The following is a 57,671-nucleotide window of genomic DNA, read 5'->3' on the forward strand; positions in this document are numbered from 1 at the left end:
CGCGCTGATCGGCATCCTGCTGCGTGGCATGGAGAACGACGTCTACTTCCAGATCGGCCTCACCGTGCTGATCGCGCTGGCCGCCAAGAACGCGATCCTGATCTTCGAGTTCGCGGTGGAGATGCGCGAGAAGGAAGGCATGTCGCCGTACGAGGCGGCGCTGCACGCGGCCAAGTTGCGGTTGCGCCCGATCATCATGACCTCGCTGGCCTTCGTGCTCGGCTGTATTCCGCTGGCCATCGCCAGTGGCGCGTCATCGGCAAGCCGCCGTTCGCTGGGTACCGGCGTGATATTCGGCATGCTGGGCGCCACGGTGATCGCGGTGTTCTTCATTCCGATGTTCTATTGGGGCCTGGAGGCCATGTCCGGCCGCAAGGCGGCCAAGAAGGAAGGCACGCATGAGGACCCGCATGCCAAGCCCGCCGATGGGCTGGCCTCGCCGGAGCAGGAGGGCTGACCATGCATACCCTGCGCCGTCCGCTGCTGCCGTCGATGCTGTGCGCCATGCTGGCGGGTTGCTTGATGGGCCCCGATTACCATCGTCCCGATGTCGATGTGCCCGCCGGTTATCGCTTCGCCGACCAGAACGCCACCACGAGTTTCAACGCCAGCTGGTGGTCCCAGTTCAACGATCCCGTGCTGGATGACCTGGTCGCCAAGGCCGTTGCGCAAAACAAGGACCTGGCCATCGCCATTGCCCGCATCGAGGAATACCGGGGTCGCCTTGCCGAGACCAGCTCGGCGCTGTTTCCGCAGCTCGGCCTGAACGCCGGCGCGGGGCGTGAGCGTGCCGCGGCGACGCCGCTGACGCCCTCGTACGAGACCTCGCAGGTGCAGGTGAATGCGGCGATGTCGTGGGAAATCGACCTGTTCGGCAAGCTGCGGCGCCTGCGCGAATCGGCCAAGGCCGACCTGCTGGGTACGCAATACGCGCGACAGGCGACCCTGGTGTCGCTGGAGGCGAATGTCGCATCCGGCTACATCACGCTGCGCGACCTGGATCAGCGGCTGGTGATCGCCCAGGCGACCGTGGCCACGCGCGAGGATGCGCTGCATCTGTTCCAGGAGCGTTTCAAGGGCGGCGTGATTTCCCAGGTGCAGCTTTCGCAGGCCGAGTCGGAATACGCGGTCGCCAAGACTTCCGAGGCCGCCATCGCGCAGCAGATCGCACAGCAGGAAGACGCGCTCTCGCTGTTGCTGGGCCAGAACCCGGGGCCGATTCCGCGTGGCAAGCCGATCGACCAGATCACCTTGCCCTCGATACCCGCCGGGCTGCCGTCGGACCTGCTCAACCAGCGCCCCGATATCCGCGAGGCCGAGCAGGCCCTGGTTTCCGCCAACGCACTGATCGGCGCGGCGAAAGCGCAGTATTTTCCCACCATCAGCCTTACCGGGCTGTTTGGCCAGGCCAGCACCGGGCTCAATTCGCTGTGGAAAGGACCCGCCAGAACCTGGTCCTACGCCGCCGGCATCGCGCAGCCGATTTTCACCGGCGGGGCGATCTCGGGTTCGGTAAAGCAGGCCGAGGCCCGGCAACAGCAGGCCTTGCTGGCCTACCAGTCGGCGATCCAGAGCGCGTTTGCGGATGTCGACAATGCGCTCGTCGGCGAGCAGCGCACCAAGGAGCAGCTGGCCTTCACCGACGACCAGGTCACTTCATTGCACAAGTACGCTTCATTGGCGCGCGACCTCTTCGAGGGCGGCTACACCAGCTACCTCGAGGTGCTGGACGCCGAGCGCAGCCTCTTCAATGCGCAGCTCACGCAGTCGGGCCTGCAGGCGCAGCGGCTGATCGAGGTGATCAACGTCTACAAGGCCCTGGGTTACGGTTGGCCCACGGGGCAGGAGGCGGTGGCGGAAGCCCAGAACCATTGACGGCCCGCGCACTCACCGCGGTGCGCGTTTCAGCCATGCCGCATGGGCGTCGGCCACGGTGTAGAACATCCGATGCTCGCCCAGCGCGTCATAGAGGCGCGATTTGCGCAGCGTGGCGAGCACGCCGGGACTGAGTCCGGTCAGCCAAAGCTCGGTACCCGCCAGGCGCTGCTTTTCCTCGGCGTCGATCAAGGCGACCAGCGCGGTGTATTCGACGTCGAAGACAGCGCTCATGTCGAGCACGAGGACGCGTGGGCGGTTTTCTTCCAGCATCGGCTGGATGCGCTGCCCGAGGTGATCGGCATTGCCGAAGAACAGGCGGCCCTCGGGCCGCAGGATCAGCAGCCCGGGCGTGGCTTCGTCATCCGGGTGGCGATCGGAGGTGGGTCGGAATACCTCGGTGCCGGGCTTGCGCCGCAATATGTAGAGCGGCGGATTGAGCGACTGGTACGACAGCGACATCAGCGACACCACGATCGCCACGAGGATGCCCTTGAGCGTACCGAGCAGGACCACGCCCAGCAGCGCCGCCACGGCCCACCAGAATTCGGTACGGCGAATCGAACGGATCGCCGCGAAGTCGGCCGGCTTGAACAGGCCAATGGAATAGACGATGACGATGGCCGCCAGGATGGTGTTGGGCATCATGCCGATGAAGGGCGCCAACAGCAGCATGGTTGCCAGCGCCACCAGCGACGTCACCAGGCCGGCGAGCTGCGTCCTGGCGCCCGCCATGCGATTGACGGCGGTCTGGCTGGTGCCGCCACCCGATGGCATGCAACCGAACGGAGCACTCAGCGCGTTACCCAGTCCCGTGGCCCATAGTTCGCCGTTGGGCTGCGGATACGATTCGCCGGGCGCGACGAAGGCGCGTCCTGCGGCGATCGTCTCGGTAAAGCTCATCAGCGCGATGCCGGCGGCAGCGGGCCATAACGTGCCGGCCAGCGACAGGTCGGGCAGCGTGAGCGAAGGAAAGCCCGTGGGGACGTGGCCCACCACGGTGACGCCGTGCGTATCCAGATGCAGCAACGGCACCGCGATGATGCCCAGCGCCACCACCACGAGTGGCGCAGGCGCCTTCGGCGCCACGTGTTCCATGGCGACCAGCAATGCGATGGCCGCCACGCCCACGGCCGACGTTGCGACCGAGAGATGCGGCAGCGCCACGACGATGGCGCCAAGATCGTGGACAAAGCCACTTTTGGCGATGTGCAGGCCAAGCAGCTTGGGCAGCTGGTCGACGACGATCACGACGGCCACGCCTGCCTTGAATCCGGTCAGCACCGGCGCGGAAATGAAGTTGGCGACGAAACCCAGCCGCAACACCGCCGCCGCGACCAGCATGCCGCCGGTCAACAGGCACAGCATCGACGTGGCCTTCGCCAGTGCCACGGGATCGCCATCGGGCACCGCCTGCGCCAGCGCCGTGCCGGTGAGGATGGCCAGCGTGGTCGTCGTGCTCACGCTGAGTGGCCGCGACGTGCCCAGCAGCGCATACACCAGCATCGGCACGAAGCAGGTATACAAGCCCACCTGGATCGGCAGGCCGGCCACCGTGGCATAGGCCAGCGCCTTGGGCAGCACGATCGCGGCTGCCGTGACGCCGGCCAGCAGGTCACTGCGCGTCCATGCCCGTGGGTAGCCGCGCAACCAGGACAGCAGTGAAACACGCGCACCCGTCATGGCGCCGGATGCACCATGACGAGCGGAACCGCTGTCGCGTTGCCAGCCACGCCGTGGCTAGAAGCGGTACTTCAGCAGCACCTGTCCGCCGCTGAACCTGAAGGTCGCATTGCCGTGGAAGCGATCCTTGTCCACGTCGGCGTCGATCTTGTTGTACGAGTACTGCGTGATGATGGCCCAGTTTTCCCACGGATAGAACTCGACGCCGAGGCGGAAGTTGTAGAGCGTGGCATCGATGTTGCCGATGTTCGCCTTGAACGCGCCGGCATCGGTGACGAAGCGTGCCCAGGACTCGAACTGGTAGCGATACGACAGGCCGATCGAAGGGTCGGGCAGGTTGGTCGATGCCTTGGCGTGCCCTTCGCGGGAAGCGGACGCCCCGCCGCCGGCACCGCTTGCCGACACGGTTCCCGTCAGCTTGAGATCGAAGCTGTAGGCCTGCAGGCCGCCGGCGAGGGCGAATGCTCCCTTGTCGCCTATCCACGCCCAATAGCGGTAGGTAAGGCCATAGGCGTCGAGAGTGAAGTCGGACTTGAGCGTCGTGTCGACAAGCAGGGTCTGGTTGTTGAATTCGAGCGATCGGTTGAGCGTGCGGGAGTGGCTGGATGAATCGTGGTAGTAGTCGAACTCGAATTCATGCCGGTCCCACGGGCGCCATGTGACGTTCAGGAAGGGCAGGTAGCGCGTGCCGCCCTCGCCGAGGTCGCGTGAGAAATCCAGCGTCGTCCCGGAGTTCTTGAAACTGCCGTCGGCTCGCAGGCTGCCGGAAAAGCTGTTGGCGAATACGCCGCCACTCACCGAGAAATAGTCGAGCATGGGGTGGTCGTCGGCGTGAACGGGTGTGGACGCCAACACCAGGCAGATGACGCATGCCGGCAATGCGAAGCGCGATGAAGACATATGGCCCCCTAGCGTTGGTGGTGATCCCCGTGCCTGTTTCCCTGGTGGCCGTGCCGGTATCGCATCGACGGCTCGCCCGTGGTGGTGGCCTGCATGCCTGGCGCATCCGTCCCGATCAACGGATCGTCAAACGTGACGTCCGATCCACCGCGTTCCCTGTGAATCATTCTCTGCCTCGCCCCGGGCTTTTTCCATGGATGCGCCGTGAAAAAACACGGCTGCTGCAACAGGAATCGACGTCTATTTGCAGTGCCTAAAAAGTGCTCCGTATTTCTACCTAGGTAGTTCGTCGGAGTGCTGGCCGCGTATCTACGTAATTTGTCGGATAGACGATAAAGCCCCTGTTTTTCAGCGCTTCTACACATCCATTGGTGTATCTACGCAGCGGCATATGTTCCTGCGCGACCTTGAGGGAAGGTCGTCGATCCATGACTCGTTCGAGCATGCATTCCGGTAGGGGTTCCGGAAGCCGATGAAGCCGATTGCGTGCAACCTCCTGTCAACCTGATCCGAGGGGTGTCGTCATGTACGGGAAGCATTCTGGTTCCTCACCAAGGAGTGCGCGCGCGCTGGTGCCGCTCCTGCTATGCGGTGTCGCGGCGGCAAGTCCAGGCGCGCATGCGCAGTCCTCGGATGCTGCCGAACTGAGGGCGCAGCTCGAGCAGGTGAAGGCGCAAATGCAGGCGCAGCAACAGGTAATGCAGAAAATGCAGCAACGGCTCGACGAGCTGGAAACCAGGGAGCGCGAACAGGCTGCGGCCAAGCCGGCTCCGGCGCCGTCGGCGCCGCTGGTCAGTGCAGCTTCTGCACCGGCGCCCTCAAGCCCGCCCGCGTATCGTCCGCCCTCGGCGCTGGCCGGCGCGTCCGAACCTTTGCCCGAGGGTTACATCCGCCTGGGCGATACCGGCAACCTGCTCAAGGTCGACCTGGTCGCGCAGCTCGATGCGATGGTCGACAGCACCTATATGGGCGCGCCCGACCTGTTCGTGCCCTCGTCGATACCGGTGCGCGGGCAGCCGTTCTACGACAGCGGGAGGCGCTCGGAAATGAGCGCCAGGCAGAGCATCTTCCGCATGGATTACCGGCGTGACACCGATTACGGCACGCTCAAGATCGTCTACAAGAACAACTTCTTCGGCAGCGGCAGCGGCGACATGCCGTACAACCTGCAGGCCTTCTATGGCGAGCTTGAAAACGACCGCTACACGCTGCTGGCCGGTTACAACATCTCGGCGTTCACCGACATCGACGTGTTCCCCAACACGCTGGACTATGAAGGCCCCAACTCCTTCACCTTCAAGTACGGGCCGCAGATCCGCTTCGCGCCGGTCCTCTACAAGAGCGGCGAAAGCGTGCTGACCTTGCCCATGTCGCTCGAGAAGCCGAATGCCGACATCACGGTGCCTGCCGTGCTCGCGGAATTCCAGACCTATTCGCGCCGTCCCGACATCACCCTCGGCTTGCGTTGGCAGGCGCCGGACTGGCACATCCAATGGGCCAACCTGTTCCGCGACCTGCGGGTGGAGAACGCGGACGCGAGGACGCGCAGCACCACTGGCTATGCGACGCAGCTCACCGGCACGACGAAGGTGTTCGAGCACGACAGCGTGCAAGGGTGGTTCAGCTACGGCAAGGGCTATGCGAACTTCCTGCAGGACATCTCGGGCCTTGGGCTGGACGCCGCGTTCAATCCCCAGGGTGATCTTCGCGCGATCCGGGCCCGCGGTTACGGCGCGGGCTATACGCATGCATGGCTGGAGAACCTGACCTCCAGCATGTCGTACGGCTACCTGCGCATCAGCCCGCAGTCGAATCTCCTGATCGACTCGACGATGCCCAAGAGCACCAAGTTCGCCTCGCTCAACCTCGCCTGGCAATTCAGCGAACGCGCGATGCTCGGCGTGGAATACCTGTGGGGCCAGAACATCGACCTGACCGATGCGCGCGGGCAGGGCCAGCGCCTGCAGACCACGTTGCGCTATGACCTCAATCCCTGAGGTCGGACCGGCAGTGCAGCCGGCAGGCAAGCCGGTTTCCATCACGAGAGGGTTTTACCCATGTCGATGAACAACCCCTGGATCCTCTATGTCACCAGCGATCTGCCGGACGAGGGATCGGTGTTGCGGCTTGCGCTGGCGCGGCTTGGCGATGCGGTTCGGCAGCGTGGCATCCAGGTCGTGCAGGCCTTGAGCTGTGAAGACGGCCTCGCCGTGGCGCGCGGCAAGCCCTCGTATTCTGCCGTCGCGATCGACTGGAACCTGGGCGAGACCGCCGCAATGTCCGAAGGACCGGTGATGTCCCTCGTTCGCGCGGTGCGCGAGAAATCGCTGCGCGTGCCTATTTTCCTGATCACCCGCAGCGTGGAGGCGCCCGATGTCCCGCTCAGCCTGATCCGGGAAGTGCGGGAATACGTCAACATCGGCAGCGAGACGCCGGAGTTCTTCGCGCGGCGCCTGCAGTTCGCCATCGACGACTACCACAGCGGGCTGCTGCCACCGTACTTCAAGGCACTGAAGAAGCTTACCGAAGAGGGTGCCTACCAGTGGGATGCGCCGGGCCACATGGGTGGCGCGGCCTACCTCAAGCATCCCGCCGGCGCCGAGTTCCACGAGTTCTTCGGCGAAAACATCATGCGAGCCGATATCGGCATTTCCAATGCCGAGCTGGGTTCGTGGCTGGACATCGAAGGCCCGCCGGCCGAATCGCAGCGCATGGCTGCCCGCGTGTTCGGCGCCGACTGGACGTTCTACGTGCTGGCCGGGTCGTCCGCGTCCAATCGCATCGTGGTGCAGGCGGCCGTCGGCCGCGACGAAATGGTGATCGCCGATCGCAACTGCCATAAATCGCTCAATCATGCGATGACCCTGGCGGGCTCGCGACCGGTGTACTTCCAGCCGAGCCGCAACGGCTACGGCATGATCGGCCTCATTCCGCCCAAGCGTTTTTCGCGCGCGCACATCGAGGGCCTGATCAAGGAGTCGCCGCTGGCCGAAGGGGCGACATCCAGGGAGCCCGTGTATGCCGTCGTGACCAACCCCACCTACGACGGCCTGCTGTACAACGTCGACAAGGTGACGGAGCTGCTGTCCGCCAGCGTGCCGCGCGTGCATTTCGACGAGGCATGGTACGCGTATGGCAAGTTCCATCCGATCTACGAGCATCGCTACGCGATGGGCGTGCCGCGCGACATGAAGAACCGTCCCACCGTGGTCGCGGTGCAGTCGACGCACAAGATGCTGCCCGCCTTTTCGATGGCGTCGTACATCCATGTGAGCAACAGCCAGCGGGGCGAGATCGCGTGGTCGCCGATCAAGGAAGCCTTCATGATGCACGGCACGACCTCGCCGTATTACCCGCTCATTGCATCGCTGGACATCGCCACGGCGATGATGGACGAACCGTCGGGCCCGGCCTTGCTGCGCGAAACGGTGAGCCTTGCCGTGGCGTTCCGGCGCGCGGTCGCCATCGCGAACCAGCGCTTCAAGGACGAGGGCGAATGGTTCTTCAGCCTGTTCCAGCCACCCAAGGTGAGCATCAAGGGCAAGCAGGTGGCGTTCCATGAGGCGCCGCTGGACGTGTTGGCGACGTCGCCCGAGTGCTGGACGCTCAGGGCGGGCGAGGCCTGGCACGGCCTGCCCGACGACGTGGTGAAGGACGACTTCTGCATGCTGGACCCGACCAAGGTGACCATCCTTTGTCCGGGTACGGATGCGAAGGGCAAGCTGTCCAAGCACGGCATCCCCGGCGCCATCCTCGCGAAGTTCCTCGATGCGCGCCGGCAGGCGATCGCCCGCACCGGCGACTACACCGTGCTGGTGTTGTTCTCGGTAGGCACCACGCAAGGCAAGTGGGGGACGCTGCTCGAAACCTTGATGTCCTTCAAGCGGCTGTTCGACCGGAAGGCGATGCTGGAGGAGGCGCTGCCCGATCTCGTGCACGCCTACCCCGACCGCTACCGCGACGTGACGCTGCCGCAGCTGTGCGACGAGATGCATGGCGTCATGAGCGAGCTCGATCTGCAGGCGATGGCCAACCAGGCCGGCGAGGTACTGTCGGAACAGGCGATGACGCCCGCGGAGGCATACCAGCACCTTATCCATGGCAATACGGAAGAGGTGCGCATCACCGACATGGCCGGCCGCGTGGCGGCACTGATGATCGTGCCGTATCCGCCGGGCATTCCCGTATTGATGCCCGGCGAGCGGGTCGACCCCAAGGGCGGCACGATCGTCAACTTCCTCAAGGCCGTCGAAGCCTACGGCAAGAAGTTCCCCGGCTTCGGGCGTGAAGTGCAGAACGTGCATGCCGACAGCAACGGCGACATGTGGGTGCGCGTCGTCGCCGAGAAGGCGTCGTCACCCAGGAAGGGCAAGGACAAGAAGAAGCACTGATTAGGCATCCTCGATGCCACACCGCGTTGCGCGCGCCATCCCGGCCGACGGATCGTCGCGATGCAAGGGGCTGCCACGGACGGCCGGGACGAAAGAGGGGCTGCCTTGCCGTGACGGCATGCGCCCCTCGCGCCGGCATCCACCGGGCTGAAACGAAGTCAGCATTTTCAGGCTTGCCAACCAGGAGAATCGTCATGCTTGAACGTCGAAACCTGCGCCAGAAGTTCCGCGTGCTGCTGGTCCATTCCCATATCGGCACGGAAAGCGCAGGTGGGCGTGCCTGCCGCACGCTCGCCAACGAGTTCGCGGACCGGAACATCGAGACGGTGACGGCGACCAACGTGGATGACGGCCGCTCGATGATCATGGCGGATACGGCGCTTCATGCGATGCTGCTCGATTGGTCGCTGCCGGGGTCCGATGGCGGTGACGGCGACAATAGCGCCGCTATCGACCTCATCAACACGGTGCGCTCGCGCAATGAGAACGTGCCGATCTTCCTGATGACGGAGCCTGGCAAGGCGCGTACGCTCAACGTGGAGATCGTGCAGGCGATCAACGAGCTGGTATGGATCTCGCAGGATTCGGCCACGTTCGTGGCCGGTCGCGTGCAGGCGGCCATGAAGATCTATCTTGCCGCGCTGCTCGGCCCGCTCACCACGGCGCTGGCCAACTTCAACCAGGTCCATGAGTACTCGTGGCACACTCCGGGACACACCGGCGGCACGGCGTTTCTCAAGCATCCGACCGGACGCGCTTTCTACGACTTCTACGGCGAACACGTCTTTCGCACCGATCTCTCGATCAGCGTGGGAGAGATCGGGTCACTGCTGGACCACACCGGGCCCATCGGCGAAAGCGAAAAGTACATCTCGCGCATCTTCGGCTCGCATCGCAGTTATACGGTCACCAACGGATCGTCGACCTCGAACCGCATCATCTTCATGGCATGCGTCGGGCGCGACCAGGTGGTGCTTTGCGACCGCAATTGCCACAAGTCCATTGAGCACGGGCTCACCATGACGGGCGGGGTGCCGCATTACCTCGTGCCGTCGCGCAATCGCTACGGGCTGATCGGTCCGATCTATCCGGACAAGTTCGTGGAGGAGAACGTGCGCAACGCGGTGGCGAGCAACAGTCTTTCCAAGGGACTGGCCGACCAGCAGCCGGTGTTCGTGGTCGTCACCAACTCCACCTATGACGGTCTTTGCTACAACACCAGGCGAGTGCTGCAGGAAGTGGGCGGATGGGTGGATCGCGTGCATTTCGACGAGGCATGGTACGGCTACGCGCGGTTCAACCCGATCTACGCCGGAAGGCTGGCCATGCACGGTCCGTCATCCGCGCACGACCCCAACGGGCCGACGGTGTTCACCACGCATTCCACGCACAAGCTGCTGGCCGCGTTCTCGCAGGCGTCGTACATCCATGTGCGGGACGGGCGAAGCGCGATTCCGCATGCGCGCTTCAACGAGTCGTTCATGATGCACGGCTCGACATCGCCGTTCTATCCGATCATCGCCTCCAACGAAGTGGCTGCCTCGATGATGGATGGCGTGGGCGGCCTTTCCCTGACCCGCGAAAGCATCGACGAGGCCATCCATTTCCGCCAGATCGTGGGACGCCTGCATCGCGATTTCGCCAGCCAGGGCTCGTGGTTCTTCCGCACCTGGAACCCCGACGAAGTGACCGACGAGAACGGCGACCGGGTGGCATTCGCCGATGCATCGCCGGAATGGCTCGCGACCGATGCCAACGCATGGGTGCTGCACCCGGGCGAAACCTGGCACGGTTTCGGCAATCTCGAGGATGGCTACTGCATGCTCGATCCGATCAAGGTCTCGGTGCTGACGCCCGGGGTGCGGGACGACGAGTCATTCGCGGATCAAGGATTTCCGGCCACGCTGCTCACTGCGTACCTGGATGCCCGCGGCATCGAGGTGGAGAAGACCAGCGATTTCGCGGTGCTGTTCCTGTTCTCGATCGGCATCACCAAGGCGAAATGGAGCACGCTGGTAACGGCCATGCTCGACTTCAAGCGCGACTACGACGAAAACAGGGCGTTGGAACGCGTGATGCCCAACCTCGTCGCGAGCCATCCGGAGCGTTACGCCGGACTGGGGCTGCGCGACCTGGGCGACCAGATGTTCGCCGAGCTGAAGAAGACCGGCCAGACACGCCACCTGCAGAGCGCGTATTCGAATCTTCCCGAGATCCGCCTGTCGCCTGCTGATGCCTATCAGCAGCTCTTGCGCGGCAAGGTCGAGCGCGTCGCGCTCGCCGATCTCGCCAATCGCACGCTGGCGACCAGCGTGGTGCCGTATCCACCGGGCATCCCGATGCTGATGCCGGGCGAGGCGGCCGGTCCCGCGGACGGTCCCTATATCGGTTACCTAAAGGCCCTTCAAAGCTGGGACGACACCTTCCCGGGATTCGGTCACGACACGCATGGCGTCGAGGCGGAGGACGGGGAGTACTACGTGCAGTGCCTGAAGTCCTGAGGGCTTGCCATGGTGACGGGTGGCGGCAAGAAGATGGGCCTGGTCGGCGCCTCCTCCCTGGTGGTGGCCAACATGGTGGGGACAGGTTTGTTCCTGCTGCCTTCGAGCCTCGCGAATATCGGCAGCATCTCCATCCTCGGCTGGGTGGTGGCCGCGATAGGCGCGAGCGCCCTGGGCCTGGTCTTCGCCCACATGGGCATGGTCGACCCCAAGCCCGGCGGCCCGTATGCCTATGCGCGCGACCACGTCGGGCGGTTTCCGGCGTTCCAGACCAATCTGCTCTATTGGTTCGCCAACGTGATCGGCAACGTGGCCATCGCCGTCTCGGTGACGGGCTATCTGGCGATCTTCTTTCCCGTCCTGAAGCACCCGTGGGCGGCGAACATCTGCACCGCCGCCATCATCTGGCTGTTCATCTGGATCAATACGCGCGACGCGAAGCTGGTGGGCGGCTTCACCACGATCAGCACTATCGCCGGCATCATCCCGATTGCATTCGTCGGGCTGCTCGGCTGGCTGTGGTTCAAGCCGGACGTGTTCATGGAGAGCTGGAACCCCGACAACATTCCGACGATGTCGGCGACGGCGCGCAGCGCCTCCATAGCGCTCTGGGCCTTCCTTGGCGTGGAGAGCGCGGCGGTATCGGCCGGCGTGATCGAGAACCCCAGGCGCAATGTTCCCCTGGCCACCATCATCGGATTGCTGGTCTCGACGGTGATCTACATCTCCTGCTGCACGGTGCTGATGGGCATCATCCCGGGCAAGGAACTTCGCATCTCCGGCGCACCGTTCGCCGAGGCGGCACGCCTGATGCTCGGCTCCTGGGCCGCCATCGGCATTTCGCTGGCCGCCATCCTCAAGGCCTCCGGCTCGCTGGTGGGCTGGATCCTCATCGTGGCCCAGTCGGCGCAGGCGGCCGCCGACGATGGCATGTTCCCGCGGCGTTTTGCGGTGACCAACCAGCGCGGCATGCCGGTCCAGAACCTGGTGTTCACGGGGCTCTTGATGATGGTGATGTTGCTGGCGTCGACATCGCCGGACGTGGCGACGCAGTTCTCCCACATCACGGATGCCACCGTGATCCTGATGTCGGTGCCCTACATCTATTCGATACTGGCGATGTGGCGATTGAACCAGACGCTGGAAATGTCCACGGCAAAAATTCAGTGCTTCGTGGTCATAGGGGTGGTGGCGTGCCTGTACTGCCTCAGTGTCGTGCTGGGACAGTCCGCCGAACTCGACCGCAAGGCCTTGCTCGTACTGCTGATCTCCATGCCGCTGTTCGCCTTCATCAAGCGCCGCTAGCCGGGCGCGCCGCCGCGCGGACCCTGGCCCCGGCATTGACGGTTTCTTGTCCAGCCGGGTGCCACCCTCGTGCTTTGGTCGACAGCCGGGGCGTGCGTCATGAGCCAACGATTCGATGCCGTGGTGGTTGGGGCGGGGCAGGCGGGGCCCTCGCTGGCCGAGCGCCTGGGCAAGTCGGGTCGGAAGGTGGCGGTGATCGAGCGCAAGCTGGTCGGCGGCACCTGCGTCAACACGGGCTGCATTCCCACCAAGGCGATGGTGGCCAGCGCCTATGCCGCGCAAATGGGCCGGCGCGCCTCCGAATACGGCGTGCATGCGGGTGATGTCCGCGTCGACATGGAACTCGTGTGGAAGCGCACGCGCGGCATTGCCGAGCGGTCACGCACCAATGTGGAAGAGTGGATCGGTGGCATGCGGAACGTCACGCTGTTGCGTGGGCACGCCATCTTCGAATCACCGCATAGCCTGCGGGTGGGCGACGCGGTGATCGAGGCGGACGAGTTCTTCCTCAATGTGGGTGGCCGGGCCGCGACGCCGGATTTTCCGGGTATCGACACCGTACCCTTCCTCACCAATGTCGGCATCATGGATCTGCGCGAGCTGCCGCGTCACCTGGTGATCGTGGGCGGAAGCTACATCGGGCTGGAATTCGGGCAGATGTTCCGCCGTTTCGGCGCCGAGGTGACCATCGTCGAACGTGGCGAGCGCCTGCTGCCACGCGAGGACCCCGAAGTCTCCGCCGCCATCGTGGACATCCTGCAGCGCGAGGGCATTGCGCTGCACCTGGGCGCGGAATGCATCGAGCTGCATGGCAAGGCCGGCGACGTCGGCATCGTGGCCCGCTGTGCGGAACCGCGCATGGAGGTGCACGGCACGCATCTGCTGCTCGCCGTGGGGCGCCGCCCCAATACCGACATGCTGGGGCTGGACAAGGCCGGGGTGGCGATCGATGAGCACGGCTACATCGTCGTGGACGACCAGTGCCGCACGAATGTCGAAGGCATATGGGCCGTGGGCGACTGCAATGGCAAGGGAGCCTTCACCCACACCTCGTACAACGATTACGAAATCGTCGCCGCCAACCTGCTCGACAAGGAGTCGCGGCGCATCTCCGACCGCATCCTCACCTATGCGTTGTTCATCGACCCGCCGTTGGCGCGAATCGGGCTCAGCGAACAGGAGGCCGTGCGCAAGGGGCACGACGTCCGCGTCGGCGTGCGTCCCATGGCGCGGGTGGGCAGGGCGATCGAGCGCGGGGAGACGCTCGGTTTCATGAAGGTGATCGTCGACGGCAGCAATCATCAGCTGCTCGGCGCGTCCATCCTGGGCGTGAATGGCGACGAGGCCATCCACTGCCTGCTTGACACCATGTATGCCAAGGCGCCTTATCAGACCGTGACGCACGCGGTCCACATCCATCCCACGGTGGCGGAGCTGCTGCCGACGACACTGCAGGGCCTGCAGCCAGCGACAGCTTCCTGAGCGGCAGGCCTGCGTCATCTTCTGGAAGCCGACGGTTCGAATCGCGGGGGATTCGATGAACAAGCTGGCGGGATGGACAGGCCTGGCGTTGGCCGGCGCGATGCTGCTGGCTTCGGGCGCGCATGCTTCGCAGGAAACGTCGGCCCGGGTCACTGACGCCCATGCGGCGCCGGTGATCCACATCGAGGATGTCTACCTTTTCTACAAGCTCTACGACGCTGCCGGCCAGCACCCTTCGGCGGACCAGCTCCAGCACGACTATATCGACCAGGGCTCCGGCGGCCTGCATCGCTTCTTCGAGCAGCGTCACACCACGGCCACGTCCATCGCGGACGCCATTGCCGCGCATCCGGCGATCTATGCGGATGCCAAGCGCTGCATGGCGGTACTGCCCCGGGTGCGGCAGCGCCTGAACGTCGCCCTGGACAAGCTGGGTGAGCTCTACCCGCCGGCGACGTCCGGGCCTGTCACCATTGCCGTGGGTCGTGGCAAGCCCGTGGGCATCAGCGATGCGACAGGCGTCATGATCGGCCTCGAGGCGCTTTGCGCGATCGGTTATCTGGAGCCCGGCGTGGAGGATCGCTTCGTGCACGTGCTCGCGCATGAATACGCCCACCTGCAGCAGGCGCGGAGCTCTCCGGCGATGTACGACGACCCGAAGCCCACCGTGCTGGAGGAGTCGCTGATCGAAGGCGCGGCCGAGTTCGTGGGCGAGCAGATATCGGGAAGTGTCTCCGATGTGTATCTGGAAGCGATGGCGAAAGGTCGCGAGAAGGACATCGAAACCGAGTTCGTCGCCGACGCGGACAAGACCGACCTGTCCAGGTGGCTCTACAACGGCACGCTGACCAAGCCCGGCGATATCGGCTATTGGGTGGGCTATCGCATCGTCAAGTCCTATTACCAGCACGCGGACGACAAGCGCCAGGCACTGCGCGACATCCTGGAAATGCACGATCCCAAGGCGTTTCTCGCCAGGAGTGGCTGGCACCCTGGCATCCGGCTTCCATAGAAAGCCGGATCGGTTCCTGCGCGAGCCGGCATGATGGATACCTCGCCCGGCGACGCTCGCGCGCATGCCCGCCGTCCTGGCGCCCCGGTGCCCGCCACGCCTCCGCTTCACGCGTGATCGATCAGCGCCCGGGGCGCATCCAGTGACCTTGACGCTTTGCACGGCTCGACGGTGCCTCATGCCCGTCGAGCGAGGTGGTTGTTATTTATTAAATCAAATGATTTAGTATTGTCCCGAAGGCTGTCCCATCGATTCCCTGGCGAGGCGAGATCACGTGAGCACGGCCCGGACATCCCGCGAAGTCGTCATCGGTGGGGCGAGTGGCTTTTGGGGCGACAGCGTCACCGGCCCGATGCAACTGGTTGCATCGGGCCGCCTTGATTTCCTGGTGTTCGATTACCTGGCCGAGCTGACCATGTCGCTGCTGGCCTCCGCCCGCCTGAAGGATCCATCGCAGGGTTACGCCACCGATTTCGTGGGCGTGGCGATGCGTGCGGTGCTGAGGGATGCCCTGGCGCAGAACATCCGCATCATCGCCAACGCCGGGGGTGTCAACCCGCGGGCCTGCGCATCCGCACTGCAGGCACTCGCCGACGAGTTGGGCGTGTCGGTGCGGATAGCGGTGGTCGAGGGCGATGACGTGATGCCGTTGCTGCCCGCGCTGCGCGGCGAGGCCGTGCGCGAACTGCAGACCGGGCAGCCACTGCCGGAAAAGATGCTCAGCGCCAACGCCTATTTCGGCGCGTTGCCGATCAAGGCCGCGCTCGACGCCGGCGCCCAGGTCGTCATCACCGGCCGTTGCGTCGACAGCGCCGTCACGCTCGGTGCGTTGATGCACAGCTTCGGGTGGGCGGCCGACGACCATGATCGTCTCGCGGCGGGCAGTCTCGCCGGACACATCATCGAATGCGGATGCCAGGGGGCCGGCGGCCTGTACACCGATTGGGAGGACGTGCCCGACTGGGCGCACAGCGGCTATCCGATCGTCGAATGCCGGGCCGATGGCGGCTTCACCGTTACCAAGCCCGAAGGGTCGGGCGGCCTGGTGACACCGGCCACCGTGGGCGAACAGATGCTGTATGAGATTGGCGATCCCGCGCGTTATGTGCTGCCCGACGTGGTGTGTGATTTCACCGAAGTAACGATGACGCAGGCCGGCATGCACCGCGTGGACGTGCGCGGTGCGCGCGGTCGCGCGCCGACGCCCGACTACAAGGTTAGCGCCACCTATGTCGACGGCTATCGCGCCAGCGGCCAGCTCACCGTGGTGGGTTTCGAGGCGGACCGGAAAGCGCGGCGCACGGCCGAGGCCATCCTCGAGCGCACGCGCGGACTCTTTCGCCAGTCGGGCCTGGCGGACTACAGCGCCACGCATATCGAGACATTGGGCTCGGCGTACCTGTTCGGGCCGCACCAGCCGGATGTGCCGCATTTCGAATCCGTGATGTGGCTGGCCGTGGCGCATCCGCAGAAACAGGCGCTGGAGCTGTTTGCCCGCGAGATCGCCGCGGCGGCCACCTCGTGGGCGCCGGGCACGACGGGCGCCGGTGGGCGGCCTGGCGTGGTGCCTGCCATCAAGCAGTTCGCCTTCCTGCTCGACAAGACGCGGTTGCAGCCGCGAGTGACGCTGCAAGGTGGCGAGGGTGTCACAGTGGACGTGCCCCGCGGCGGGGCGTCGCCCGATGCGTTGCCTTCGCAGGCGGTGCACACGGCGGCGCCTGTACTCACGGAGCCTGCGCACGAGGTGCCGCTCATCGCGCTCGCCCATGCGCGCAGCGGCGACAAGGGAGACACTTCCAATATCGGAGTGATCCCGCGCCGTCCGGAGGATCTGCCACTGCTGCGCGCGCAGCTGACGGAGGACGCCGTGGCCGCCTATCTCGCGCACCTGGTCAGGGGGCGCGTCATGCGTTATGAACTGCCGGGCATCCATGCCATGAACTTTGTCTGCGAGCAGGCGCTGGGTGGCGGCGGCATGGCATCGTTGCGCAACGACGCGCTGGGCAAGGGCATGGCCCAGGTGCTGCTTTCGATGCCGGTGCGGGTCCCTGCCGATCACCCGGCGGCGAGGCCGAGGGCATGACGATGTTGTCGACAGCCGATCGTTGCCGCGGTACGTGCGCGCCCGCCGATGCGAGATCGCTGCCATCGATGCCGGAGGCCGCCGATGCCGACGCTTGAAACCCACGTCATCGCGGAGAGCGAAACCTATCGTCGGAACCATGCCGCGGCAAGCGGATGGGTCGAACGCTTGCGCGAACTGGAGGCACGTACGCGCAACAAGTCCGAGGCCTCGCGGGAGCGCTTCGAGCGGCGCGGCCAGTTGCTGCCGAGCGAGCGCCTTGGTAGCTTGCTCGATGCCGGCGCTCCCTTCCTGGAGCTGTCCACGCTGGCCGGCTTTTGCCTGGACCACCCCGATCCGGAACGCTCCGTGCCCGGTGGTGGTTTCATCGCCGGCATCGGCTGGGTCAGTGGCGTGCGCGCCATGGTCGTGGTGGATGATGCGGGCATCGATGCCGGCGCCGTGCAACCGATGGGCATCGAGAAATTCCAGCGTGCGCAGGCTATCGCGCTCGCGCAGAAACTGCCGTTCATCCACCTGGTCGAATCGGCCGGCGCCAATCTGCTGTCGTATCGCGTGGAGACGTTCGTCAACGGCGGCAGCATCTTCTACTGGCTTGCGCGGCTGTCGGCGGCCGGCATTCCGGTCATCAGCGTCGTGCATGGCTCCAGCACGGCCGGCGGCGCCTATATGCCGGGGTTGTCGGACTACGTGGTGATGGTTCGCGACCGCGCACGCGCCTTCCTGGCGGGGCCGCCCCTGCTCAAGGCCGCCACGGGCGAAGTCGCCACGGAAGAGGAGCTTGGCGGCGCCGAGATGCACGCCACCGTGTCGGGCCAGGCCGAGTACCTGGCCGAAGACGACGCGGACGCGTTGCGCATCACGCGCGAATTGCTTGCCTCGCTGGATGGGAACCGCGACCTGCCGCCGGCCCAGCAAGCCTATGCGCCGCCGCGGTTCGACGCCCAAGAGCTGCTCGGCATTGCGCCGGCCGACCATCGCAAGCCGGTCGATATGCGTGAAGTGATCGCGCGCATCGTCGACGGATCGGATTTTCTCGAGTTCAAGCCGGACTACGGACCCGCCACCGTGACGGGGCATGCCGCCATCTGCGGCATCCGCCTGGGCATCATCACCAATAACGGGCCGCTGGACCCGGCGGGCGCCAGCAAGGCCACGCACTTCATCCAGGCGTGTTGCCAGTCCGGCCTGCCGCTGCTGTACCTGCAGAACACGACGGGGTTCATCGTCGGCAAGGCATCGGAACAGGGCGGCATGATCAAGCACGGATCGAAGATGATCCAGGCCATGTCCAACGCCACCGTTCCGCGCATCACCGTGCATTGCGGCGCCTCGTTCGGCGCGGGCAATTACGGTATGTCGGGGCGCGGCTTCTTTCCCGACTTCTGCTTCAGCTGGCCCAACGCCAGGACGGCCGTGATGGGGGCGGAGCAGGCGGCGGATACCATGGCGACCGTGATGGCGGCCGGCATGCAGCGCAAGGCACAGGCCGTGGACGGCGCCGCCATCGAGGCGATGCGTGCCAAGGTGATCGACACCTTCGAGCGGCAGTCCGACGCCTTCACCGTGTCGGGCAGGCTGCTGGACGACGGCGTGATCGACCCGCGCGACACACGCAAGGTACTGGCTTGCGTGCTGGGCATTTGCGATGAGGCGCGACGCCGGGTGCTGCATCCCGTCCAGTTCGCCGTCGCGCGACCATGACGTCACCTTTATTCGACAGCCAGGCTCACCGGAGCGAAACATCATGCAGTTCACCCACGAGCACCAGGAGCTGCAGCGCAGCCTCAAGCGCTTCATCGACAGCGAGATCAATCCGCAGGTCGATGCGTGGGAGGCGGCCGAGATGTTTCCCGCCAGGGAGCTGTTCAAGAAGATGGGCGCACTGGGTTTCCTGGGCATCGCCAAGCCCACGGCGTTCGGCGGCCTGGGCCTGGACTATTCGTATGCCATGGCCATGGCCGAAACCCTCGGCCACATCCAATGCGCAGGCGTGCCGATGGCCATCGGCGTGCAGACCGACATGGCGACGCCGGCGCTGGCCCGGTTCGGCTCGGACGAACTGCGCAGGCAGTTCCTCGCGCCGGCCATCAGCGGCGATGCCGTGGCGTGCATCGGCGTGTCGGAACAGGGTGCCGGCTCGGATGTGGCGGCGATCAAGACCCATGCGCGCAAGGAGGGCGGCGACTACGTCATCAACGGCAGCAAGATGTGGATCACCAACAGCCTGCAGGCCGACTGGATGTGCCTGCTGGCCAATACTTCCGATGACGCCGCGCACCGGAACAAGTCGCTCATCATCGTGCCGATGGACACCCGGGGTGTATCGGTCGGCAAGAAGATCCGCAAGATCGGCATGAACGCGTCGGACACCGGCCTGATCTACTTCGATGACGTGCGCGTGCCGCAGCGTTACCGCATCGGCGACGAGGGCAGGGGCTTCACCTACCAGATGCTGCAGTTCCAGGAGGAGCGGCTGTGGGCGGCGGCAAGCAACCTGCAAATGCTGACGGGGTGCATCGACGCCACGATCGAATACGCTCGCGAGCGCAAGCTGTTCGGCGCCAGCGTGCTGGACAACCAGTGGGTGCACTTCAAGCTGGCCGAGCTCAAGACCGAAGTGGAGGCGCTGCGCGCGCTGACATATCGAGCGTGCGAGCTCTACATCGAGGGCCAGGACGTGACCGAGCTGGCCTCCATGGCCAAGCTCAAGGCGGGGCGGCTTGCCCGCATCGTGCCGGATACGTGCCTGCAGTTCTGGGGTGGCATGGGCTACACCTGGGACAACCCGGTCTCGCGCTTTTATCGTGACGGGCGCCTCGCCTCCATCGGCGGCGGCGCGGACGAGGTGATGCTCGGCATCATCTGCAAATACATGAACACGCTGCCGGGCAGGAAGGATTGAGCGATGGCCGTGCCGCATGCCTTCCGCTCGGTGTTGATCGCCAATCGCGGCGAGATCGCGCTGCGCATCCAACGTACCGCCCGGCGCCTGGGGATGCGCACCATCGCCGTGTATGCGGAGGCCGATCGTGATGCGCCGCATTGCCGGGCGGCGGACCTCGCGCTGCCGATCGGCGCATCGCAGCCGCAGGCTTCCTACCTGAATATCGAGGCGCTGCTGGAGGCCGCGCGACGGTCCGGCGCGGAGGCCGTGCATCCGGGCTATGGCTTTCTCGCGGAAAGCGATGCTTTTGCCGCTGCCTGCGTGGACGCTGGCCTCGTCTTCATCGGGCCGGCCGCCGGCTCCATCCGCGCCATGGGCAACAAGGCCGGCGCCAAGCGCCTGATGCGTGTCGCGGGCGTTCCGTGCGTGCCCGGATACGAAGGCGAAGACTCGTCCGACTCACGCATGGCGCAGGAGGCCGCGCGCATCGGTTATCCGGTGATGATCAAGGCGGCGGCCGGCGGCGGCGGACGTGGCATGCGGCGCGTCGATCAGCCGGAGCACTTTTTCGCCGCGCTGCGATCCGCGCGCTCGGAGGCCGGGCATGCGTTTGGCAGTGACGAGCTGATTCTCGAGAAAGCCATCACCGCGCCGCGCCATATCGAGATCCAGGTGTTCGCCGATCAGCACGGCCATGTGGTCCACCTGGGCGAGCGTGATTGCTCGGTTCAGCGCCGGCATCAAAAGCTGATCGAAGAGTCGCCATCGCCCGCCGTATCCCCTGGGCTGCGCGAGCGCATGGGTGCCGTTGCGGTCGCGGCGGCGCGCGCGATCGGCTACGTTGGCGCGGGCACGCTGGAATTCCTGCTTGCCCCGGATGGCGCGTTCTACTTCATGGAGATGAACACGCGCCTGCAGGTGGAGCATGCCGTGACCGAGGCAGTGCTTGGCATCGACCTCGTGGAATGGCAGCTGCGCGTGGCAATGGGAGAAGCCTTGCCGATGACGCAGGGGGAGATCGATGCTCGCCGCTCACGTGGCGGCCACGCCATCGAAGTGCGCTTGTGCGCGGAGGACCCGCAGCAGGATTTCCTGCCGCAGAGCGGGACGGTGGTCCGCTGGCGTGCGCCGCGCGAGGCGCGCACCGACCACGCCTTGGCCGATGGCCTGGTCGTGTCGCCGTTCTACGATTCGATGCTGGCCAAGATCGTGGCGCACGGCGTCGATCGTGCCGATGCATGCAGGCGCCTTGCGAAGGCGCTGGAGGAGTGCCTGCTGCTTGGCGTGCGGACAAACCGCTCGTTCCTGCAGCAATGCGTCATGCATCCCGCGTTTCTGGCGGGCGAGGCATCGACGGGATTCATCGACGAGCACTTTCCCGCGCCCAGGCGCCAGCGGCAACCGCCCGGTGATGCGGCACGCCAGGCGGCGGCCGTGCTGCTCGCATGTCGGCGCGGCGAGGGAAGTCGACGCTATCCGGCCGAATTGCAGGGTTGGCACAGCAGTCGCGCGTATCCCGCCATCTGCCGCCTCACGCTCGACGGCGAGCCCGTGGACATGCGTATTCGCGCGCTCGCCGCGCAACGCTGGGAGCTTGCATGGAACGGGGGCGCGATCGAGGCCGAGCTGGTCTCGTCGGCCGCCGATCGCCTGACCCTGCGACTCGGTGACGCGCTGCATGTGGTCGACTACGCGGCCATCGAATCCGGCGGCTGGTTCGTGATGGATGGCGTCGAACATCGGGTCATCGATACCACCTGCGCCAAGCCGGGGCGCCAGGGCGCACAGGCCGGCAGCGGCCGCATCAGCACGCCGATGAATGGCCGCGTCGTCGCGGTGCATGTCGCCGAAGGCGAGGCGGTGGTCGCTGGGCAGGCGCTGCTGGTGGTCGAGGCGATGAAGATGGAGCACAGCATCGCGGCGCCGTTCGCCGGCGCGGTCACCGGGCTGTACACACAGGTGGGTGCGCAGGTCGCGCCCGGCGGCGTGCTGGTGGAGATCGCCGCGGCCTGAGTCGGGCGGGTGACGCTCAGGGCGAGGTGCGAAGGATGAATCGCACGGCCTGGTCGGCCAGTGCATCGATGCCGATGCCGGCGCCTTCCTGGTACCACTGGGCCGTCCAGTTGAGGGCGCCGAACATCAGCAGCCGATCCAACGGCGTAGGTTGTGCCCATTCACCCGATGCGTGGAGGCGCTCGATCACCTGCGACCAGATGGATTCGTAGCGATCCTTGAGTGCGATGATGTGCGCTTGCGCCGAAGTATCCAGCGAGCGCCACTCATAAAGCATGACCGGAATGAAGTCCTGGTTTGGCGCGAGCAGGGTGTGGAGGTGCGCCCTCACGAGCCGACGCAGCGCCTCGCGCGGCGCCAGGCCATCGACATCGATCGCCTCGATGTCGGCGAGCGCCACCGTCAGCCCGTGCTCGATGACCGCCTGCAGGATGTCCTGCTTGGTCTTGAAGTAGTAGAACCAGCTGCCCGCGTGCACGCCGGCCGCGGCGGCGATGTCACGCACGGTGGTGTTGCCATAGCCCTTTTCGCGAAACAGCCGTGCCGATTGCTGGATCAGCTCCCGGCGCAGGCCCTCGTTGGCGTCCTGCGCCGGGCGGCCGCGCTTGCGCCGCGGCGCGGCTTCGGCGGCGGGCGCGGGCCTGGACGGTTGGGAGTGACGCGACTTCGGCATGCCTGTACCCATCGAATGCACCGCTGCATCTTAGCGGCGCTGCGGTATCGCGGGCATCTTTGGCTGGAACGTGAAAAAGGAATGAGCGAGGCAAGCCTGGCACGGGGAGGGGTGGATCAATGCCAGGCCGCCTCGCTCATGGTCGAACCTTGCCCTTTCCCAGCCGGGAAAGGGCGCCATGCGCGCGGACTATGGCTTGCCCACTGACATCGACTGCGGCGCATCGTGCGGGTCGGCGCCCCAATCCTTGTTCGGCTCGGGGCCCATGGTGAGCACCAGCGTGGCGCCCTCCGCGATATCGGCGTGACTGAACCAGGGCCTGGTCCACGGCTTGCCGTTGAGCGTGGCGGACTGGATGTAGATGTTCTTCGCCGAGTTGTTGCGCGCGACGATCTCGAAGATCTTGCCGTTGCCCATGTGCAGGCGAACGCGGTCGAAAATCGGGCTGCCGAGGATGTAGTCCGGGCTGGATGGGTCGACCGGGTAGAAGCCCATCGCGCTGAGCACATACCACGACGACGTCGAGCCCTGGTCGTCCATGCCCGGGAAGCCGTAGCCACTGGCGTCACTGCCATACATCTCATCCAGGATGCGGCGGGTCAGCGCCTGCGTCTTCCAGGGCTGGCCGCTCCACGCATAGAGGTACGCCGCCTGCTGGTCGGGCTGGTTGCCCTGCACGTACTGCCCGATCAGGCCGGTGCAGTCGCGGCAGATGCCCTTGGCGGTATACGGCGTGGAGAAGAAGGCGTCGAGCTTGGCGTTGAACGCGTCGCGCCCGCCGAGCAGGTCCATCAGGCCCTGCACGTCATGCGGCACCAGCCATAGCGTGGACCAGCCCGAGGCTTCCTTCATCATGAAGTTGTAGTACGGCTCGCCCGGATCGAATGGCGCAATCCACCTGCCGTCCTCGGTGCGCCCCCGGACGAAGCCTACGGACGGATCGAATACGTTGCGATAATTCGCGGCGCGACGCAGGAACATCCCGGCATCGTCGGCCTTGCCGAGCCGGCGGGCGACGTCGGCCAGCGCGTGGTCATCCCAGGCGTATTCGAGCGTGGTAGCGGCGCCCGCCTTGCCGCCTGCATAGGGCGGACTGGGATTGCCCGGCGGCACGATGTCGGAGATCCAGCCGTTCTTCATGTATTCGGCCAGATAACCGCGCGGCCCCTTGGGGTCGGTCGCATTCTTGCGCAGGTACTCGTAAGCGGCCGCATAGTCGAACGGAATGCCGCGCTGCCACGCGCCGTCATAGAGCAGCACGGCATGGTCACCGTGGAACGACGTGTCCATGTAGCCGCGTTCGCGCGCGCGATCCAGCTCCGACTGCATGATGTTCTTGATGACATCCGGCTCGAGCAGCATCAACAGCGTGATCTGGTTGCGACCGGTGTCCCAGAAGGGCACCGGGCCATAGCGATCGTAACCGGCCACCTGCACCTTGCCGTCGCTGCCCGTGAAGTGCTCTCCCTTGCGCGCGAGCAGGCGCGGGCTGGCGAACGAGTGGTACAGCGTCGAGTAGAACAGCATGCACTGTTTCGGCGTCCCGCCGGTGACCTCGACGCGGTCGAACAGTTTCGACCAGGCCGCGCGCGCCTGGGCATGCACGCGCTCGAAGTTGGCATCGGGATCTTCGTCGTGCAGTCGCTGCGCGGCTTCTTCGGCACTGTGGCCGTGGGCGATCTTGACCAGCACCTGCTCGCCGGCCTTCGTATCGAAGGTGACGTAGGCGCCCGCATAGCTGCCCGTCACCGCGCGCCGTTGCGGCTGCACGTCCGCGTCGCCGATGCCGTAGCCTTCATGGTCGTGGTCCGCGCGGAACGTGCCGAAGGCGGTGAACGGCCGCGAGAATTCGGCGACGAACCAGGAGCCGTCCGAGTCGCGCTCCGGGCGTCCGACCTTCGAGACGCCGCGGATGGTGCGGTCGCCGACGACTTCCACGTCGCCACCGGAACGGCGCAGGTTGACCACGACGTTCGAGCGATGGCTCTCGGGAAAGGTGAAGCGCATCAGGCTGGTGCGCTGCGTCGCGGTGAGCTCGACCTTGGTATGGAAGGTGGCGAGATCCACGGCGTAATAGCCGGGCGAGGCCTTCTCGCTGGCCTTGTCGTAGGTCGATTGCGCGTAATCGGGCGGCACAGTCCAGTCGCCCACCACCGGCATGATCATGGGTGATGCGCGGCCGCCGTAGGTCGAGCCGCCGCCGGTGAAGCCGATCATCGTCGGCCTCGGGTAGTAGTACGACATGCCGACGCCCGCGGGATAGCTGAGGTCGACGTTGAGATTGACCGGGGTCGCCTCGGTCGAGCTTTGCGGCATCGTCGCGCCTGGCGACGTCATGCCCGAATAGAGGGGCTCGCCGGGAGGCGGCGAGTTGCCGATGAGTTCCTGCCGGTCCAGTGGCGCCGTGCCGACCAGCGGGTTGGCGATATCGAGGCTCGATGCCGCGGTGGACGGCGTGCCGCCCTTCGTGGCATAGGCCGCGCCGATGCCTGCGAGCGCGACGAGCGTGGCCGCCAGTGCATGGCGACGGAAAAGCCCAAGCGATGGTTTCATGTGATCTTCCAAAAAGACGGGTCGATCATGGTGCCGGGCAAGAAGCCCGGCCCCATGCGCGCTTCTCGCTTAACCACCATCTCCAAACTTGTACGTCAGGCCCACGTAGTACTGGCGCCCGGCGTATTCGAGCTGGTACAGGCGTGCCGTCGTATCGCCGCCCAGGTACTGGCGCGGCAGCGACTTGGTCAGGTTGATGATCGACGCGGTCACCATCAGGTGCTTGTTGAACTCGTAATCGCCGTTCAGGTCGATCTGGTTGTACGGCTCCGTGTAGATCGGGAGGCCGGCGGCCAGGCCCTGCATGGTGCGGCCCGTCCAGTTGCTGGTCGCACGCAGCAGCAGGCCGTTCTTTTCATAGAACAGCGAGACGTTCGCCGCGTACTTGGCGCTGCCGATCAGCTCCGACTTGCCCACCATGGTGTCGCCGAGCGAGACCGGCGTTTCGTTGGTCTTGTTGAGCGTGTAGTTGGCGATGTAGCCGAAGCCCGAGTTGAAGGTGTGCTGCGTGTAGAGCTCCACGCCCTTGGACGTGCCCGAACGGCCGTTGGCGTTGGTGCTGTACTGCATGAAGTTCTCTTCCGTGCCGCCCACGTTCACCGTGATGTTGTTGACGGTGACCGGCACCACGAAGTTCTTCACCTTCTTCTCGAACAGGTCGAGGCCGACCACTGCCTCGGGCGCGTAATACCACTCGCCCGCCAGGTCGAACTGCGTCGCCGTGAACGGCTTCAGGTCGGCGTTGGCGCCACTGCCGTACCAGCCGGGCAGGGGCGCGCCGAACTGCTTGCGGTCGTTGTAATAGGCCTGGGTGTTGTTGGTGAGGTTGCCCAGCTGGGCGAGGTCGGTGTAGTTGGCGCGGGACATCGCCTGCGAGCCGGCGGCGCGCAGCACGAAGTCGTCGGCAAACGTCCATGCGATGTTGAAGCTCGGCAGGAGCTTGTTGTAGCGCTTGGAAGTCGACGCATTGGAGTACGTCTGGATCACCGACTGCTCGCGCGGCAGGTACTGGAAGTCGCCCGGTGCGCACGCGCCGCCGCCGGCGTTCACGCCGCTGGCAGGGCAGATGAGGATGTTGCCGTTCGCATCGTGGTAGTACACCGCGTTGTTGGTGGTGATCTGGTCGGCGACGGTGAGGTCCTGCTGCGTGCTGACGAATCGCAGGCCCACGTTGCCGCGCAGCGACTCCGTGGCGAAGTTCGCCTGGACATAGGCGGCCGAGATCTTTTCCTGGATCGTCGACTTGTCCTCGGGATGGTTGTAGACCACCCGGTCATACGTGGAGTTGAGGTGGTTGTAGTACGCCGGGAAGTTGATCGCCGGGAAGACGCTGTCGTTGTACGCCTCGTTGCTGCCGTCGAGCATGCCCGGCAGCAGGAAACCCGCGGGCAGCTGGCCGGCATTGGGGTCGCAGGTCTGGAACTGCGAGGTGGTGCCCTTGCAGTACCAGCGCAGCTCGTTCTGCTGCTGCTCGGCATGGTTGTCGCGGTACTTCGCGCCGAACTGCAGCGACTGCAGCCAGCTGTTGTCGAAGGCCCAGGTGAAGTCCAGCTGCGCGAAATTCTGCGAGTTGGTGGTGTTGACCATGTTGGAGCCGGTCGAGCCCAGGTCCACCTGTCCCGCGCCGGCAAGCATGTTCTGCAGCACTTCCGGCGACGCCGTCAGCGTCGGCTTGCCATTCAGCGTCCAGGCGGCGCCGTTGCTGCCGTCCACCCACTGGCCATTGACGAAATTGCGCGGCTTGGCAGCCATGCCCAGTTCGATCGACGGACCACCGGTTGCCCAGGTGCGGCCGACGTTGAACGATCCACTGAGGTTGCCGCCGTTGTCCCACTCGCCTTCGAGGTTGATGGTCTGCGAGGTGGCCTTCTCGACCGAGTAGTTGCCGTTGAGCCACGGGATTTCCGTGGAGCACACGTCCACCGGCTGTCGCGTCGCGCCGGTAACCGGGTTGGTGATCGAGTTGCACCCGGTGCCCGCCGGCGGAAGCACGTAGTTCGCACCGGTAACGACCGTGTGCGACGGGTCGAACGTCAGGCCATTGGGGGCGAGCAGGCGGCCCTGCTGGTCGGCATAGCTGCCGGTGGGCAGGCCCCACTCGGGGACTTCGAGGGTATTGGTGATCTGCGTCTGCTGGCGCTGGAAGCGGAAGTAGTTGCCCGTCAGCAGGAAATGATCGCTGGGCTTGAACTGCATGGTCGCCTGCGCGCCCTTGGTCTTCAGGTCCAGCTGGTTGCGACTGGTGGCGAACTGCTGCGGCATCCAGTAGCCCGAATAGCCCTTGCCGGCCTGGTCGACCACGCCGCCGCCGGACCACAGGTCGATGTTGGGCGCCACGTCGGCGCCGTACGGCTTGCCATGCACGTCGGTAGGCGGCGCGGTGCAGGTCGCGTGGTCGGTACAGTCGTTGGACCACCAGTGCCAGCTCGATGCGTTGGCGGTGTAATCGACATCGCGACGCTTCTGGTACGAGCCCGCGAGCAGCACGCCGAAGGTCTCGTCCTTGTTCTTCCACGACCACAGGGCAGAGCCTTGCGGGGTGATCCTGCTGCTGTTGTCCGAGCCTGCGGCGTTGATCGAGACGAAGCCGTCATTGGCCTTCATTTCGAGTGGACGGCGCGTGCGCAGGTCGACGTTGCCGCCGATGCCGCCTTCGTCCAGGCGCGCCTCGAGGCTCTTGTAGAGCTTGATGTCCGAGAACATGTTGGCGGGCATCAGCGTGTAGTTGAACGAACGCGTCAGGCTGGCCGACGTGTCGGCCGACGCGACGTAGTTGCCGTTCAACTCGGTGAGCGTCAGCTCGGGCGCGAGGCCGCGGATGCTGACCGTCTTGCCTTCGCCCGATTCGCGGGTGATGACCACGCCAGGCACGTGCGCGAGTGCGTCAGCGATGTTCTTGGCGGGAAACTGCGCGATGTTCTGCGCGTTGATCACCTCGACGATGGAATTGGAATCGCGCTTGTCCTGCATGTTCTGGTCGACCGACTGGCGGAAGCTCGTGACGACGACGGTTCCCAGGGTCTTTGCCTCGTCGGCCTTTTCCTTGGCGGTCTTCTGGTCGGCCGGCTTGGATTTGGCGGACTCGGTGGCTTGCCCCGACGTCGTCGTCGGGGTTGCGGCAGGCGCCGGCGCCTGCTGGGCGAAGGCCGTCGCCGGTGTGCCCAGGCAGCCACCCAGGATGGCCAGGGTAAGAGCTGCGTACAACGGCTTGCGCGTGGATGCGTGTGGCAGGTAAGTCATGTTTTTCTCCCCATACTTTTGATGTGCGCCCTTCTACTGCGGTCGGCGCGGTGATCCCCCGTTTGATCACTGCTTGGTCTTCATGCCGAAGGCGTCCTCCTGTCCTGGATTGGATCGATCTAAATTTCTGATGAGCGAAAGGGTGCGAGGCATTTCCTGGACGGAAGCTCAGAACCCGGGAAGGGCGGTTGCGAACATGCGTGCGCCGCGGCGCAGGGATGCGGCGTGATCGGCCATCACCTGGCCGGTGGTGGGCGAATGGATACGGTCGAGGCGATGCTCTCGCGTGGCGCCGCGCCGGGTTTCGCTCATCGATGCATGGCCGCGCGATCGTCGAGCGACAGCCGGCGTGGATAGGCCAGGGGCGGCGTGGTGCGTTTCGCTGTCGACATGGCGACAACGGCTCGGGCAGCAGCGCGCCGGCGTCCCCACAGACGAAGGCGCGCGTGCCGCGCCGAAGTGCGCGAATGGAACACGGACGATTTTTGGTTTCATGCGGCGGCTTCCCAACTCCACATCAACCCATCCGGCGCGAGGGGGAGCCCGCACGACGACAGTGCGCCGTACACGTGCCCATCCCGCACCAGCCCTCAGATCCTCCTGGCCGGATGTGATGTGACTCACGCTCGGCTTTGGATCGATCTAAACCCCTGGTGGCGCAAATTAAGACGCCGAACACGCAAGCTGTCACGCTGCGCCGCAAAAACACCGCTTCGAGCGGCTGGGCGCTGCCTCGACGGTATTCTCGAAATGCCTGCGGGTCCGCGACTTCTTACCCGTGCCCGGCTGTAGGGAAGGTAAGCGGCCTGAGCCTGGCGCCGGCGCGCGGGTCCTCGCCGTGCCGTGCGTGGCGATCTTGCAGTGTGGGTCGAACCGCACGGGAAGTCGTCGACGGCATGCGCCCCGCGTGGCGTTGCGTCCCGATGGGCGAACGCCGGTTCGTTTCATCGGCGACGCGGGGCCGTTCACCGCAGCTCACGATCGGGCTTGCATATTTGTCCGACAATCGGACAACCTAGAAGAGCGCGGCGCGTGGCGCCGCTTCATGCGAAGCCGATAAGGGAAGGGCGGATGACAGGCAGCATCAAGGTACGGCGTATGGGCGTCTGGATGGCCATGGCTGCAGCCATGGGGCTTGCCTCGACAGCCGCGGTGGCCACAGACCAGGCGGTCTGGAACGGAAAGACGGCGCCGCTGGCGACGCCTTGGACAGCGGAGGTGTCGCCGGACAACGCGTTGCCCGAATATCCGCGTCCGCAACTGGCGCGTCCTTCCCTTGACCAGCCCCGCTGGCTGAGCCTCAACGGCTTGTGGCAGTTCGCGGCAAGCGACGCGCAGGGCTCGCCGCCATTCGGCCAGGCACTGAAGGATCAGGTGCTGGTGCCTTATCCGATCGAATCGGTGCTGTCGGGCGTGCAGAAGCACGCGGACTTCATGTTCTACCGCCGGATGGTGGATGTTCCGTCCGCCTTCACCGCGCACGGCCAGCACGTGCGCCTGAACTTCGGCGCCGTGGGGCAGGACGCCACGGTATACGTGAACGGCAAGCGGGTTGCGCAGCATGCGGGCGGCTATGCGTCCTTCAGCGCGGACATCACGTCGGCACTTCGTGCGCAGGGCCCGCAGGAGATCATCGTCGCCGTGCACGCGCCCGTGGACGGCGTCAACGTGATGGTCGGCAAGCAGCGACTGAAGCCCGAAGGCATCTTCTACACCGCGGCTTCGGGCATCTGGCAGTCGGTGTGGCTGGAGCCGGTGCCGGCCACCAGCCTGGCGCAACTGGACTTCACTGCCGCGCACGGCCTGGATGCCTTCACGGTCACCTCGAAAGTGAACGGCGGCCAGGACGGCGCGACGCTGCACGTCACGGCCTATGCCGACGGCAAGGCCGTGGGTGAAGCGACCGGGCCGGCCGGTCAGCCGCTGCATCTGGCCATTGCGCAGCCGCATGCATGGAGTCCGCAGGATCCTTTCCTGTACACCTTCAAGGCGACGCTCACGCACGGCGACCAGCGCGACGAGGTGACCAGCTATGCGGGCCTGCGCACCATCGCCGTCGAGAAGGTGGAGGGACGCAACCGCATCGTGCTGAACGGCAAGCCGACCTTCCTGCTCGCCACGCTCGACCAGGGCTACTGGCCGGATGGCATCTACACCGCGCCCACTGACGCGGCACTCAAGTTCGATATCCAGAAGACCAAGGATCTCGGCTTCAACACCATTCGCAAGCACATCAAGGTCGAGCCCGCGCGCTGGTACTACTGGGCCGATCGCATCGGCCTGATGGTGTGGCAGGACATGCCCGCGCTGCCGAACGGCCACAACGAGAAACTCAGCGACGCCGACAAGACCCGCTTCCGCGCGGATGTCGCGGCGATCGTCGGGCAGCTCAAGGGTGAAACCTCGATCATCGGCTGGATCCCCTTCAACGAAGGCTGGGGCCAGTGGAGCATCCCGGCGGCTGCCGAGCTGTCCGCGCAGATCAAGCAACTCGACCCCTCGCGACTCGTCGATGCGCGCAGCGGCGCCAACTGCTGCGACACCAAGGGCGACCCGCAGGCCGGTGACGTCATCGACGTGCACGATTACCAGGGGCCAGGCTTGCCCAGCCCGGATGCGCGGCGTGCCGCCATCGACGGCGAGCATGGTGGCCTGACACTGGGCGTCCCGGGGCACGTGTGGCCCAATACGCCGATCAATCCCTATGGCGCGGTAAAGGACCGCGACGCGCTGAACGCCGGCTACGTCGCCAATACCGCCGTGCTGCGCGACAAGGGCGTGCCCAAGGGCATGTCCGGCAGCGTCTATACCCAGATCACGGATGTCGAAGGCGAACACAACGGCCTGTACACCTACGACCGCAAGGTCGAGAAGGTGGACGAAGCCCAGGTGCGCGCCATCAACGAGGCAACGATACGCGCCGGCACGCAACCCTGAGGCTGGCGCACGGCGAGACGGCCGGCCTGCCGTCCCGCCGTGCGATCCGCGGCACCAGGGTCGCGTGGTATCCGTGCCGTGTTGATTATTGGATGTCGACCTGTGATCGAAGGTTGGCCAGTTCGTCGATCAACACGCGGATGTTTTCGCTGTAGTCCACCGGCACCGTGACCAAGTGCACGCCGCCAGCCTGGAAGGCAGCTTCCAGCGTCGGCAGGAACGCGTCGGCCGATCCGATCCGATGCCCGTGGGCGCCATAGGCCTTGGCGTACGTCACGAAGTCGGGATTGCCGAAACTCATGCCGTAATCCTTGAAGCCATCCACGGCCTGCTTCCAGCGGATCATGCCGTAAGCGCTGTCTTCGATGATCAACACGACCAAGTCGAGCCCGAGGCGTACGGCGGTTTCGAGCTCCTGGCTGTTCATCATGAAGCCACCGTCCCCGCAAACGGCCATGACGCGCCGATCCGGGTGCAGCATCTTCGCGGCGATGGCCGAGGGCAGGCCGGCGCCCATGGTGGCAAGCGCGTTGTCGAGCAGCAGCGTATTGGCCGTGTAGGTGCGATAGCCGCGCGCGAACCAGATCTTGTACATGCCGTTGTCCAGGCAGACGATGCCATCGTCCGGCATCGCCCGGCGCACATCGTGCACGATGCGTTGCGGCAACAGGGGAAAGGCCGACGAGTCGTTCGATGCATTGATGCGCTCGAGAATGCTCTGGCGAAGCGCAAGCATGTCGGGGACCGCCTTTACCCGCCCGGCAAGCCGGTCGGCCAGCGCGGCGACATTGGCGCCGATATCGCCGACCAGCTCGGCATCGGGATAGAACACTTGCTCCACATGGGCGGATTCGTAGCCGATGTGGATCACCTTGGGGCCGCCGGTGGCCTTGCCCATCAGGAACGGCGGTTTCTCCACCGTGTCGTGGCCGATGGCGATCACCAGGTCCGCGCGCGCGATCGCCAGATGGATGTAGTCGTGCTCCGAAAGCGCCGCCGTGCCAAGGTAAAGGTTCGAGCCGCCCGTGACGGCGCCTTTGCCCATCTGCGTGTTGAAGAAGGGAATCTGCAGCCGGCGCACGAAATCCGAAAGCGGCTCGACCAGCCGGGGGCGATTGCCGGCGGCGCCCACCATGATGATCGGGCAGGATGCCTTGAGTATCATCTGCGCCACCTGCTCCACGGCACCGGGGCTCGCCACGGGCGCATCGACAGGGTGTGGCGGCACCGGCCGCACGTCGGCTTCTTCCACGGCGATGTCTTCGGGCAGCTCCAGGTGTACGGGTCCCGGGCGCTCTTCGCTTGCCACGCGAAAGGCATCGCGCACGAGTGCGGGGATGGACGAGGCGGAGACGATCTGCCGTGTCATCTTGGTCAGCGGGCGCATCGATCCCACCACGTCCACGATCTGGAAGCGCGCCTGCCGCGCACTCTTGATCGCCTTCTGTCCGGTGATGATCACCATGGGCATCGCACCCAGGTGCGCGTACGCGGCGCCGGTGGTGAAGTTCAGCGCACCCGGGCCCAGCGTGGACAGGCAAACGCCCGGACGCCCGGTGAGGCGACCATGCGTGGCGGCCATGAATGCCGCGGCCTGCTCATGCCGGGTCAGCACGAGCTCGATCCCGGACGTCCTCAGCGACTCGACGAAGTCGAGATTCTCCTCGCCTGGGATGCCGAAGATCCGCTCGACGCCTTCATTCTCCAGCGCCGCAACCAGTAGATCCGAGCCTTTCGCCATGTCGCGTTACCTCAGTGGCTTTCGTTGCATCAATAATGGAGATTCAACTCGGGGACCTGGCTGCGATTGAGTTCATACAGGTCCTGGAATTCTTCCTCCGTCAGCTCGTCGGGCGCATAGACGGCGACGCTGTCCCAGACGCGATCGGTGGGCTTGGGCTGCCGGGGCCCGCCGCGAAGAGAAAAAACGATGCCGTCTTTTTCCAGGAGCTCGGGCGCCTCGTCCCGTTTCTCCGTTTTGACGACATGCGGCCCGACCAGGTAGATGATGGAAATCACGATGTCCTCCTGTGTAAGCCTCCGCAGACCCTGAGCCTGCGCAGTGGGGTGTTCGCTGGCGATTCGTGTCGCCTTTGCATCGCTTGTCCCGCGTGAGGCAGGGCCCGGCCTTCAGGCGGAGGGCTCCTGCCCGGCCCATGGCGCACGCCAGGCGGGTGCATCGAACGGATCAGCGAAATATTGGGTTTCACGGGCCACCTTTCCATCCTGAAATTCCATGATGCTGACCGTGTATGTCGATTTGTCCAGGTACTGGATGACGTACTCGGTGACCCAGAGATGGTTTTCTCCCACGATGCGGCGGACGGTGAACCCGGAGGGTTTGCCTGGGTGATGGCTTCGCAGGGCCTGCAAGTTCGCGCGGCCGTGGATGATCTCGCCGGACTGCGGATAACGGCATATCACGTCATCGCGATAGATGTCATGCTCCTTCGCCTGGTCGCCCGCGGCTGACGCCGCCCAATGCTGCTCGATCGCCGCCCTGATGTCCTGCACGCTCACGGCAGGCTTTCCCTGTGGTTGGACGCCGGCGCGGCGGCGCGGACGCCGTTCGATGCTGGAGCACCATATCTGCTTGGCATGGCGGTATCGATTGGCCTGGCAGGGTTGACGTCGACCGTGACGGTGGATGCGCTGTGCTGGCGCATCGATGGTTCCGCACATTGCAGCATGACCGGAGTGAGTGCTTCGTCGACTCCGCTTTCCCGCGCGCCAGGCTCGGTCATGCAAGGTGTCGCTCGCGATGGTCGTAGTACCATCCGGGCAAGGCGCGACGGCCCTCGCGATGAACCGGCTCACGCCACGACCGGCGCATGGTGATCGGGCGTGCATCGGGCGGCGCCGGGCAAAAAGGAAACCATCGCGATGCGTAGCCGTGCCGATCGAGGTGCCTTCTGGCCGGGAAGGCCGGTACCTAGGGCGTTCTTCGAACGGCCTGCAACCACGGTCGCGCCTCAATTGCTCAACAAGGTCCTGGCCTGCGCCGACGGCCGCTCGGGCAGGATCGTGGAGGTCGAGGCCTATGCGGGGCCGGTTGATCCCGCCGCCCATACCTATCGCGGCAAGACGCCAAGAAACGCCGTGATGTTCGGCCCGCCCGGGCACATGTATGTCTACTTCACCTACGGCATGCACTGGTGCTGCAATTGCGTGTGCAGGCCGGCGGGCGAGGGCGTGCTGATCCGGGCGCTCGAACCGCTGCACGGGCTGGAGCGGATGCAGGAGTCACGGCCCGTCGGGACGGCGCGTCGCGACTTGTGCCGCGGACCGGCGCGGCTGACCCAGGCGCTTGGCATCACCGGGGCGCAAAACGGCATCGACCTGGTCACGGGGCGCGACGGCTTTGCCGTCCTGGATGACAGCGTGGCGCCACCTGACGGCGTGACGGGCACGCCCCGCGTCGGGATCAGGGTGGGCGTCGAGTTGCCATGGCGTTGGCGGGTGCCGAACAGCCGTTACGTGTCCGGCCCCATCAACCGATGAGCGGAACGCCACCATGCGCGTCATCCGTCGAGGCAACCAGGCGCCCTTAGACGATACGCACCTGGTTGACGTTGTTCTTCGGATCCATCCAGAACGCCTCATTCGCGAACCGCCCGAAGATCTCCCGCGGCAGGATGGGCTGGCGCTCGATCGATTCCACCTTGGGCCGGACGGCATGCAGGCCCGGCATACCGACGCGGGCATCGAACTCGTCGGCGTGGTATTCGATATGGTCGAAGTCGTGCTCGAACCAGGGTTCGTCGAGGAACTGGTAGACGGCCCGCACGGCGGTCGCCGGGTCGCTCACCAGGCTCTCGTAGGTCAGCATGAGCAGGTGATCTTGCGCGTAAGGGCCGTAGAAGGCCTCCTTGGTGGCCTGGTAGGCAAAGCCGACCATGCCGCGCGGATCGGTCATGGCCTCGACGCGCGAATACACCGTGGTATTGGTGTCGAAGCGAAACACCTTGCTTACGCTGACGGGTTGCCTGCGCACCAGGCGCTCCATGCTGTCCAGCACCCATGCCAGGTGACGCACGCACGCAATGACCTTGACGCCGGGAAACAGCGTGTCGAGCAGCTGCATCCGGCTGCACCAGAGTCGGCTGGTGTCGAATATCACGCTGGCGCCCGGCTGGACCGAGTAGAAGTTCTCGACCAGCCCGCGCAACAGCGCAACGCGCTGCTCGTCGGAGACATCGAATGAAAAATCGTTCTTGCTGCTGGCTTCGGCAATCACCACGCCCATGATGTCCGCCAGCGGACTGGTCATGCCGGCGCGAAAGCGCGGGTTCTGGTTGAGAATGGCGGCAAGCAGCGTGGTGCCGGAGCGCGGCAGCCCGGAAATGAAGTGGAACTTCCTTGGCGGGTTGCTGGCGTCTGGCATGGCTGGCATGTGGCACTCCTCTCGATCGATGGCGTGGACGGCAGAAGGTCTCGCTCAGGGCGCGGCCGCGGTCGATGCGCGCATGCGCATTTCATAGCCGACTTCGACCATGCGTGCCTCTCCCTTGCCGAGTATGCGCAGCAGCAACTCTTCGGTGGCGCGCCGGCCCATGTCGCGCACCGGTTGATGCACCGTGGTCAGCGGCGGCCACACCTGCGTCGCGATGGTGGTGTCGTCGAAGCCGCAAATGGAGACCTCGGCGGGCACTGAAACGCCCGCTTCGGCGGCAGCCCAGATCGCGCCGACCGCCATGTCGTCGTCGGCGGCAAAGATGGCGGTGGGCCGGCGTTTCAGCGAAAGCAGCCGGCGCGCCGCGGCCACGCCCGATTCGAAGGAAAACTGGCCCTGCACCATGTAGGCAGGGTCTTCCTTCAGCCCTGCGCGCTTCAGGCCGTCGCGGAACCCGGCGAGGCGCCAGATGCCCGCGCCGTGCTTAGGGTCGCCGATGATGTGCGCGATGCGGCGGTGCCCCAGCGAGGCGAGGTGATCCACCATCGCCGCGGCGGCTTCGCGCTCGCGCAGCATGACCCCGATGCAGCCCTTGGGCTGGCGCGGGGCGATCGAGGCAAACGGAAGATCGTTCTTGCGCAGGTGCTCGAGCAGTTTCGGGTGATCCGTGATGGGCGGAGTAAGGATCAGCCCGTCGGGGCGGTGCCGCGAAAGGATGCCCTCGACCCGTTCGACGAAGTCCGCCGCCGTGGAGACCAGGGGCTGCACCATCATGCTGTACTGGCTCGCCTCGCACGCCTCCAGCACGCCCGCCTGGACTTCCATGATGTAGCTGGGCGACAGGTTGTCGTACAGCAGGCCGATGGAGAACGAGCGGTTCGTTGCCAGGCTGCGCGCGGAAGTCAGCGGCCGGTAATTGAGTTCCGCCACCGCCGCGAGCACCCGGTCCCGCACGGCGTCGCGCACGTTCGGCTCGTTGTTGAGCACGCGCGAAACGGTCTTTTTCGAGGTGCCGGAGGCGCGGGCGACGTCGTTGATGGTCACGCGTGACATGGAAGCCTTTGCGTCTTCAATGATCGGTTTCCTGCGTGACGTTCGCCGGGACGCTCTGGGCCGCGACATTCCATCCGCTCACGTCGACCACCGGGGCAGCCGTTCCCTTCGATGCGTATCGCGCGGTGAGGGTCAACGACTCGCCAGGCCAGAGCGTCACGTCATTGTCTGTCCAGCGTATCGGCAGCGCAAGGTCGCCGCGCGCGCCGCGCCGGATGGATACGTGCTGGAACAACGCCACCGCCCGCGACGATGCAGGGACCGAAAGCGTGACGGTGGTGACATCGTCGCTGCCTTCGCGGCGCGTGCTGGCGCGGACCTCGCTCGTCGCCGACGGCAGCGACCGCAGCGCGGTGAGGTCGGCGTACTGCGTCAGCGGCGTGAGGTACCAGTTCGATGTCGCCCAGTCGAGCACGTCCTGCCGGGTGGACAGCCAATAGACGTTGCGGCTGACCGGCTTGCCGTCCGAAGAGGCGAGGTCGAGCTCGACGAAATACGCGGACGACAGGCCGGCCATGGCCGGTAGCGTTGCCAGCGACTTCGTGTGGTTGCCGGCCAGCTCGATGTCCTTCAGGTGCTTCTCGTAGCGCACGCTGCCGTCGAGGTTGCGCACGCGGATGCCGGCCTGGAGGCCGTGCGCATCGTCGAGCGCGTGGTTCACCAGCACGATGTCGCGCGAATCGTACGAGTACTGGATGTGCACCCGCTCGTTTGCCTTCTTGGCACCGAAATAGGCGCCTGCGGGGTTCATGTAGTAGTCGTACAGGTGCCAGTGCAGCGAGGGCCACGCGTTGTTGAGCATCCAGTAGATGACGCCCGTCGCGGGCTTGGCGGCATCCATGCGTGCGTTGAACGCCTCGAACTGGGCGCGGACGTTGTCGTAGTTGTCGAGCTGGGCCTTGGCGACGTAATCGGCAAGACTCGTGGGCGCGCCGTAGCGCTGCGCCAGCGCATGGTCGAACGGCGTCAGCACGGCAAACGTCGACCAGTCGGCGGACGCGTGGTACTGCCTCGCTTCCGGGTACTTCCAGAGCGCCTCCTGCTCCTGCGGCGAGAGCATGCGCGCGAGGTCTTCCATTCGCGGGATATCCGCGCCCGCGCTGACTTCGGAATCAAAGCCGAATGCGCCACCCAGCTTGTCCGCGTACCAGTAGGACGGCGGTATCCAGTCGTAGGGACCCGCCATCTTCATGCCGGAGGGGCCCGCCTCGGCAGTGGCCTGGTCGACGGCCGCGGAGATGACGGGGAGCGACCAGTCTGCTGCTTGCAGCGTGTCGGTGTACATCCTCGCGATGGGCGGCGGGGGCGCGTTGTCGCTGCCGATGTAAAAGCCGATCACGGATGGGTGGTTGCGAAGCAGGCGCGCTTCGCTGGCCATGGAGTCCTGGGCCACCTTCATGTCGGCATCGGTCCAGGGTGAGCCACCGGTCCGGGCGGCCGATTCCCATTTGTCGCAGCATTCCCAGCCCGCGAGGACCATGATGCCGTTGCGGTCGGCAAGGTCGTAGAAGCGCTGGTTTTCCAGCTTGCCCTCACTGCGGATGGTGTTGAGGCCGAGGTTGGCGACATAGCTGAACTCGGCTTCCATCCGGGCGGGGTCGTCACGCAGAAACATGTCCGGCGCCCAGCCCGCGCCACGGATCAGCACGGGCTTTCCATTGATGAAGAACTGGCGATAACCCTGCCTGGTCAGGTTCGATGTGACACTGCGTATGCCGAACGTCGCCGCGGCCCGATCCGAGGCTGCGCCATCGACGGTCGCCGTCAGCTCGAGTGGATACAACGGATGCTCGCCCATGCCGAGGGGCCACCAGATCTTCGGGTGGTCCAGCGCGAGGCCGGGTGTCGTATCGGGAGAGAACGACACGGTCCGTGACTGCCCGGGCGCAAGATGCACGCTCTGCTGCACGGAGACACCGGCTACGGTGCCGGTGATCAGCGCGTCATGCGCTGCCGTGTCCAGGTTCTTCGCCGTCACCTTCACGGTGAGCGCGGCGTGCGACAGGTCGGGCAGCGACAGCGTCGAGAGCACGTGCGGAAAATCCAGCTGGACCGGCCCGGTCTGCACGATATCCACGCCGCGCCACGGGCCCATGTTGTTGTCGGGCGGCGTGGGATTCCAGTCCACCCAGCCCATCGACAGGCTCATCCGGGGATCGCCCGGGTGCACCCGCATGGCCAGGACATTGGCGCCCGCATGCACCCAGCGCGTCACGTCGAGCGTATGCACGGGATAGGCGCCGGCGAGATCGCCGTGATCGGCGACCTGCTGCCCGTTCACCCATATATCGGCGCTCGCGATCATGCCGTTGGTGCGCAGCAGCGCGTGGCGGCCGGCGGCCCCTTTGGGCAAGGCAAATTCGGCGCGATACCACCACGGCGTCACGAAGAGGTTGCCGCTGGCCTCCGGCACCTGCACCGCACGCAGGTTGTCGCTGTAGAACACGTCGTTCTTGAATGCATGGTTCTCCAGCAGGCCGGCCATGACCGTTGCCCGGCCACTCACCGGGTACCAGCCCTCGGTGGAGAATCCGGCAACGGAGATGTCGGCGCCTCCCTGCTGGGCCTTGGCGCTGTCCTGGATCCGCCAGTGATCGATGGCGGTGACGGAGCCGGCATCGTCGCTCACGCGAGTGGCTGTTGCGCCCGTCTGCGCGCAGGTGGGTGACGCAGCACAGAGCGCCATCGCGACGACCGCCCAAAGCGCATGCCTGGCTCGAATTTGCATGACGTCATGGTTCCTCAAGATAAGTTTCGCGTACCTCGACGGGCGCGAAAGGCCAGGAGCGATTGACCTTCGCCCAGATCGCAAACACCACCAGGCCCGCCACGATCCACGCGCCCGAAAGGATCAGCGACAAGGTGGACGCGGATACGTACACATAGATCCAGCCCAGCAGCGCGATCACGCAGGGCACGGGGTAAAGCCACTGCTTGTAGGGTCGATGGAGGTGGGGCTGGCGCTTGCGCAGCACGACCAGCGCCGCGATCTGCGCGATGGACTGCACGATGATGGTCGCGGCCAGCAGCATGTTGATCACTTCGGTCAGGTCAAGGAAGGTACCGATGGCCGTGACCACGCCCATGGTGAGCAGCGCCACGTGCGGAAACCCGTGCCTGGCGTGCAAGTGGCCGAACACGGACAGGAATACCTTGTCCTGGGCCGCCTGGAACGGCACGCGGGAGCCGCCAAGCAAGCCGGTGAACACCGAAGCGAATGCCGTCACGATGATGAGAACGGTCATGATCGCGGCAGCGGCATGTCCCCAGCTGCGCTCCACGACCAGCGATGCCACCGACTTGGACTGGGCAATCTCCTGCCAGGGCGCCACGCCGAGCACGCTGATGTTGAGCAGGAGATAGACGAACATCATTGCGACCACCGAGATGATGATCGAGCCCGGCATCGTCCGGCCGGGGTCGCGCAGCTCGTCGCCGATATAGGCGGTGGTGTTGTAGCCGAGATAGTCGTAGATGCCGATGATCAGCCCCGCGCCCAGCCCCACGAAGAAGTGGCTGCCGAACATGTCGGGCGGATAGGCAAAGGCGAAGCCGGGGTTGAAATGCGAGAAACCCGCCGCCGCCACGCCGATCACCGACACCAGCATGATGATCCACAGCGCGATCGTGATCGCCCGCACCGACTCGATGCGCCGGTACAGCAGCCAGGTGACGATCGCGGTCGCCGCCAGGCTCACGAGATGCACCGGCCACCAGCCCAGGCCGGGAAAGAAGAAGCCCAGGTATTCCGCCATGCCGATGATGCCCGTGGACATCAGCAGGGGAATCGCCAGCAGCATCGTCCAGATGAACAGGAACGGCATCAGCTTGCCGGTGCGGTACTGGAACGCTTCGCGCAGATAGACATAGGTGCCGCCGGAGCCCGGCATGGCCGCGCCGAGCTCGGCCCACACCAGGCCATCGGCCATGGCCAGGATGGCGCCGGCGATCCAGCCGATCACCGCCTGCGGTCCACCCATCGCCGCGACCATGATGGGGATGGTGATGAACGGCCCGACGCCGCACATCTGCGTCATGTTGATCGCCGTGCCCGAAAACAGGCCGATGGAACGATGGAAGGCGTTGTCGCGAACGGGCGGGTGCGCGCTGGAATCCTGCATGCTTGCCTTGTCGTGATGGGTGGCGAGAGGAGTGTCGATGGGCGTGCTCCGACGGGGACGTGGCATTACGGCGGCATCAGCCGGCCTGCCGGTGGCGCCGCTCCCGGGCGGGGCGGGGCCGCCGGCGAATGCCGGCCAGCGGGAACGGCGCTTCCGTTACCACTGGCCGCGCACGCCCAACATGAACATGCGCTCGGAGAACGTCGAGTGCCCGGGCTGGTCGGGCCATACCAGGTAGTAGCGCTGGTACTCGTTGGTGAGGTTGGTGCCATCCAGGAACACCTCGGCGTACTTGTTGAACTTGTATGAGATCGACGCATCGAGGTACTTCTGCGGCGCCTCGTACATCTCCATGCCGGTGATGCCGCCCACGCTGTCCATCACCGCGCGCCGCGAACGGTAGTTGTACGCGACGCGGGCCTGGAAGTGATCGTCCTGATACCACAGGATCAGGTTGCCCGACTTGGTGGAGTTGTCCTGAAAGGGGATCTCCTTGCCGGCGAGGTCTTTTTCGCCCGAGTTGCTGGGCGCATAGGTACCATTGATCTCCATGCCCGTCTTGGACAGGAAGCCCGGCAGGAAGGTAAAGCCCTGGCGATAATCCAGCTCCGCGCCATGGATGCTGTTGCCGGTGCCCTGCACGGGCTGGGTGATCACGATGCAGTGGTCGCGGACCACGCCGTCTTCGTCGGGCAGGGTGCAGTTGGTCACGCTGCCGTTCTTGATGAAGCTGTCCACGTTGATGCGGAACAGGGCGAGGCTCACCATGCTGGTCTCGTTGATGTAGTACTCCGCCGAGGCGCCATAGTTGGTCGAACGCCACGGATTGAGGTTCGGATTGCCCGTGGACGTGCCGTTCGCGACGCGGAAGATGGGGCCATCCGGCGTTTCAGCCAGCGAGTAGTTCAGCTGCAGGCCGCCGCCCCAGGTGCTGAGGTCCAGCGGCATCATGTTCTTGGAATAGGCCAGTCGAAACTTCAGCCTGTCGGTGACATCCAGCGAGAAATTGGCTGACGGCAGCACGTCCTGGTAACTGCGCTTGGTGGTGGCGACGCCCGCGTCGAGCGGTTCATCGCCGTAGGCGCCGGGATCGCCGCTCAGATGCTGGTTCACGTCGAGATGCGTGCGGATGAGGCGCACGCCGATGTTGCCGCTGTATGTCATGTCGCCGAGCGTGCCGTTGAAATCGCCCTGCAGGTAACCGGACAGCTCCTTCAGCCTCACGCCCCAGGTCGTTCCAGGCTCGGCCACCTTGACGGTGTCGGGATAGAGCGACTTCCAGAATGAAACGGGGTTGATCATCGCCGAAGGATCAATCGCCCAGAAGTTGATGCCCGAGCCAAGCAGGTTGTTGTACTGCTTCCAGTTGCCCGATAGCGGCGCGGCCGTGTTGGGCATCTGCAATGAGGAGAGCGGGCCGGCGCGGAAGTAGCCCAGGTCGTTGCCGGCGGTGCAGCTTCCGCTGTTCAACACCACGTCGGCGCCGACATAACGCACCAGGCACCCATTCGGATCGCTCGCCCCCATGCCTGCATAGACCGGCGTCTCCAGGGTCCAGCCCTGGTTGTCGGCGTCGCGGATGCTGTTGCGCACGCCGAACTTGAGCTTGAAACCGTCCTGGAAATCGTAGGCGCCATCGAAGCGCAGGGCATTCAGCGCGACCTTGCGGTTGTAGTCGCCGGAGGATTCCAGCGTCTTCATGGTCCAGCCGTTGGGGTTCGCGAAAGCGGACGCCAGCGAGGAGGGCATGCTGACCGTGATGTAGCGGCCGCCGAAGTTCGCGACGATCGGAATGGTGTTCTGCGGAATGCCGTTGGCATTGAACACGCGATTGCCGCCCAGCTCCGCCGGATACACGAAGGTGCCTGGCGGCACCGCATCGTCGGGCACGCCGTCCATCAGCACGTTGGGCCACAGCGCGCCGTCGGAGTCGGAAATATTGACGTCGGTTTCCTGGTACGACTGGCTCGCCGTGTCATGGATGCCGCGCACGCTGGCCGTGAAATTGCCGCCGTTGTCGTAATCCAGCTGCAGGTTGAAGTTCTTCGCGATGGAGTCCTTCTGGATGATCGAGGAGTACGACTCCACGTCGCCCGGCCACTTCTCGTATACCTGCGTGGTATAGATCTGCGAGCCTTCCCAGCCGGGCTCGGGGGTGCCGTAGGAGCCCAGCGCGGGGCTTCCGGTATTGCGCGACTGCAGCGGCACATAGGTGGCGCCCTGCCAGTTGGTGGAGTTGAACTGGATGCCGACGTTGCGGTTGTACTCATGCTGTTGCGAATAGAAGAAGTCGCTGGTGACACTGAAGCCGCTGCCAAGGTCCATCTGGAACGAGGCATTGCCGGACTTGCGCTTGCGCTGCGTGGTGATGTCGTTGAGACCGATGTCCTGGCTGCCCATGAAGACGCCGTTGGACTTGCCGTCGCCGTTGACGTCCACGCTGCCGTCGGCGTTCTGCACGATCTTCGACGGGATCGGCGCACCATTCCATGGCGTCAGGAAGCCGTTGTAGCCGCCCGCGCTGGCGGCGTTCTCGCCGTTGAACACGACGCCGTACTGGTCCAGGCCCTCGGTCGCGTTCATCCGCCGGGTATCGGAATAGTCGGCCGAGATCAGCAGGCCCCAATGGCCGTTGTCGTTGTACGAAATGAGTCCGTTGGCCTCGGGCCCGGTGTGCTCGGTGGTGCTGCCACGCTCGCCGTTGGCGGAGTAGCTGTAGGTGAATCCGCTGGGGAGGTCCCACGGCCGATAGGTGTGCAGGTCGATCGCGCCGCTGATGCCGCCGTCGGTCGTGCTGGCGGTGGTCGACTTGATCACGTCCACGCCGTGGAACAACGTGGAGGGCAGCATGGTGAAATCCGGCTGCTGCGAATCGATCTGGTCCGCCGTGATGAACACTTCGCCGTTCAACATGGTGCCGACCTGCGGCAGGCCACGTACATCCACCGAGGTACCCACGCCGGCGTCGCGGTTGATTTGCACGCCGGTGACACGCTGCAGCGAGTCGGTGATGGTGGTGTCGGGCAGGGCGCCGATGTTTTCCGCCGTGATGCTGTCCTGGATGTTGGGCGCTTCGCGCTTGAGGTCGATGGCGCGCATCTGCGAGGCGCGCACGCCGGACACATTCACGGTGGCCAGCGTGGCGGCGTTCTTCTCCGCTTCGCTGTCCTTGGCCTTGGTATCGGCTTTTTTGGCGTCGGGCGACGGAGCTGCCGGGGCTGGCGCCGGCGCGGCCTGCGCCGTGGTTGCCTGCGGCGCGGGGCCGTCGGCCGGGACGTCGGCGAAGGTCGACGCGCTTGCCGATGCCGATACGGCGGCGAACAGCGACACGGTGATGGCAAAAGACAAGGGATGCTTGCGAAGTACGGTGGACATGGGCTTTAACCTCGTTGGTGTTGCCTGTCGAACCTCAACTGCTCCGTTGGTGAACCAGAAACGCGTGCCGATCGGCCGTGCGGTTCGCGCGCCGTCGTGATGCCATCCATCGACCTCCCCGGTCATGGCTTCGCACGCCACGGCCGTTTGCTCGGTGCTGCTGCGCGAGGCCCCCGCCCCGCGTACCGCTATTTCGAAAACACGACTCGCGCCAACGCCCACTGGCCATCGCGCGGGTCGCCGGTGGCGACGATGCACACGTTGCGGACGCCGGCCCCCACCGGCGAGGCAAGCTTGGCATCGAGCCGAACAGGGCCCTTTGCCTGCGCCGAGCTCTCCATCGGCAAGCGGGCAAGCAGCGGCCCCGTGCAGTTGTCCGCATGAATCTCGAACTCGCCGGTGGCGCCGGCCGCATGGCGCACCACGGCATCCTTCGCCTCGTCGCCGAAGCGCCAGGCGATGCGTTCCGCAGTGATGGCGACGTGCGTGACGCCCGCCAATGGCGCCTTCGGCCACAGCCAGCACGCATTGCCGATGTCCACCGCATAGACCGGCCTTGGGCCCTGTGTCGGCCTGGCGCCATCCAGGCGTGAAGGTGGCTGCCGGGAGCACGTTGCGAGCGCGCTGCTGTCGCGGCTCAGCAACGTGGTTTCATCCAGGACCTGGGTGCGTGGCGCGGCCAGCTCGAAACCGTCCGGTGCAAAGGTGGCGGCCCGCAAGGTGATGCCGCCTGCCAGCGCGAGAGGGCGTGCATAGGAGGCGGACTGCCGGGTGGGCTCCGAGCCGTCGGTCGTGTACCGAATCGTTCCGAAGCCCGTCTGGGTGGACAGCTCGACACGGAAGGCGCCATCGATGGCGGCCACATGGAAGACCGGCGCGTATGCACTGTCGGCATAGTCGATGCCCAGCGCGCGATAGCGCGCCAGTTCGGCCGGCATGCGCTGCAGGAAGCCGCTCCAGTCGCGGGCCTCCTCAGGCGACCAGCCAAGCTCCGACAACGCCGCGATACGCGGGAAAACCGCGTGCTGATCATGCGCGAAGGTGAGCATCTGCTCGGTCCACAGGCCGCCCTGCACGCCGATGACGTGCCTGGCGTCGGTCGTGCTCGCACCGCCGGGAATCACCGCCGTGTCATAGGCCTGCCGCAAGGTCGCTGCGGGAGGCGGCCCCGCCCACTCATCGGGCAGGTCGGACTGGACATGATCGAAATACAACGACTCCTGCGGCGTCATGATCACGTCGTGGCCCTGCTTGATCGCCGCGAGCGCCACGCGCTCGTTGTGATCGCCATGCCACGACATCACCACCTGTGGCGTCGGAAGCCTTGCGCCGGCCGCAAGTTCGTCATCCCAGCCCACCGGGATGCGACCGTGCTCCAGCAGATGCGCGGCCACCTGGTTGGTGAACCAGACCTGCAGCTGGTCCATGTTGGCCAGGCCCAGCCTGTGCATCTGGGCACGCACCCCGGGAGATGCGTTCCATTGCTGCTTGTCGGCTTCGTCACCGCCGATGGAGATGTATCGCGAGGGAAACAGCCGCATCATTTCGTCGAGCACGTCATCGACGAACTGCAAGGACTTCTCATCCGGCGTGAGCAGCCAGGGGCTGATGCCCCAGTCCGTCCACACCGAGGGGCGCTCGCCGGTAACGCCCAGCCGCGGATAGGCGGCGACAGCTGCCTGCGAATGTCCGGGAAGATCGAATTCCGGCACGACATCCACGTAGCGCTCGGCGGCGTAGCGCACGATCTCGCGCGCATCGGCCTCCGTGTAGAAGCCGCAATAGGGTGCATCCGGCGAGCCGGACAGCTCGCTGTCGAGACCGACCGCTTTTCGGCAGGCGCCGATGTTGGTCAGCCCGGGATATTGGGGAATGGCGAGCCGCCAGCCCTGGTCCTCCGTCAGGTGCCAGAGCAGCACGTTCAATTTGTTGAGCGACATCCAGTCGATCAGTTTCTTGATGTCGGCCACGCTCTGGAAGTGGCGCCCCGAATCGAGCAGCAAGGCACGCCACGCAAAACGCGGGTGGTCGTCGATGGCACCGTAGGCGACCGTCACGGGTGAGCCGTGCGTCCATCCGGGGGGCGTCAGCAATTGCCACAGGGTGACGCTGCCGTAGAACGCGCCGCGCGGCGTGCGCGAGGTGACCCGGATGCCGCCTTCGTCGATCGTCATGCGATAGCCGGACTCATCCGCGATGGCGGCGCGAGGATTCACGTCGAACGTGATCGCCGCATGCGTCACATCGGTCGTCGCCAGGCGCAGGCGCAACCCCTGGGTGTCGGCCACGCGTTGCACCAGCCGCTCGGCAATCGATCGTGCTTCTCCGGCACCGGCGCCTTGCACCGAAACCACGGCGCCATCCGCGATCCGGATCGAGCCTGATGCCGCGGGGCGTGCCTCGGCCGGTTGTGGCAGCAACGACCACGCAGGTGCGGCGGGCGATGCCGCGGCCGCGCCATGGATCGCCAGCCACAGGATGGCCGCGCTTGAGAGGAGGGCGATGCGACTCATGCGCTCGTTCCTCCTTCGGCGACATGCCGCGGCGATCCGGGCATGCCATGCCTGAGGTACCACCGTGCCGCGCCCTGGACGCCGTGCTGGCCGTGCTCTGTCACCCATACCGGCATTTGCGACAGCAGCGTGCGTGCGCTGCGCCCGTGCAGGAATCGCTCCGCGAAGGCGCTGTGCTTGAGCAGGTCGAACAAGGCGGACAGAAAGCCCCCGGCGAGATACACGCCGCCGGTGGACATGAAGGTCATGGCGAGGTTGCCGGCAAAGCTTCCCAGCGACGCGCAGAACAACTGCACGGCTTCTTCCGCCTGCGCATCGTTGCGTGCGAGAGCTGCCGCGGTCACGGCCTCGGGCGTGGCCAGCTTCGGCGCTTCACCTTGCAGCGCGCACAGGGTCGCGTAAATCGTCAGCAGGCCAGGGCCAGACACGATGTGCTCAAACGGCACATAGCCGCCATCCGGCGCCAGGTGAGCGAGCACCTCGCGTTCGCGGGTCGAATGCGGTGCGAAATCCATCTGCCCGGCTTCCGTCGCCAATACGAAGCCGCCGCTCGGGGAAGGGATGTGTACTGCCGCACCGAGCCCCGTGCCCGGGCCGACCACCAGGATCGGGCCACTGGGGCGGGTGTCTGGTCCGCACAGATGGCGTCCGTCATTGGCGAGCGCACCGTCGAGCGCGTAGGCCAGCGCTTCGAAGTCATTGAGTACTGCCACCTCGTCGAGGCCCAGGGCCTGGCGCAGCTGCGTCAGGTGAATGGGCCAGGGGAGGTTGTCGTTGACCACTTCGTCGCCCACGACCTGGCCCGCGCAGGCCAGCACGCAGTGCTTGATCGGAAGGTGCGCATGGATATCCAGGAAGGCCTGCAGCAGCGCCGACAGCATCGTGAATTCAGCGCAGGGGTAGACGCGATAGGCCAGCGTTTCGAAGCCCCGGGCATCGTGGGGCGCGGCGCGCATCAGCGCGACGCGGCCATGCGTGCCGCCGATATCGGCCGCCAGAAATGGCGCCGCTGGTATCCCCGCCAGTCGATCCATTGCCACGTCCCGAGCGCCCCCGCAGTGGAACTGGCATCAGGGTGTAACCGAATTGACACCGGTGTCAAGCGGTGCCGCAGCATGGGCGAAAAATCCGCCGGCAGCGTCGAAAGTGGCGCGCTCTTCCCGGATTGGGGCAGCGTTCGGGCAGCCCGGGCGTGGCGCAGGCAAGTCAGCAGGGCGCCCGGCACGCCGGCTGAGGCCGCCTGGATCTTCGTGGCTTGGCTTGTCGATACCGGCGTGGCGATACGAAACGCCATGGACGTCCAAACACGATCCGCCTTCGCGGAGCGTGGGTTCGGGAAGGCGAGGGCAGGGCCGTCGGAAGCGTCGTTACCGCCGGTTGGTCATGCTTGGGGCGAGCGGCATCCACAGGCGCACACGAACGAGCTGTCACGCACCTGCCGTCGCGCCGCGGCGATGGTGGTGCCCCCGGCCCGCATGATCGAGGCCGGGGGCACCGGGTGTGCTATTGGACGATGTTCGCCGTGACGTGATACACGCGTCCGCCCCAGCCGTCATCGGGGAAGGCGTCCGACACCTTGACGTAAACCGGCTTGGCGCCATTGATCGCCGTGCCGAGATATGGCGTCAGGTCGATGGTGCGGTCGGCCTTGTTCGAGCCATCGGTCACTCGATTGGCCTCCTGCAACACGGTTGTCCAATGCGTGTTGTCGGCGCTGACCTGCACCAGGAATTCGGCATCGATGGTCAGGGTGACCTGCGCCGATGTCGCATCGGCCGGCAAGGGGAACCGGTAGGTGAAGTGGGCGTTGCCATCGGCGAAGCGGTTCTGCACGCCGTTGCTCTGCGAGCCATCGGGATCGAACAGCCACGGATCTTCATCGACGGTGCCGGTGTCGAAATCGATCTTGTGCGCCACCAGTACATCCGCCTGCGTGGTGAAGTGGAGGCCGGCCGCCGCCACGTTCGCCGTGACCATGTGATGTCCGTCGATTGCCGAGCTCGGCACGGTGACTTTCAGCGGAATGGCGCCGCTGACCGGTGCCGCATTGCCGTGCGGCTGCAGGGTCAGCATGGTGGAGCGCGGCGTGACATTCCAGCCGACGGGCGCATCGATGGAGGCGAGTGTCTGCAACGGGAAGAAGCCGGTGGCCGAGGCGCCAAGATCGATGCCGACCACCGTGGTGCCCGATGCGGCCGGCATGATCACCGGTTGCGCCGGCGACATGGTGGCGGCCAACGACACCTGCGGCGTCAGGGTCGGCACCTCGCCGATGAGGGCACTGAGCGCGCTGGCCTGGGTGCGCCAGTCGAACACATTGGGGTGATCGTTGCTGGTGGCGCCGGACCAGCGGGTGCCAAGCCGGCCGGCGGCGTCGCGATCGTTGGCCCAGATGCTTTCGGCTTGTTGCACGAGGAACGCCGCGTACTGCGCATCGTGGGTGGTGTCGACCAGGTCGGTCCAGTAGCGCATGAAGATGCCCTTGAACTGCTTGGCATTGTCATCGCAGGTCTGGGTGGCGGCATCGCAGGCTTCGGTCAGGATGCCGTTCGTCACCAGCGCGTTCGGACCCGTCGCGGCATCGGCCAGGCGCCGCACGCTCGCCAGGATGTCCGTATCCCTGGTGGCGCGCCACAACTCCAGGCCGGCGCCGATCGCCAGGCCCTGGTTGTAGGTCCACACGTTCTGGCCGTTGTTGGTGCACGCATCGGTGAGGCCGTCGTTGACCAGGCCATTGGCATTGATCATGCCGCTGTTCTGGAACCACGCCCAGGCGGTGCGGGAACGCGTCAACCAGAGCGTGTCGCCGGGAATCCGGTTGTGAAGCTCGGCGGTGAGCCGTATCCACAAACCGTTGGTGACGGCGTTCTTGTAGGTGCGCTCGGCGTTCCACCAGACGCCGCCACCGCAAGTGCTGGTGTCCCAATAGCCATTCACGTAGTTGGCGATGGTGACCGCCATGTCCAGATACTTCGGATTCCTGGTCAGATCGTAGGCCTGCACCCAGGTCAGGCCCCACCATTCGGTGTCGTCGATGGCGCGGCTGGTGAAGTTGCCGAGCAGCGGATCGCCGGAGAGCACGCCGCCTGGAAACACACCCTTGTCCTTCTCGAAGGTGTTGTCCAGCTGGCCGAGATAGCGGCGATCACCGGTGCGCTGCATGTAGTCGCCAATGGTCTGCAGCGCGACAGCCGAGTTCCACCAGCTGGCGGGAAACCAGGCCTTGGCGGGGTCGTACGAACTCATCAGGACGTCGGCCGCGACCCGGGCGCGGGCGACGGCCGTCGACCCGTCGGCCCGCGGGCTGTCCGGGTTGGTCTGTGCGACCGCTGCCGCAGGCATGGCGGCGGTGACGATCATCAAGCTGGCCGTGGCCAGCAGCATCCGGGCACGTATGCGTAAGGCTTCGAGATTCATGATCAGAAGCGCTCCTTTCGGATACCCACGAAGAGAGTGGGGCTGCATTGCCCCACCTGTCCACAGCCGGAGCGTGGGCGGTGATCCGGCATGGAAACCTCGCGCACGGAGCCGTCTAGACGGCCAAGTCCATACGCCTGTAAGCCAGTCTTTTCCCGGCAAGCGCCACCTGGCGCTCGCCAGCCGCCCTGTTTCAATCCCGCACTTAGATCGATCTAAATATCAATCCTAAAAAAAGGCCATGCCGCGATGGTCCCCGTGTCCGGATACTCGGCGATCTGTGCCTCTGCGCAACTGTAACCTGCTTTCGCGATGCGAAGCTTGCTGCGTTGCAAAAGCGCGCATGCGCCGCCGCGTCAGCAGGTTGATTTGCAGCGCGATGGCATCGCTCGCGTCCGCTTGCGACGCGACGCGCGGGCGTGCGGAGTTTCAGCTCGACGCCATGGACTGCATGGGGCGCGCCGGGCTCGCACGTGCCTGGCGATTTCATGCGGGCGCGAATCGTTGCCGCGACGTGCGGCATGGCCCGCTCAATCGATCAGCAACCCGGCATCCCGAAGGCGCTGGCGCAAGCCGTCGAGCTTGTCGCCATAGCGGGCGCTTCGCGCTGTATCCCGGCGCAGCGGCTGACGGACTTGCGCGGCACTGGGCGCGCTCATCACGGTGCGCGACGTCTTGTGGAAGGCAAGGCAGGCCGCATCGAACGGGAGGCCGCAGAAATCCAGCAGGTTCCTGATGACGGGCTCCGGCTCGGCCACCAGCGACTCGTATGGAAGATCGAGCACGCGGCCGGGATATCGCTCCAGCCAGAAACGGGTAAGGCGCGAGAAGTCGACGCAGTAGTCGGCCATCTCGTCGAGATCGCAGGTGAAGCCGGTCTGCTCCGTGAAGCACTGGCGGTAACACGCAAGGCAGGTTTCGACCGGGTCGCGGCGAACGATCACCACGCGCGCCGCCGGCAGCATCGCCAACGCGGCACCCACCAGGTACCAGGTCACCAGGCTCTTGTCGGTGAAGCGCGGCTTGGCCTTGCGCCACTGCGCGGTGCGCGCGAGGTACTCCTTGCCGAGTCGATGCCAGTCTTCGGGTGTGGCGTCGCACGCCCATAGCGGAAAGGCCGAATGGCGCCGACGTGTTTCGTCGTCGATCACCTGCGACATGTCCTTGATCTCGTTGGCGCCTTCGACCTCCGGGTGCGACGCCAGGATCTGCTCGACCAGTGTCGAGCCCGAACGTGGAATGCTGACGATGAAGGTGACTTCACGGCCGAGTGCCGGATCCAGTGGCGGCGGCATGTCGCTGGCGAAGATGCGCAGGATCGCGTCCACGCGCCGGCGTTCCCCGGCGGCATCCCACTTGACCCGTTTGCGGCGCGAGGCGTTGGCCCAGCGGAACGTTTCGAAGGCCTCGCCGTAATCGCCCAGGTCTTCCTGCGCCTTGGCGAGCGTGAAACCGAGCAACTCGCGGTGGCGGGGCGGCAAGCCTTCGCGTGCCAGGACGCGCTGGAGGGCCGCCGCGTCCGCGCTGTCAAAGCGGACGGTATTGAGATTCGACAGGCCAAACCATCCCTCGGCATGGGCTGGATCCAGGCGAATGACCTCCCTGAAACCCGCCACGGCAGCGTCGATCTCGCCCAGGCTCGCCTGCGCCTTGGACAGCGACAAGCGGGCGGGCACATGCGAGGCATCAAGCGCGAGTGCCCGTTGCAGGGCCGAAACAGCCTCGCCGGTGTGCGTCGCCCTCGACAGTGCTTCGCCGAGATTGAACCAGGCTGGCGCGGATCGCGGTTGCAACTCGCAGGCACGACGAAGATGCTCCAGCGCCTGCCCGACGTTGCCGCGTTCGAACAGCGCGATGCCGAGGCAGACATGCAGGTCGGAGTCGTCGGGCCATATCGAAAGCACGCGCTGGAAGCAGTCGATGGCCTGGGCGTGATTGCCGCGGCGCTGGGCCACCATGCCCAGCATGCGGATGGCGGTGGGCTCCTCCGGCACCAGGGCGAGCACGCCGATCAAGGAACGTTCGGCGGCGTCGAGGGCATGGCGCGCCCATTCTTCGCGCGCTCGCGCAAGCAAGCGTTCGGCCGCGCCCGAAAGCGGTTGTCGAGGCACGCCCTGCGCTGGCCGAGGTTCTGTCATGTCGTCACCGGCAATGATCGATTCCGCAGACTATACAAGTCGCGCAAGCGTCGCAAAAAAACGCCGGGCAGGGCCCGGCGCGGGGAAGGGAGGTCTGCGGGTCGTCAAAAATCGTAGGCCACCGAGAACCTGACGTAGCGCGGTGAGAGCGTGTCCTGCACCCGGCCGAAGTCGGGATTGGGGCTGGAGGTCGTGCCGTAGAAGTCGTTATAGAAAACAGGCGTCTGCTGGTCGAGCAGGTTGAAGACGGCGAGGTTGAAATCGAGCTTGTGATCCGCCCAGCCCGGTTTGTAATCCACGTTGAGACCGACCTGGTGCGTCCATGGCAGGCGACCCAGCGAACCCGGCGGGACAGGTTCGCCGCCACACCAGTAATAGGTATGGGAGCCGTGCAGCGCCAGCTGGTTGGGTCCATAGCCGCCACGGCACAGCACCGGCGTGCCGGATGCGATGTAGAGGTTGGCGCCCAGTGTCCAGTCCGGGGCGACCTGATAGGCGCCGAACAGCTTTATCTGGTGCCTGCGGTCATTGGGCAGCACGCCGGAGGAATATTCCATGCGCTCGGGGAAATCCCAGCCCGTCGTGAGCGACTCATAGGAGCCACCCTGCTGGGAGTACGTGCTCACCGGGCCTTCGTCGTTGCCCCAGGTGCGCGAGAACACGTAGTCGAGCTTGGCGAACCACTTGCCGTCCCACGCGTGCTCCAGCGACAGATCCAGCGAGTAGTAGCGGCGCGTCGGCCCCTTCGGGAAGCCCTGGTCCTTGGAGGACAACGTCACCGGCACGAGCGCGCCGCCCGGCGAGCGCATCCACAGGTTGCTGGTCTCGCCCGGATTGATCAGCACCAGGCTTTGCGCCCACTGGCTGCAGGTGTCCGGCGTCATGAACGCATAGCCCTGCGCGCGGCCGGCCGCGCACTCGATCTGGATATCGTCGAAGTCGTCGATGATGCGGTTCATGCGCTGGTAGGTGCCGGTCGCGCCGAACACCCACGACGTCCCCAGCATCTCGAACTGCTGCTGCAGGCCCAGCACGTAGTTGTCCGAGTACTCGGCCTTGATGTTGCGCGATGCGGAAACGCGCGGGTCCTTGGCCTGGCCGTACTCGCTGTCGATCGACACGCCCGTCGACGGATTCTGCGGCAGGGGCGTGAACCCGATCGGCGCGCCCGTGGCCGGATCGATGCCGGTGTAGGTGCCATACACGCCGGCATTGGTCACCGGTGCGGCGATCGACAGCGCCACCTGTTCCGGCAGCGCCAGGTAGTAGCGGCCCGCATTGCCGAACACCTTCAGCGAGGCGTCGCCATGCACGTCCCAGCTGAAGCCCAGGCGTGGCGCCCACTGCGGCTTGGTCAGGCGGATATACGGCACGCCCGAGGCGTCGTAGTTGGTGAACTGGTCGTTGCGCACGCCCAGGTTCAACAGCAGGTTCGGCGTGACCTGCCAGTTGTCCATGACGTACTGCGCGCGCTGCGTGACGCGCACGGAAGCCACGCTGATGTCGGTGTGCTGTTGTACGTAGTAGCAGCGAACCGTGCCGGTGCTGTCAGGGTGGCACTGGGTCGATGGCGCGACATAGGGCGGCACGCTGGGGTCCACGCCGAACACCGGCGAGCCGGGGTCGCTCTGCCCATAGATCCACTGGTATCCCGGACCGGGGTTCACCGAGCCGTCGTTCAAGTCCGTGGAATTGATGTTGTCGATACCGACCTGGAAGTCGTGGTCGCCGAGCTTGTAGTCGAGGTCCAGGCGGTAGTTCGTCACCGACTCCTTGTGATTGGGGTCGGTGATGGTCGAGTTGATCTGCGAGTTGGAGATGCCGCCGGGAGGCACGAACGCCGGATCCTGCACCGAGCTGCTGGCGATATGCGGCAGCAGGGGGTCGAAGCCTTCATAACCCGGCTGGCTCGTGTAGTACGAGCCGTGCATCTTGCCGACCATCGCATTCAGCGTCAGGTTGTCGGTGATGTAGGAGGTGTAGTTGGCCACCCATACCTTGAACGTGGTCCGCTTGATCTGGTCGAGGCTGTTGAAGTCACCCGGCTTGAGGGTGTCGTAGTCGAAGTCGTAGATGGTGCCGGCGGTCTTGTGCGAGTTCTGCACATAGCTCGCGCTCAGGACGTTGCTGTCGTTGATGTTCCAGTTGAACTTGGTATAGAACTTAGGATCGTGCACCTTCCACGTCTCGGTCGTGGCGGTGCTGCTGAACTCCGACGTGGTGCGGTAATGGGAGTCGTCCTGCTCCATGCCGATGTAGAAGAACAGCTTGTCCTTGATGAGCGGGCCGCTCACGTAGGCGTCGTAGATGGTCTCGCTGCTGCTGTTGTTGTTGCGATAGACGGCCAGGTCGCCAGGACGGTTGCCGGCGCTGGTCACCAGCTTGTTGGCGTAGTAGTAGTTGTCCGGGTCGGTGCGCAGGCTGCCCGGCTGCCACAGGGCGCGCGCGCCGAAATGCCAGTCGTTGTCGCCGCTCTTGCCGATCTGGTTGATCACGCCGCCGATGGAGCGGCCGTAGCGGGCGTCGTAGCCGCTGATGAAGGTCTGCTGCTGTTCGATGGCGCCATAGGGCAGGGAGATGCCGCCCTGGTTGTTGAGCAGCTCGGTGGTGTTCATGCCATCGAGGTAGTAGGCGTTCTCCGCCGTCGATGCGCCGCCGAACACCAGGTTCGGCGTGCCCAGCGGACCGGTGCCGATCTCGGGCGAACCCAGGTTGACGCCAGGCGCGAGCAGGGCGATGTCCTCGGCGGTGCGCTGCAAGGGCAATTGCTGCAATTGCTTCGCGGTGATCGTCGTCACCTGGTTGGTGGTGCTTACGTCGATGGGCGGCAGCGACGTGCCGGTGACGTTGATCGTGCTCAGCGTCCGGGCTCCCGTGGCAGTCGGGGCGGCGAAATCCACCGCGACCGCGCCTGCCGCCACCGGGCTCACTCCGCTGCGCGAATCCACGACCTTGCCATCCTGCAGCAGCGACACGGTGTAGGTGCCGACCGGCAAGGTGACCGAGTACTTGCCGGATGCCCCGACATCGATGGTTCGATTGAAGCCTGAGCCGCCGGTGATCTGGACAGATTCGCCTGCCACCGCAGGCACCGTGCCGTAGATCGTGCCGTTGGTCGCCTGCGCCCACGCGTTGCCCGTGAGGCCCAGGACGATCGATCCGATGGCAAGCGGTAGCGCCTTGCACTTGAGGACATGCTGGGGATGCAGCGCGCGCAAAGATTTGCCCTTCATGACGATGTGCACTCCACTCTGTTGAAACGCCCGTACTGCGCCTTCAGGCCGAGGAGCGGTGCGTTCGGTCCTTGGCAGGAACGGAACGCGGATGGCTTCGCGGCAACCACAGGTCATGCGAGCCGTGACGGCTCGACAGACGAAACCTGGACCTGACCGGGCAACAGGCGACGACAGCGCGCTTCGACATCGCGATGCGGATCGGCCTCATGGGACAGATCCTTCGTGAGTTGGCATGCGCTGCGAGCGGTTCTCCCCAACCAGCCCACAAGTGCTTGCGCGAGCGTAGTCTCGGGCTGGTACGAGCCGCCAATGAAAAAACATCGGCTCACCATAACTGGGGGTTATGGGGACGTGGTTTGCGAGGCCCGCGCGCAATCGGCAGGCCGATCATCGATGGCGCAGCGCCAGCGATTCGATGCCGCGACACCGAAAAACGGCTCGATCCACCGGGCGTCGACGCGCGCGCCTGCGCCACGCAGGCATCACCGTCTACCTCAGATCACTTCCACACGTTGACGAACACCGTGATGATCACGGCATTGGTGAAGTCGATGAGGAACGCGCCCACCACCGGCGCGACGAGAAACGCGCGTGGCGCGGGGCCGAAGCGTTCCGTGAGCGAACTCATGCAGGCCATCGCATTGGCGGTAGTGCCGAGCATGAAGCCGGTGAAGCCGCTCGCCATGACGGCGGCGTCGTAGTCGCGCCCCATCAGCTGCAGCAGCGGCCAACAGCACAAGGCCACCACCAGCACGGTCTGCAGCGCCAGGTTGACCAGCAGCGGCGCCGCCATGCCCGACAGGTCCCACAGGTGCAGATCCATCAGCGCCATCACGAGAAACAACGAGAGGCTGATGCTGCCGATCATCTCCATGCTGCACGCCGACAGGCCAAACCAGCCGAAGTGATCGTCGATGTTGCGGATCACCGCGCCCGCCAGCATGGCGCCGATGTACGCGGGCAGGGTGAGGCCGAGCATCCCCAGGCCCGCGCTGATCCATGCGCCGATACCCATGGCGATCAGCATGAACACGAGGCTCTTGAGTCCCGCGTAGGCAGGGTCCGCGATCCGGCGTTTCGTCGATGGCGCGACGGGCGGTGCCGTCGCGTCGGTGTCCGCGCGCGTGGCGCCGGCAGGGTACAGTCCAAGCCGCTCGATCAGCAGGGCCGCCAGCGGCGCACCCAGGATGGAGCCGCACACGATGCCGGCCATGGCATTGGCCAGGGCCACGCTCTTGGCGCCCTGCACGCCGGCACTCGCGAACAGCGGCGCGAACGCAAGTCCCGTGGCCGGCCCACCCGCCAACGTGGCCGAGCCGGTCACCACGCCAAACAGCGGTGGCAGTCCAAACGCCTTGGCCATACCCACGCCCAGCAGGTTCTGGATCACGGCCAACCCGCTTGCCAATCCAAGGAACAGCAGGATCTGCCGGCCGCCGATCTTCAGCAGCGTGGCGCTGGCGTTGAAGCCGATGCCGGTGAAGAAGGCGATCATCAACGGCTGCTCGAGCCCGGTGTCGAAATGGATGGGCGTGACGTTCCAGTGCCGGCACGCCAGCATCAGCAGCGCCACCAGCAGGCCGCCAATGACGGGCGCGGGAATGCTGAAGCGCGCCAGCACCGGCACGCGCCGCCGGATGGCGTAGCCGACAAGCAGCAACAGGCCGCCGCAGGCCAATGTCTGTATCGAGTCGAGTGTCAGCACGCGCGAGTACCCAGGTCGACAGCGAGGGTGAGTCTATATGCTCATTTCGCGAAGCTGGCGAGGAGGTGGTCGGTCATGGCCTCCACGCCCATGGATACCGGATCCTGGCAGGGCAGGCCGAACAAGGCGCCGACGCGCTCGCAGAGTGCGTGCGCCTCGTCCACGGGCAGGCTCGACGTATTGAG

34 protein-coding genes (1 of these 34 running past the window's edge) are annotated in these 57,671 nt (G+C 65.5%); 14 read left to right on the forward strand and 20 right to left on the reverse strand.

Going from position 1 to position 57,671, the window contains the following annotated elements:
* Positions 1 to 457, forward strand: a 457-nt coding sequence (locus JMF82_RS09185) for an efflux RND transporter permease subunit (RefSeq protein WP_201314229.1), incomplete at its 5' end; no start/stop codon positions are given.
* A 2-nt stretch (positions 458 to 459) separates the two neighbouring features.
* Positions 460 to 1,875 (forward strand): efflux transporter outer membrane subunit, encoded by a 1,416-nt coding sequence (locus tag JMF82_RS09190; protein WP_201314230.1) that lies wholly within the window; start codon positions 460 to 462, stop codon positions 1,873 to 1,875.
* Positions 1,876 to 1,887: 12 nt separating this feature from the next.
* Here the strand turns inward: JMF82_RS09190 and JMF82_RS09195 are convergent, their stop codons facing one another.
* Together JMF82_RS09195 and JMF82_RS09200 are read right to left on the reverse strand one after the other, a co-directional pair.
* Complete coding sequence (locus JMF82_RS09195; RefSeq protein WP_201314231.1) at positions 1,888 to 3,558, reverse strand: SulP family inorganic anion transporter; 1,671 nt, start codon at positions 3,556 to 3,558, stop codon at positions 1,888 to 1,890.
* Between the two features lie 57 nt (positions 3,559 to 3,615).
* On the reverse strand, positions 3,616 to 4,458 hold the full coding sequence (locus tag JMF82_RS09200) for a hypothetical protein (RefSeq protein ID WP_201314232.1): 843 nt from the start codon (positions 4,456 to 4,458) through the stop codon (positions 3,616 to 3,618).
* Between the two features lie 572 nt (positions 4,459 to 5,030).
* On the opposite strand from JMF82_RS09200, the gene JMF82_RS09205 reads away from it, so the two are divergent.
* The 10 genes from JMF82_RS09205 to JMF82_RS09250 all read left to right on the forward strand — a co-directional run bounded on the left by JMF82_RS09205 (position 5,031) and on the right by JMF82_RS09250 (position 22,132).
* Positions 5,031 to 6,455, forward strand: coding sequence for a DcaP family trimeric outer membrane transporter (locus tag JMF82_RS09205; protein WP_201314233.1), 1,425 nt, complete (start codon positions 5,031 to 5,033; stop codon positions 6,453 to 6,455).
* A gap of 60 nt (positions 6,456 to 6,515) precedes the next feature.
* Positions 6,516 to 8,849, forward strand: a complete 2,334-nt coding sequence (locus JMF82_RS09210) for an Orn/Lys/Arg decarboxylase N-terminal domain-containing protein (RefSeq protein WP_201314234.1) — start codon at positions 6,516 to 6,518, stop codon at positions 8,847 to 8,849.
* A gap of 194 nt (positions 8,850 to 9,043) precedes the next feature.
* Positions 9,044 to 11,350, forward strand: coding sequence for an Orn/Lys/Arg decarboxylase N-terminal domain-containing protein (locus JMF82_RS09215; protein WP_201314235.1), 2,307 nt, complete (start codon positions 9,044 to 9,046; stop codon positions 11,348 to 11,350).
* Between the two features lie 9 nt (positions 11,351 to 11,359).
* Entirely contained in the window at positions 11,360 to 12,655 is a 1,296-nt protein-coding gene (locus tag JMF82_RS09220; protein ID WP_201314236.1) for an amino acid permease, read from the forward strand.
* Positions 12,656 to 12,754: 99 nt separating this feature from the next.
* Positions 12,755 to 14,137: an FAD-containing oxidoreductase gene (locus JMF82_RS09225; RefSeq protein WP_201314237.1), complete on the forward strand. Its 1,383-nt coding sequence runs from the start codon at positions 12,755 to 12,757 to the stop codon at positions 14,135 to 14,137.
* A 55-nt stretch (positions 14,138 to 14,192) separates the two neighbouring features.
* Positions 14,193 to 15,149 carry a DUF2268 domain-containing putative Zn-dependent protease gene (locus tag JMF82_RS09230; RefSeq protein ID WP_201314238.1) on the forward strand — a complete coding sequence of 319 codons (957 nt, stop codon included), beginning with the start codon at positions 14,193 to 14,195 and terminating at the stop codon, positions 15,147 to 15,149.
* Positions 15,150 to 15,423: 274 nt separating this feature from the next.
* Complete coding sequence (locus JMF82_RS09235; RefSeq protein ID WP_201314239.1) at positions 15,424 to 17,232, forward strand: acyclic terpene utilization AtuA family protein; 1,809 nt, start codon at positions 15,424 to 15,426, stop codon at positions 17,230 to 17,232.
* Positions 17,233 to 17,316: 84 nt separating this feature from the next.
* Positions 17,317 to 18,936: a carboxyl transferase domain-containing protein gene (locus JMF82_RS09240; protein ID WP_201314240.1), complete on the forward strand. Its 1,620-nt coding sequence runs from the start codon at positions 17,317 to 17,319 to the stop codon at positions 18,934 to 18,936.
* Between the two features lie 43 nt (positions 18,937 to 18,979).
* Positions 18,980 to 20,137 carry an acyl-CoA dehydrogenase family protein gene (locus JMF82_RS09245; RefSeq protein WP_201314241.1) on the forward strand — a complete coding sequence of 386 codons (1,158 nt, stop codon included), beginning with the start codon at positions 18,980 to 18,982 and terminating at the stop codon, positions 20,135 to 20,137.
* 3 nt (positions 20,138 to 20,140) lie between these two features.
* A complete protein-coding gene (locus JMF82_RS09250) occupies positions 20,141 to 22,132 on the forward strand; it encodes a biotin carboxylase N-terminal domain-containing protein (RefSeq protein WP_201314242.1) in 1,992 nt (663 codons plus the stop codon).
* Between the two features lie 16 nt (positions 22,133 to 22,148).
* On the opposite strand, the gene JMF82_RS09255 is transcribed toward JMF82_RS09250, so the two are convergent.
* The 3 genes from JMF82_RS09255 to JMF82_RS09265 form a co-directional block, all read right to left on the reverse strand.
* Positions 22,149 to 22,805 carry a TetR/AcrR family transcriptional regulator gene (locus tag JMF82_RS09255; protein WP_201314243.1) on the reverse strand — a complete coding sequence of 219 codons (657 nt, stop codon included), beginning with the start codon at positions 22,803 to 22,805 and terminating at the stop codon, positions 22,149 to 22,151.
* Between the two features lie 189 nt (positions 22,806 to 22,994).
* On the reverse strand, positions 22,995 to 25,358 hold the full coding sequence (locus JMF82_RS09260; RefSeq protein WP_201314244.1) for a GH92 family glycosyl hydrolase: 2,364 nt from the start codon (positions 25,356 to 25,358) through the stop codon (positions 22,995 to 22,997).
* 69 nt (positions 25,359 to 25,427) lie between these two features.
* The gene (locus JMF82_RS09265) at positions 25,428 to 28,598 is read right to left on the reverse strand and encodes a TonB-dependent receptor (protein ID WP_201314245.1); all 3,171 of its coding nucleotides are present in this window, start codon (positions 28,596 to 28,598) and stop codon (positions 25,428 to 25,430) included.
* A 1,116-nt stretch (positions 28,599 to 29,714) separates the two neighbouring features.
* On the opposite strand from JMF82_RS09265, the gene JMF82_RS09270 reads away from it, so the two are divergent.
* A complete protein-coding gene (locus JMF82_RS09270; protein ID WP_201314246.1) occupies positions 29,715 to 31,535 on the forward strand; it encodes a sugar-binding domain-containing protein in 1,821 nt (606 codons plus the stop codon).
* Positions 31,536 to 31,620: 85 nt separating this feature from the next.
* Here JMF82_RS09270 and JMF82_RS09275 read toward each other — a convergent pair whose 3' ends face one another.
* From JMF82_RS09275 to JMF82_RS09285, 3 genes are all read right to left on the reverse strand, one after another.
* Positions 31,621 to 33,276, reverse strand: coding sequence for an acetolactate synthase large subunit (locus JMF82_RS09275; RefSeq protein WP_201314247.1), 1,656 nt, complete (start codon positions 33,274 to 33,276; stop codon positions 31,621 to 31,623).
* Between the two features lie 29 nt (positions 33,277 to 33,305).
* Positions 33,306 to 33,545 carry a hypothetical protein gene (locus tag JMF82_RS09280; protein ID WP_307837964.1) on the reverse strand — a complete coding sequence of 80 codons (240 nt, stop codon included), beginning with the start codon at positions 33,543 to 33,545 and terminating at the stop codon, positions 33,306 to 33,308.
* A 120-nt stretch (positions 33,546 to 33,665) separates the two neighbouring features.
* Positions 33,666 to 34,055 (reverse strand): nuclear transport factor 2 family protein, encoded by a 390-nt coding sequence (locus JMF82_RS09285; RefSeq protein ID WP_201314249.1) that lies wholly within the window; start codon positions 34,053 to 34,055, stop codon positions 33,666 to 33,668.
* 363 nt (positions 34,056 to 34,418) lie between these two features.
* Between JMF82_RS09285 and JMF82_RS09290 the strand changes: the two genes are divergently transcribed.
* Positions 34,419 to 35,036, forward strand: a complete 618-nt coding sequence (locus JMF82_RS09290; RefSeq protein ID WP_201314250.1) for a DNA-3-methyladenine glycosylase — start codon at positions 34,419 to 34,421, stop codon at positions 35,034 to 35,036.
* A 46-nt stretch (positions 35,037 to 35,082) separates the two neighbouring features.
* On the opposite strand, the gene JMF82_RS09295 is transcribed toward JMF82_RS09290, so the two are convergent.
* The 12 genes from JMF82_RS09295 to dgcN form a co-directional block, all read right to left on the reverse strand.
* Positions 35,083 to 35,928 (reverse strand): sulfotransferase, encoded by an 846-nt coding sequence (locus JMF82_RS09295; RefSeq protein ID WP_201314251.1) that lies wholly within the window; start codon positions 35,926 to 35,928, stop codon positions 35,083 to 35,085.
* Positions 35,929 to 35,973: 45 nt separating this feature from the next.
* Complete coding sequence (locus JMF82_RS09300; protein ID WP_201314252.1) at positions 35,974 to 36,981, reverse strand: LacI family DNA-binding transcriptional regulator; 1,008 nt, start codon at positions 36,979 to 36,981, stop codon at positions 35,974 to 35,976.
* 16 nt (positions 36,982 to 36,997) lie between these two features.
* A complete protein-coding gene (locus tag JMF82_RS09305; protein WP_236585382.1) occupies positions 36,998 to 39,610 on the reverse strand; it encodes a sugar-binding domain-containing protein in 2,613 nt (870 codons plus the stop codon).
* Positions 39,611 to 39,713: 103 nt separating this feature from the next.
* The gene (locus JMF82_RS09310) at positions 39,714 to 41,168 is read right to left on the reverse strand and encodes an APC family permease (protein WP_236585383.1); all 1,455 of its coding nucleotides are present in this window, start codon (positions 41,166 to 41,168) and stop codon (positions 39,714 to 39,716) included.
* Positions 41,169 to 41,258: 90 nt separating this feature from the next.
* Positions 41,259 to 44,477, reverse strand: a complete 3,219-nt coding sequence (locus JMF82_RS09315) for a TonB-dependent receptor (protein WP_201314254.1) — start codon at positions 44,475 to 44,477, stop codon at positions 41,259 to 41,261.
* Between the two features lie 188 nt (positions 44,478 to 44,665).
* Entirely contained in the window at positions 44,666 to 46,990 is a 2,325-nt protein-coding gene (locus JMF82_RS09320) for a family 20 glycosylhydrolase (RefSeq protein ID WP_201314255.1), read from the reverse strand.
* Entirely contained in the window at positions 46,987 to 48,024 is a 1,038-nt protein-coding gene (locus JMF82_RS09325; RefSeq protein ID WP_201314256.1) for a glucokinase, read from the reverse strand. Before JMF82_RS09325 ends, JMF82_RS09320 begins: the two co-directional genes overlap by 4 nt.
* A 469-nt stretch (positions 48,025 to 48,493) precedes the next feature.
* On the reverse strand, positions 48,494 to 50,407 hold the full coding sequence (locus JMF82_RS09330) for a glycoside hydrolase family 76 protein (protein WP_236585384.1): 1,914 nt from the start codon (positions 50,405 to 50,407) through the stop codon (positions 48,494 to 48,496).
* Between the two features lie 530 nt (positions 50,408 to 50,937).
* Positions 50,938 to 52,545, reverse strand: coding sequence for a sulfotransferase (locus JMF82_RS09335; protein WP_201314257.1), 1,608 nt, complete (start codon positions 52,543 to 52,545; stop codon positions 50,938 to 50,940).
* A 104-nt stretch (positions 52,546 to 52,649) separates the two neighbouring features.
* Positions 52,650 to 55,778 carry a TonB-dependent receptor gene (locus JMF82_RS09340; RefSeq protein ID WP_201314258.1) on the reverse strand — a complete coding sequence of 1,043 codons (3,129 nt, stop codon included), beginning with the start codon at positions 55,776 to 55,778 and terminating at the stop codon, positions 52,650 to 52,652.
* 502 nt (positions 55,779 to 56,280) lie between these two features.
* A complete protein-coding gene (gene gltS / locus JMF82_RS09345; protein ID WP_201314259.1) occupies positions 56,281 to 57,486 on the reverse strand; it encodes a sodium/glutamate symporter in 1,206 nt (401 codons plus the stop codon).
* Positions 57,487 to 57,527: 41 nt separating this feature from the next.
* Positions 57,528 to 57,671: the 3' portion of an N-acetyltransferase DgcN gene (gene dgcN, locus JMF82_RS09350; protein WP_201314260.1), read on the reverse strand. It continues 894 nt past the right edge of the window; only the last 144 of its 1,038 coding nucleotides appear in the window; its start codon lies beyond the right edge, outside the window — the gene reads right to left on this strand; it ends in the stop codon at positions 57,528 to 57,530.

It is taken from the genome of Dyella sp. EPa41, assembly GCF_016586165.1.
GTDB lineage: Bacteria > Pseudomonadota > Gammaproteobacteria > Xanthomonadales > Rhodanobacteraceae > Dyella.

Coding starts and splice junctions, on each gene's coding strand:
- JMF82_RS09195 (WP_201314231.1), bottom strand. CDS start 3,558: ATGACGGGTGCGCGTGTTTCACTGCTGTCCTGGTTGCGCGGCTACCCA.
- JMF82_RS09265 (WP_201314245.1), bottom strand. CDS start 28,598: ATGACTTACCTGCCACACGCATCCACGCGCAAGCCGTTGTACGCAGCT.
- JMF82_RS09220 (WP_201314236.1), top strand. CDS start 11,360: ATGGTGACGGGTGGCGGCAAGAAGATGGGCCTGGTCGGCGCCTCCTCC.
- JMF82_RS09210 (WP_201314234.1), top strand. CDS start 6,516: ATGTCGATGAACAACCCCTGGATCCTCTATGTCACCAGCGATCTGCCG.
- JMF82_RS09240 (WP_201314240.1), top strand. CDS start 17,317: ATGCCGACGCTTGAAACCCACGTCATCGCGGAGAGCGAAACCTATCGT.
- JMF82_RS09330 (WP_236585384.1), bottom strand. CDS start 50,407: ATGAATCTCGAAGCCTTACGCATACGTGCCCGGATGCTGCTGGCCACG.
- JMF82_RS09245 (WP_201314241.1), top strand. CDS start 18,980: ATGCAGTTCACCCACGAGCACCAGGAGCTGCAGCGCAGCCTCAAGCGC.
- JMF82_RS09255 (WP_201314243.1), bottom strand. CDS start 22,805: ATGCCGAAGTCGCGTCACTCCCAACCGTCCAGGCCCGCGCCCGCCGCC.
- JMF82_RS09335 (WP_201314257.1), bottom strand. CDS start 52,545: ATGACAGAACCTCGGCCAGCGCAGGGCGTGCCTCGACAACCGCTTTCG.
- JMF82_RS09295 (WP_201314251.1), bottom strand. CDS start 35,928: ATGCCAGCCATGCCAGACGCCAGCAACCCGCCAAGGAAGTTCCACTTC.
- JMF82_RS09310 (WP_236585383.1), bottom strand. CDS start 41,168: ATGCCACGTCCCCGTCGGAGCACGCCCATCGACACTCCTCTCGCCACC.
- JMF82_RS09325 (WP_201314256.1), bottom strand. CDS start 48,024: ATGGATCGACTGGCGGGGATACCAGCGGCGCCATTTCTGGCGGCCGAT.
- JMF82_RS09275 (WP_201314247.1), bottom strand. CDS start 33,276: ATGGCGAAAGGCTCGGATCTACTGGTTGCGGCGCTGGAGAATGAAGGC.
- JMF82_RS09225 (WP_201314237.1), top strand. CDS start 12,755: ATGAGCCAACGATTCGATGCCGTGGTGGTTGGGGCGGGGCAGGCGGGG.
- JMF82_RS09260 (WP_201314244.1), bottom strand. CDS start 25,358: ATGAAACCATCGCTTGGGCTTTTCCGTCGCCATGCACTGGCGGCCACG.
- JMF82_RS09200 (WP_201314232.1), bottom strand. CDS start 4,458: ATGTCTTCATCGCGCTTCGCATTGCCGGCATGCGTCATCTGCCTGGTG.
- JMF82_RS09250 (WP_201314242.1), top strand. CDS start 20,141: ATGGCCGTGCCGCATGCCTTCCGCTCGGTGTTGATCGCCAATCGCGGC.
- JMF82_RS09270 (WP_201314246.1), top strand. CDS start 29,715: ATGGCTGCAGCCATGGGGCTTGCCTCGACAGCCGCGGTGGCCACAGAC.
- JMF82_RS09190 (WP_201314230.1), top strand. CDS start 460: ATGCATACCCTGCGCCGTCCGCTGCTGCCGTCGATGCTGTGCGCCATG.
- JMF82_RS09320 (WP_201314255.1), bottom strand. CDS start 46,990: ATGAGTCGCATCGCCCTCCTCTCAAGCGCGGCCATCCTGTGGCTGGCG.
- JMF82_RS09215 (WP_201314235.1), top strand. CDS start 9,044: ATGCTTGAACGTCGAAACCTGCGCCAGAAGTTCCGCGTGCTGCTGGTC.
- JMF82_RS09300 (WP_201314252.1), bottom strand. CDS start 36,981: ATGTCACGCGTGACCATCAACGACGTCGCCCGCGCCTCCGGCACCTCG.
- JMF82_RS09340 (WP_201314258.1), bottom strand. CDS start 55,778: ATGAAGGGCAAATCTTTGCGCGCGCTGCATCCCCAGCATGTCCTCAAG.
- JMF82_RS09230 (WP_201314238.1), top strand. CDS start 14,193: ATGAACAAGCTGGCGGGATGGACAGGCCTGGCGTTGGCCGGCGCGATG.
- JMF82_RS09315 (WP_201314254.1), bottom strand. CDS start 44,477: ATGTCCACCGTACTTCGCAAGCATCCCTTGTCTTTTGCCATCACCGTG.
- JMF82_RS09290 (WP_201314250.1), top strand. CDS start 34,419: ATGCGTAGCCGTGCCGATCGAGGTGCCTTCTGGCCGGGAAGGCCGGTA.